Source organism: Allorhizobium undicola ORS 992 = ATCC 700741, assembly GCF_000621665.1.
Lineage (GTDB): Bacteria > Pseudomonadota > Alphaproteobacteria > Rhizobiales > Rhizobiaceae > Allorhizobium > Allorhizobium undicola.
Genome location: NZ_JHXQ01000019.1, coordinates 1 through 57,671 on the forward strand (window position 1 = coordinate 1; position 57,671 = coordinate 57,671).

52 protein-coding genes, 2 tRNA genes and 1 pseudogene (1 of these 55 running past the window's edge) are annotated in these 57,671 nt (G+C 59.4%); 21 read left to right on the forward strand and 34 right to left on the reverse strand.

Annotation, left to right across the window (positions count from 1 at the left end; all coding sequences use genetic code 11):
• Positions 1-261, forward strand: a 261-nt coding sequence (locus T424_RS22225; protein WP_154664953.1) for a transposase, incomplete at its 5' end; no start/stop codon positions are given.
• Here the strand turns inward: T424_RS22225 and T424_RS21265 are convergent.
• Positions 213-953 carry a DUF2157 domain-containing protein gene (locus T424_RS21265; RefSeq protein ID WP_161712598.1) on the reverse strand — a complete coding sequence of 247 codons (741 nt, stop codon included), beginning with the start codon at positions 951-953 and terminating at the stop codon, positions 213-215. The genes T424_RS22225 and T424_RS21265 overlap by 49 nt on opposite strands.
• 656 nt (positions 954-1,609) lie before the next feature.
• On the opposite strand from T424_RS21265, the gene T424_RS22230 reads away from it, so the two are divergent.
• From T424_RS22230 to trmFO, 3 genes are all read left to right on the forward strand, one after another.
• Positions 1,610-1,759, forward strand: a complete 150-nt coding sequence (locus T424_RS22230; protein WP_084268541.1) for a DUF1127 domain-containing protein — start codon at positions 1,610-1,612, stop codon at positions 1,757-1,759.
• A gap of 337 nt (positions 1,760-2,096) precedes the next feature.
• Positions 2,097-2,240 carry a DUF1127 domain-containing protein gene (locus tag T424_RS22235; protein ID WP_084268542.1) on the forward strand — a complete coding sequence of 48 codons (144 nt, stop codon included), beginning with the start codon at positions 2,097-2,099 and terminating at the stop codon, positions 2,238-2,240.
• Positions 2,241-2,493: 253 nt separating this feature from the next.
• Positions 2,494-3,918 carry a methylenetetrahydrofolate--tRNA-(uracil(54)-C(5))-methyltransferase (FADH(2)-oxidizing) TrmFO gene (gene trmFO / locus T424_RS0115425; protein ID WP_027488516.1) on the forward strand — a complete coding sequence of 475 codons (1,425 nt, stop codon included), beginning with the start codon at positions 2,494-2,496 and terminating at the stop codon, positions 3,916-3,918.
• Positions 3,919-3,979: 61 nt separating this feature from the next.
• Here trmFO and T424_RS0115430 read toward each other — a convergent pair whose 3' ends face one another.
• The 5 genes from T424_RS0115430 to yajC all read right to left on the reverse strand — a co-directional run bounded on the left by T424_RS0115430 (position 3,980) and on the right by yajC (position 8,809).
• A complete protein-coding gene (locus T424_RS0115430; RefSeq protein WP_027488517.1) occupies positions 3,980-4,438 on the reverse strand; it encodes a hypothetical protein in 459 nt (152 codons plus the stop codon).
• A gap of 147 nt (positions 4,439-4,585) precedes the next feature.
• The gene (locus tag T424_RS0115435) at positions 4,586-5,449 is read right to left on the reverse strand and encodes a phytoene/squalene synthase family protein (RefSeq protein ID WP_051559062.1); all 864 of its coding nucleotides are present in this window, start codon (positions 5,447-5,449) and stop codon (positions 4,586-4,588) included.
• Positions 5,450-5,451: 2 nt separating this feature from the next.
• A complete protein-coding gene (locus tag T424_RS0115440) occupies positions 5,452-5,838 on the reverse strand; it encodes an Mth938-like domain-containing protein (protein WP_027488519.1) in 387 nt (128 codons plus the stop codon).
• 1 nt (position 5,839) lies between these two features.
• Positions 5,840-8,398, reverse strand: a complete 2,559-nt coding sequence (gene secDF, locus T424_RS0115445) for a protein translocase subunit SecDF (protein ID WP_027488520.1) — start codon at positions 8,396-8,398, stop codon at positions 5,840-5,842.
• Between the two features lie 66 nt (positions 8,399-8,464).
• On the reverse strand, positions 8,465-8,809 hold the full coding sequence (gene yajC, locus T424_RS0115450) for a preprotein translocase subunit YajC (RefSeq protein ID WP_027488521.1): 345 nt from the start codon (positions 8,807-8,809) through the stop codon (positions 8,465-8,467).
• Between the two features lie 336 nt (positions 8,810-9,145).
• Between yajC and T424_RS0115455 the strand changes: the two genes are divergently transcribed.
• Positions 9,146-10,021, forward strand: a complete 876-nt coding sequence (locus tag T424_RS0115455) for an ATP-binding protein (RefSeq protein WP_037067991.1) — start codon at positions 9,146-9,148, stop codon at positions 10,019-10,021.
• Positions 10,022-10,125: 104 nt separating this feature from the next.
• Here T424_RS0115455 and T424_RS0115460 read toward each other — a convergent pair whose 3' ends face one another.
• The 13 genes and pseudogenes from T424_RS0115460 to T424_RS0115520 all read right to left on the reverse strand — a co-directional run bounded on the left by T424_RS0115460 (position 10,126) and on the right by T424_RS0115520 (position 25,395).
• The gene (locus tag T424_RS0115460; RefSeq protein WP_051559054.1) at positions 10,126-11,694 is read right to left on the reverse strand and encodes a peptidoglycan DD-metalloendopeptidase family protein; all 1,569 of its coding nucleotides are present in this window, start codon (positions 11,692-11,694) and stop codon (positions 10,126-10,128) included.
• Positions 11,695-11,882: 188 nt separating this feature from the next.
• Positions 11,883-12,536, reverse strand: a complete 654-nt coding sequence (locus T424_RS0115465) for a protein-L-isoaspartate(D-aspartate) O-methyltransferase (protein ID WP_154664954.1) — start codon at positions 12,534-12,536, stop codon at positions 11,883-11,885.
• A 3-nt stretch (positions 12,537-12,539) separates the two neighbouring features.
• A complete protein-coding gene (surE, locus tag T424_RS0115470) occupies positions 12,540-13,301 on the reverse strand; it encodes a 5'/3'-nucleotidase SurE (protein ID WP_027488525.1) in 762 nt (253 codons plus the stop codon).
• A 25-nt stretch (positions 13,302-13,326) separates the two neighbouring features.
• On the reverse strand, positions 13,327-14,610 hold the full coding sequence (gene serS, locus T424_RS0115475; protein ID WP_027488526.1) for a serine--tRNA ligase: 1,284 nt from the start codon (positions 14,608-14,610) through the stop codon (positions 13,327-13,329).
• Positions 14,611-14,698: 88 nt separating this feature from the next.
• Positions 14,699-15,511, reverse strand: a complete 813-nt coding sequence (tatC, locus tag T424_RS0115480; RefSeq protein WP_027488527.1) for a twin-arginine translocase subunit TatC — start codon at positions 15,509-15,511, stop codon at positions 14,699-14,701.
• A gap of 158 nt (positions 15,512-15,669) precedes the next feature.
• Positions 15,670-16,287 (reverse strand): annotated as a pseudogene (gene tatB, locus T424_RS21270) (Sec-independent protein translocase protein TatB); the annotation flags it as partial.
• A 139-nt stretch (positions 16,288-16,426) separates the two neighbouring features.
• Complete coding sequence (locus T424_RS0115490; protein WP_027488528.1) at positions 16,427-16,621, reverse strand: twin-arginine translocase TatA/TatE family subunit; 195 nt, start codon at positions 16,619-16,621, stop codon at positions 16,427-16,429.
• A gap of 156 nt (positions 16,622-16,777) precedes the next feature.
• A complete protein-coding gene (gene scpB / locus T424_RS0115495) occupies positions 16,778-17,485 on the reverse strand; it encodes an SMC-Scp complex subunit ScpB (protein ID WP_027488529.1) in 708 nt (235 codons plus the stop codon).
• A complete protein-coding gene (locus T424_RS21275; RefSeq protein WP_051559064.1) occupies positions 17,482-18,345 on the reverse strand; it encodes a segregation and condensation protein A in 864 nt (287 codons plus the stop codon). The genes scpB and T424_RS21275 overlap by 4 nt, the downstream gene beginning before the upstream one ends.
• Before the next feature lie 5 nt (positions 18,346-18,350).
• On the reverse strand, positions 18,351-19,367 hold the full coding sequence (gene nagZ, locus T424_RS0115505; RefSeq protein ID WP_027488530.1) for a beta-N-acetylhexosaminidase: 1,017 nt from the start codon (positions 19,365-19,367) through the stop codon (positions 18,351-18,353).
• 384 nt (positions 19,368-19,751) lie between these two features.
• A complete protein-coding gene (locus T424_RS0115510) occupies positions 19,752-22,295 on the reverse strand; it encodes an SPOR domain-containing protein (protein ID WP_027488531.1) in 2,544 nt (847 codons plus the stop codon).
• Between the two features lie 62 nt (positions 22,296-22,357).
• Positions 22,358-24,115, reverse strand: a complete 1,758-nt coding sequence (gene argS / locus T424_RS0115515; protein ID WP_027488532.1) for an arginine--tRNA ligase — start codon at positions 24,113-24,115, stop codon at positions 22,358-22,360.
• Positions 24,116-24,177: 62 nt separating this feature from the next.
• Positions 24,178-25,395 carry a deoxyguanosinetriphosphate triphosphohydrolase gene (locus tag T424_RS0115520; protein WP_027488533.1) on the reverse strand — a complete coding sequence of 406 codons (1,218 nt, stop codon included), beginning with the start codon at positions 25,393-25,395 and terminating at the stop codon, positions 24,178-24,180.
• Between the two features lie 186 nt (positions 25,396-25,581).
• On the opposite strand from T424_RS0115520, the gene erpA reads away from it, so the two are divergent.
• Together erpA and xth are read left to right on the forward strand one after the other, a co-directional pair.
• Positions 25,582-25,914, forward strand: coding sequence for an iron-sulfur cluster insertion protein ErpA (gene erpA, locus T424_RS0115525; RefSeq protein ID WP_027488534.1), 333 nt, complete (start codon positions 25,582-25,584; stop codon positions 25,912-25,914).
• A 93-nt stretch (positions 25,915-26,007) separates the two neighbouring features.
• Positions 26,008-26,793 (forward strand): exodeoxyribonuclease III, encoded by a 786-nt coding sequence (xth, locus tag T424_RS0115530; protein ID WP_027488535.1) that lies wholly within the window; start codon positions 26,008-26,010, stop codon positions 26,791-26,793.
• 108 nt (positions 26,794-26,901) lie between these two features.
• Here the strand turns inward: xth and exoR are convergent, their stop codons facing one another.
• The 6 genes from exoR to T424_RS0115570 form a co-directional block, all read right to left on the reverse strand.
• Positions 26,902-27,720 (reverse strand): exopolysaccharide production regulator ExoR, encoded by an 819-nt coding sequence (gene exoR, locus T424_RS0115535; RefSeq protein ID WP_037067997.1) that lies wholly within the window; start codon positions 27,718-27,720, stop codon positions 26,902-26,904.
• A 594-nt stretch (positions 27,721-28,314) separates the two neighbouring features.
• The gene (locus T424_RS0115540) at positions 28,315-29,469 is read right to left on the reverse strand and encodes an OmpP1/FadL family transporter (protein WP_027488537.1); all 1,155 of its coding nucleotides are present in this window, start codon (positions 29,467-29,469) and stop codon (positions 28,315-28,317) included.
• Positions 29,470-29,913: 444 nt separating this feature from the next.
• Positions 29,914-32,757 (reverse strand): valine--tRNA ligase, encoded by a 2,844-nt coding sequence (locus tag T424_RS0115550; RefSeq protein ID WP_027488539.1) that lies wholly within the window; start codon positions 32,755-32,757, stop codon positions 29,914-29,916.
• 309 nt (positions 32,758-33,066) lie between these two features.
• Positions 33,067-33,831: a PopZ family protein gene (locus T424_RS0115555; RefSeq protein ID WP_027488540.1), complete on the reverse strand. Its 765-nt coding sequence runs from the start codon at positions 33,829-33,831 to the stop codon at positions 33,067-33,069.
• 383 nt (positions 33,832-34,214) lie between these two features.
• Positions 34,215-35,576: a TolC family outer membrane protein gene (locus tag T424_RS0115565; protein WP_027488541.1), complete on the reverse strand. Its 1,362-nt coding sequence runs from the start codon at positions 35,574-35,576 to the stop codon at positions 34,215-34,217.
• Positions 35,577-35,954: 378 nt separating this feature from the next.
• Positions 35,955-36,608, reverse strand: a complete 654-nt coding sequence (locus T424_RS0115570) for a protein-L-isoaspartate O-methyltransferase family protein (RefSeq protein ID WP_027488542.1) — start codon at positions 36,606-36,608, stop codon at positions 35,955-35,957.
• A 369-nt stretch (positions 36,609-36,977) separates the two neighbouring features.
• Between T424_RS0115570 and T424_RS22915 the strand changes: the two genes are divergently transcribed.
• A complete protein-coding gene (locus tag T424_RS22915) occupies positions 36,978-37,148 on the forward strand; it encodes a hypothetical protein (protein ID WP_169737303.1) in 171 nt (56 codons plus the stop codon).
• Positions 37,149-37,277: 129 nt separating this feature from the next.
• A tRNA-Cys gene (locus T424_RS0115580) sits at positions 37,278-37,351 on the forward strand.
• A gap of 177 nt (positions 37,352-37,528) precedes the next feature.
• Here the strand turns inward: T424_RS0115580 and T424_RS0115590 are convergent.
• On the reverse strand, positions 37,529-39,274 hold the full coding sequence (locus T424_RS0115590) for a methyl-accepting chemotaxis protein (protein WP_027488543.1): 1,746 nt from the start codon (positions 39,272-39,274) through the stop codon (positions 37,529-37,531).
• A gap of 316 nt (positions 39,275-39,590) precedes the next feature.
• On the opposite strand from T424_RS0115590, the gene T424_RS0115595 reads away from it, so the two are divergent.
• Positions 39,591-40,118 carry a sigma-70 family RNA polymerase sigma factor gene (locus tag T424_RS0115595; RefSeq protein ID WP_027488544.1) on the forward strand — a complete coding sequence of 176 codons (528 nt, stop codon included), beginning with the start codon at positions 39,591-39,593 and terminating at the stop codon, positions 40,116-40,118.
• Between the two features lie 61 nt (positions 40,119-40,179).
• On the opposite strand, the gene cobT is transcribed toward T424_RS0115595, so the two are convergent.
• Entirely contained in the window at positions 40,180-41,202 is a 1,023-nt protein-coding gene (gene cobT, locus T424_RS0115600; RefSeq protein ID WP_027488545.1) for a nicotinate-nucleotide--dimethylbenzimidazole phosphoribosyltransferase, read from the reverse strand.
• Positions 41,203-41,424: 222 nt separating this feature from the next.
• On the opposite strand from cobT, the gene T424_RS0115605 reads away from it, so the two are divergent.
• Genes T424_RS0115605 through T424_RS0115615 form a run of 3 tightly spaced genes read left to right on the forward strand, consistent with a single transcriptional unit; the run spans position 41,425 to position 43,100 of the window.
• Positions 41,425-42,207 carry an adenosylcobinamide-GDP ribazoletransferase gene (locus T424_RS0115605; RefSeq protein WP_027488546.1) on the forward strand — a complete coding sequence of 261 codons (783 nt, stop codon included), beginning with the start codon at positions 41,425-41,427 and terminating at the stop codon, positions 42,205-42,207.
• 15 nt (positions 42,208-42,222) lie between these two features.
• Complete coding sequence (locus T424_RS0115610) at positions 42,223-42,405, forward strand: DUF1289 domain-containing protein (protein WP_027488547.1); 183 nt, start codon at positions 42,223-42,225, stop codon at positions 42,403-42,405.
• Positions 42,402-43,100, forward strand: a complete 699-nt coding sequence (locus tag T424_RS0115615) for a retropepsin-like aspartic protease family protein (RefSeq protein ID WP_027488548.1) — start codon at positions 42,402-42,404, stop codon at positions 43,098-43,100. Before T424_RS0115610 ends, T424_RS0115615 begins: the two co-directional genes overlap by 4 nt.
• Positions 43,101-43,252: 152 nt before the next feature.
• On the opposite strand, the gene hutX is transcribed toward T424_RS0115615, so the two are convergent.
• A complete protein-coding gene (gene hutX, locus T424_RS0115620; protein WP_027488549.1) occupies positions 43,253-43,771 on the reverse strand; it encodes a heme utilization cystosolic carrier protein HutX in 519 nt (172 codons plus the stop codon).
• A gap of 7 nt (positions 43,772-43,778) precedes the next feature.
• A complete protein-coding gene (locus tag T424_RS0115625; RefSeq protein WP_027488550.1) occupies positions 43,779-44,120 on the reverse strand; it encodes an antibiotic biosynthesis monooxygenase family protein in 342 nt (113 codons plus the stop codon).
• A 164-nt stretch (positions 44,121-44,284) separates the two neighbouring features.
• On the opposite strand from T424_RS0115625, the gene T424_RS0115630 reads away from it, so the two are divergent.
• The 4 genes from T424_RS0115630 (at position 44,285) to T424_RS21285 (ending at position 50,013) form a co-directional block, all read left to right on the forward strand.
• The gene (locus T424_RS0115630) at positions 44,285-45,169 is read left to right on the forward strand and encodes a heme/hemin ABC transporter substrate-binding protein (RefSeq protein WP_245269593.1); all 885 of its coding nucleotides are present in this window, start codon (positions 44,285-44,287) and stop codon (positions 45,167-45,169) included.
• The gene (locus tag T424_RS0115635; protein WP_051559055.1) at positions 45,169-46,251 is read left to right on the forward strand and encodes a FecCD family ABC transporter permease; all 1,083 of its coding nucleotides are present in this window, start codon (positions 45,169-45,171) and stop codon (positions 46,249-46,251) included. Before T424_RS0115630 ends, T424_RS0115635 begins: the two co-directional genes overlap by 1 nt.
• Positions 46,252-47,037, forward strand: coding sequence for a heme ABC transporter ATP-binding protein (locus T424_RS0115640; RefSeq protein WP_027488553.1), 786 nt, complete (start codon positions 46,252-46,254; stop codon positions 47,035-47,037).
• A 219-nt stretch (positions 47,038-47,256) separates the two neighbouring features.
• A complete protein-coding gene (locus tag T424_RS21285; RefSeq protein WP_245269596.1) occupies positions 47,257-50,013 on the forward strand; it encodes a mechanosensitive ion channel domain-containing protein in 2,757 nt (918 codons plus the stop codon).
• 71 nt (positions 50,014-50,084) lie between these two features.
• On the opposite strand, the gene T424_RS0115650 is transcribed toward T424_RS21285, so the two are convergent.
• A complete protein-coding gene (locus tag T424_RS0115650) occupies positions 50,085-50,873 on the reverse strand; it encodes a class I SAM-dependent methyltransferase (protein ID WP_037068006.1) in 789 nt (262 codons plus the stop codon).
• Between the two features lie 225 nt (positions 50,874-51,098).
• Between T424_RS0115650 and T424_RS0115655 the strand changes: the two genes are divergently transcribed.
• The 4 genes from T424_RS0115655 to T424_RS0115670 all read left to right on the forward strand — a co-directional run bounded on the left by T424_RS0115655 (position 51,099) and on the right by T424_RS0115670 (position 55,076).
• A complete protein-coding gene (locus T424_RS0115655) occupies positions 51,099-51,872 on the forward strand; it encodes a helix-turn-helix transcriptional regulator (protein WP_027488555.1) in 774 nt (257 codons plus the stop codon).
• A gap of 397 nt (positions 51,873-52,269) precedes the next feature.
• Positions 52,270-53,103 carry a response regulator gene (locus T424_RS0115660; RefSeq protein WP_027488556.1) on the forward strand — a complete coding sequence of 278 codons (834 nt, stop codon included), beginning with the start codon at positions 52,270-52,272 and terminating at the stop codon, positions 53,101-53,103.
• A gap of 285 nt (positions 53,104-53,388) precedes the next feature.
• A complete protein-coding gene (locus tag T424_RS0115665; protein ID WP_027488557.1) occupies positions 53,389-54,318 on the forward strand; it encodes an ABC transporter ATP-binding protein in 930 nt (309 codons plus the stop codon).
• Positions 54,315-55,076, forward strand: a complete 762-nt coding sequence (locus tag T424_RS0115670; protein ID WP_027488558.1) for an ABC transporter permease — start codon at positions 54,315-54,317, stop codon at positions 55,074-55,076. The genes T424_RS0115665 and T424_RS0115670 overlap by 4 nt, the downstream gene beginning before the upstream one ends.
• Positions 55,077-55,657: 581 nt before the next feature.
• Here the strand turns inward: T424_RS0115670 and T424_RS22665 are convergent.
• From T424_RS22665 to T424_RS0115685, 4 genes are all read right to left on the reverse strand, one after another.
• Complete coding sequence (locus T424_RS22665) at positions 55,658-56,011, reverse strand: hypothetical protein (protein WP_154664956.1); 354 nt, start codon at positions 56,009-56,011, stop codon at positions 55,658-55,660.
• 107 nt (positions 56,012-56,118) lie between these two features.
• Positions 56,119-56,194: transfer RNA gene (locus T424_RS0115675), tRNA-Lys, on the reverse strand.
• A 139-nt stretch (positions 56,195-56,333) separates the two neighbouring features.
• The gene (locus tag T424_RS0115680; protein WP_027488559.1) at positions 56,334-57,251 is read right to left on the reverse strand and encodes a PhzF family phenazine biosynthesis protein; all 918 of its coding nucleotides are present in this window, start codon (positions 57,249-57,251) and stop codon (positions 56,334-56,336) included.
• Between the two features lie 87 nt (positions 57,252-57,338).
• A protein-coding gene (locus tag T424_RS0115685) for an NUDIX hydrolase (RefSeq protein WP_027488560.1) crosses the window boundary here: on the reverse strand, positions 57,339-57,671 show its final stretch. 399 nt of this gene lie beyond the right edge of the window; only the last 333 of its 732 coding nucleotides appear in the window; the start codon falls outside the window, past its right edge; the stop codon is at positions 57,339-57,341.

Consider the following 57,671-nt stretch of genomic DNA (forward strand, 5'->3'; position numbering starts at 1 on the left):
GTGATGGCAGACACCGCATATGACAGTGATCGCCTACGTGCCGCCATCGCCGAGAAAGGCGCAGTGGCGGTGATCCCTAACAATCCTTCCCGCGCCAAGAAACACCCGCTGGACAAGGACCTCTATGCCCAACGCCATCTCATCGAATGCTGCTTCTCCAAGCTCAAGCACTTCCGCAGGGTCGCAACACGCTTCGAGAAAACAGCACGAAACTATCTCGCAGTCGTCACAATCGCAGCTATCGTCCTATGGATCAGGTAACTGTCCACACGACCTAGGCCGGTGAACCAGCCGGCAACGGCAATCTGTTCCGTCAGGCTATAAATCCACACCAGCCAGCAAAAGACGATGATGCAGGCTATGTGCAAGAGCGCGGGCCGCCGCACAAAACCGGCCAGACCAGTGACCAGCAGGGCCATGACGGGCGCAAGCCATCGCGCTTCGGCCACCCATTGCCACTGATTCTCATCGTAACCGGCAAAGACCAGCCATGCGCCAAGCAGGGCCGCCAAAACCGCCGCCGCAGCCGAGCGGAACAGCAGGCAGGCCGCGAAAGCCGCCGCCGTCCAGAGAGAAAGCAACTGCATCATGCTGCCGGACATGTGGTAAAGCTGACCAACCAGCGAAAGCCCAGCACCAAAACTGGCCACACCCAGAACGAGAGAGGCATCGCTCGCCGCCAGCCTTCCAGCGCTGCGCAGCCACGCGGCCAAAAGTGGAAAAATCCAGATCAGACCCAACACGCCCGCAATTTTCGCCAGCCTCGGGATGGCGTCCCAATTGGCCGCCACCAGCAACAAAAGGGCGGCAGACAATAAAACAGCCGCCAGCATCAGCAGAAGGGTCCCGGCGGTGACGAAGCGAGAGCGCCCATCATAATCCGCCATCATTGCTTCGGCCGCCTCCGGCGCCAGCAGCCCCAGCGACTGCCAGCGTTGCAGATCTTTTTTCAAGCGCGCTCTATACATGCCGGCCTGCTTTCCATTGCCACTCCGAAGACTGATGAACAACGCGCCACCGCACCATATGGCTTATGCCAAATGGCCGGAGCGGGCAAAGGAAAAGCAAGGCCGCCAGTGGAGCGCGCTACCCCTTGCTTCTCGTGCATAGCTTCCATGAGAATTTCGCACTGCACAAATCCCGTAAAATCGATTAGATATAGCTCAACGGCGAACGAGGATTTTACGAAATCCAAACGCCAGGGCGCGAATGCCTTTTAAAGCTTCAGTGTAGCCTTATCCTCCTCCCAAAGGCTGCATTGGACGGGCTGACAACCCTCCTCCTCCCAATTTGTCAGCCTTTTTCAGTAGACGCCCACCGGACCTCCTCCCCCGGTGGGCGTTTCTGCATTTGGACGACTGATTCCGAAATCGCCGTTTTCAGGGCCTGTTCGCAGCCGCAAAACAGCCACCTGCCACTTCCTCCACCAGCCTGCCTGTTTTTTGCCCAAAAACCGCCCAGGCAGTAAACAAATCCCTACAAGACATGCGCTGTATGCATGGGTGCCGCGCAGCATTGGCGCTTCTTTACGCCCATGGAAACACCTATATTCAACTCAACAGAACGAAGGGCTGGCTTGGTGGCCAGCATCACACGAGAGGCAAAGACCATGAACATCACCCGTAGCCTGAGCAACTGGCGCAAGTTTCGTCAGACCGTTACCGAGCTGGACCGCATGTCTGACCGCGAACTGAGCGATCTGGGCATCGGCCGCCAGGACATCCGCCGCGTTGCACGCCACGCTGTAAACGGCCGCTAATTTCCAAACCGACCTCCGGTTTTAAAATAGCCTCCCTCACGGGAGGCTTTTTTTATGCGTGCAATCCACCCCCATGGTTGCGGTGGTGTATGACGCCGTGCCTTTTGTCACACACACAAAGACCGCACAGCCCACCAAGTCTATCGCATGGAGATAGGCCTAGAAAACGGGCAACGCCGCCAGGATCCACGCACATGCATATTTTTGAAGCAAGAAGATGCACAAACGCATAGCAGCGGCTCAAAAATTGCACTGTTCTTCATTGCATTGCAGCAGTACAACCCTCTCAACGGCTGGGGCGGAAAAAGCCTGGACAAGCCGAACCGAGGAAAACACCATGAACCCGATCCGTATTGCCAAGAACTACATCAGCTATCGTCGTACGCTCGCCGAACTCGGCGGCCTTTCGAACCAGGCTCTGTCCGACATCGGCATCACCCGTTACGACATCCGTCACATCGCAGCCCGTTCTTTCCGTTGATTGTGTGAATGATACGGCTGTGGCGCCCTGAGTGGCAGACGCAGCATTGCAAGCAAGGCGCCCCATGTGGCGCCTTTTTGCTTTGCGGACTGAATCGCTCGGCACCTCTCAGCATCACAAAAACGGGTTTCGCCCGGCCAGCACACCCATCGACAGCATCAGGTGCAGCGGCAGGCGCCGGCACACAGATCGGTAGAGGAAACGCGGCAGCAAGCCATTGGAAGACTGCGGCGCCCGTGATATGGACGCCACCATGACACAAGCTTCATCTTCCCACTCTTCATCGCCCCTGCACGTCATTGGTGGGGGGCTGGCCGGTTCGGAAGCCGCATGGCAGGCGGCTGAAGCCGGAATTCCCGTAATCCTCCATGAAATGCGCGGCGTACGCGGCACGGATGCCCACAAGACAGACGGGCTGGCGGAACTTGTCTGCTCGAACTCCTTCCGTTCCGATGATGCCACCGCCAATGCGGTCGGCGTCATTCACGCGGAAATGCGGCTCGCAGGCTCGCTCATCATGGCCTGCGCCGACAAGCATCAGGTTCCGGCGGGCGGCGCACTGGCCGTCGATCGGGATGGCTTTTCCGAGGCCGTGACCGCAGCCCTCGACAATCACCCGTTGATTACCGTGGTGCGCGAGGAAATCCAGGGCCTGCCGCCAGCGGAATGGGGCAATACCATCATTGCCACCGGCCCCCTGACCTCGGCGGCACTTGCAGACGGCATTCGCGGCGAGACCGGCGAGGATGCCCTTGCCTTTTTTGATGCCATAGCCCCGATCGTGCATCGCGACAGCATCGACATGTCGGTTTGCTGGTATCAGTCGCGCTACGACAAGGTCGGCCCCGGCGGTACGGGCAAGGACTACATCAATTGCCCGCTGGATCAGCAGCAATATAATGCCTTCATCGATGCGCTGATCGCGGGTGATGCCGTTGGTTTCAAGGAATGGGAAGGTACCCCCTATTTCGACGGCTGCCTGCCCATTGAGGTCATGGCGGAACGCGGGCGCGAAACCTTGCGGCATGGCCCGATGAAGCCCATGGGCCTGACAAATGCGCATAATCCCACCGTAAAGCCCTATGCGATCGTTCAGTTGCGGCAGGATAATGCCCTCGGCACGCTCTATAATATGGTGGGCTTTCAGACGAAGCTGCGCTACGGCGCGCAGGCCGAGATCTTCCGCATGATTCCCGGCCTTGAAAACGCGGAATTTGCCCGTCTCGGCGGCCTGCACCGCAATACCTACATCAACTCTCCTATCCTGCTCGATCCATCCCTGCGGCTGAAATCGCGCCCTTCCCTGCGCTTTGCCGGGCAGATCACGGGCTGCGAGGGATATGTCGAGAGCGCATCGATCGGTCTTCTCGCGGGCCGCTTTGCCGCCCAGGAAATGCGCGGGCGCGAACCAACCCTGCCGCCAGCGACAACGGCGCTGGGCGCATTGCTCAACCACATTACCGGCGGCCACCTCGTCTCGGATGACGAGCCCGGCAAGCGGTCATTCCAGCCGATGAACATCAATTTCGGGCTGTTTCCCGAGCTGGAACCGGGTTCGATCGTCAAGCCTGAAGGCGTGAAGCGCTTCCGTGGCAAGGACAAGACGATCATGAAACGTCAATTGCTCGCAGCCCGCGCTCTGGCTGATTGCCGCAACTGGCTGGAAAATAGCAAATGACACGCCGCAACCTCTTGTTGCGGCGCTTTTCCGGGGAAAAACCGAGAAATCGCGACACGCTTTAACCCGCATCGGCAGCGCTGGCGGGCAGAGGAATATCCTTGGCGGCGACATAATTGCCCAGCAGCCAGAGAGAAACTTCAGCGGCATCCGCAGCAGTGGAAAAGATGTAATTGCCATTATGGGCCGGTGCATCGAGAAATTCGACATGAAAGCCCCTGCCGCTATCAAGGCTTCGCACCGTCACCCGTCCGGCCTCGATCACATGGCAAGCATAGTGATGGCGCATATTGCGCATGAAACCCGCCCGGTTATCGTGCAGCCGCACGAAAACAGCCTTGCCATCGGCAGTGGCGTGCAGGCTGCGAATGGCTTCCTGCGGATAGGCCCGACCAAATTCCATGATCGCCAGACCAACATCGCTTAGCGTTTCTTCGCCATTGCGTTCCGCCATGCGCGACGCATACCAGGAGAAGCCCATAATACCAACGAAAACAATGAGCCAGACTGCAAAGCCCACGTCAACTTCCTCCATTGTCCTTCACGGCGCATCAGCCTTTGGGCTGGGTGCGGCAAAACGCCATGGCATCTTCGCAACCAGACATATCACGCCAACCGGCTTAAAGGGTGAGGCTTGCGTGAGTTTGGACTCATGGAGAAAGATAACTCAAAATTGCCGGGTAACACTGGCCTTGAGAAGCAGGATCTGCCTTTTCCATTGGGCAGGACGCAGATTGGCGCTAAACACGCCCGCGCCGGAACGCCTTGCTGCCTTCAGCACCGGCCCCGCCAAGGCCACGGGAAGATAAGCGGGCATGAGGGACGCAGGAACCCTTCCAGCCTTGCGCGCCGATTGCAGATGATCGAGACCAAGTCCTGCGAAAGCCTCGATTGCCGCGGAGATGCGGGCGCGATCCTCTCCGGCAAGGAAGCCATCCCTATCGAGCCCCACGGCCGACAGGATCTCTTCCGGCACGTAAAGCTGGCCGCGGGCGCGGTGCTGCGGCATCAAGAGCAAGAGCCCGGCAATGGCCTGCGCCACTCCGGCATGGCCTGCCATTTCGGCATGGGCGCCAGCTCGCGATGCATCGAGTACCAGACTTGCAAGCTGGATCAATGCCGATGCCGTTTCGCCCGCATAGCCTTCCAATGCACTACGCGGGCCAATGGGGTCGTCGTAAAGATCGGTGACACGGGCATCGATCATGTTCTGAAAGGCTTCAACAGGCAAGGAATGGCGGGCAATCGTCGTCATCAGTGCCGCAGCCAGCGGGTTTGCCGCGGTATCGCCATGGCCTTGGCCTGCCAGCAGGTCTCGCCAGTATTGCAGACGGATTTCTCCAGGCAAGGCCTCCCGCACCACATCACGCACCCGCGCAAGCTCCGCATGGAAGCCATAAAGCGCGGCAAGCTCCACTTGCTTGTCCTGCGGCGACAACAGACAGGACAGATAACGATCCTTGTCAATATCACGAAGCAGCGGCAGAAGATGGCTCGCCGGGTTCAACGTTTCGGGAGAAGCATCCTGCATGATCAAACCGCGATCAGCGCTGCCGCAACGGCACGCTCTTCGGCAAGCATGACGTTATAAGTGCGCACCGCCGCACCCGTACTCATCGGATCGGAGCCTATTCCCGCCTCCTTGAGCGCAGCTTTCACATCTGCCGGGATCGGCATCAACCCATCGCCCATGCCGAACAGCAGAAACTCCACCTTTGCCGTCTCGTCCAGAACGCGCTGAATGGAATCAACGGTCAACTCCGCAAACGAGCTGACGCTCCACCCGTAAATGCCGGAGGGCAGCAGCAGCAAGGAGCCGCGATGCGACATATCCGCGAAGCGAAACCCGCCATTGCCATAGGCATCGATGGCGGCGCGACCGGGAAAATGCGCTTCGCGAATGACCAGCCCCTTCGACACGTTATGCTCCTGCCTTGCCCGTGGACGCATCCGGCCTGGCCTGCTTTTCATCCTCGTCCCGGCCACTGGAACGCAGCTTGAAGGCGATCAACACCGGCGCTGCAATGTAGATAGAGGAGAAAGTGCCCACGGCAACACCGAACAGCATGGCGAAGGTAAAGGAGCGAATAACCTCACCCCCGAACAGGAAGAGCGCCAACAGCGCCAGCAGCGTCGTCACGGAGGTCAGAATGGTGCGGGACAGCGTCTGGTTGATCGAGCTGTCGATCAATACATCCAGCGGCATCTTCTTGAAGCGGCGCAGGTTCTCGCGCATACGGTCATAGACCACCACCGTATCGTTGAGCGAATAGCCGACGATGGTGAGGATGGCGGCAATACTGCTGAGATCGAACTCCACGCCGGTAATGACATAAAGGCCGAGGGTGAGAATGACATCATGCAAGGTTGCGATAATAGCGCCAACGGCAAATTGCCACTCGAACCGCACCCAGATGTAAACGAGAATGGCCGCAAGCGAGATCATCACGCCAATCGTGGCGGACTTGGTCAACTCACCGGAAACCGAAGGCCCGACCACCTCTGTGCGGCGAAACTCATATTGGTCTTCCAGAACGCTGCGCACCTTGGCCACGGCCGATTGCTCGCCATTCTCACCTTCCTGCTGGGCCTGAAGGCGCACGAGAACGCTTTGCGGATCGCCAAAGCCCTGCACCTGCACATCGCCGACATTGAGATCGCTCAGCCGCTGGCGGATGTCGGCAATATCCGCATTGCCCTGGCGGGCCCGCAATTCCACGATCGAGCCGCCGGTAAAATCGATGCCCAGCTTCATGCCAACCGTGCCAAAGCCGGTCAGGGCGGCAAGCGACAGCGCAACCGATACGCCAAAGGTGTAGCGGCGCAATCCCATGAAGGGAATATTCGTGCCATCGAAAATTCCCGTGCGCACCCCCTTGGGCAGCAGCTTGGGGCGGCGACGGCGGACCCATTCGGCAAACAGCCAGCGCGTCAGCGTGAAGGCGGTGAAGACAGTGGTGATGATACCGATCGCCAGCGTCACGGAGAAACCGCGCACCGGACCGGAGCCGAGGAAGAACAGCACGAAGGCGGCAATCAGCGTGGTGACATTGGCATCCACGATGGTCGCCATGGCCTTGGCGAAGCCGGTCTCGATGGATTGCAGCAGTGTACGCCCGCTTTTGTATTCCTCGCGGATACGTTCATAGATCAGCACGTTGGAATCGACCGCCATGCCGATGGTCAGCACGATACCCGCAATGCCCGGAAGCGTCAGCGTCGAGCCGAGAACACTCAGCACCGCGATGATCATCACGATATTGGCAACCAGCGCCACCACGGCCAGCACGCCGAAGAAGCCGTAAAGCCCGACCATCAGCGCCACCACCAGCAGCGCCCCGATAAGGCCTGCCGAAACACCGGCGCGAATGGAATCGGCGCCAAGGCTTGGGCCGACAGTGCGCTCTTCAACCACCGTCAAGGTGGCGGGAAGCGCGCCCGCGCGCAGCAGCACGGCAAGGTCATTGGCGCCCTCGACGGAGAAGCTGCCGGAAATCTGGCCGGAACCACCAATGATCGGCTCACGGATGACGGGCGCCGAAATTACCTGATTATCGAGAATGATGGCGAAGGGCCGGCCGACATTCTGTTGCGTTGCCTGGGCAAAACGCTGCGCGCCACGGCTGTCGAAACGGAACGTCACCACGGGTTCGTTGGTCTGCTGGTTGAAGCTTGCCTGTGCATCCACAAGCTCCTCACCGGACACCAGAACGCGCTTTTCGACCAGATAGGGAACGGCCGGATCGTCCTGGCTGTAAAGAACCTCGGACGTGGCGGGCGGACGGCCATTGATGGCCTCCGTCACCGGCATGGAATTATCGACCAGCCGGAAGGTCAGCTTTGCGGTCTGGTTGAGCAGCGCCTTCAGACGCTGCGGATCGTTTAGCCCCGGCACCTGTACGATGATGCGGTCATTGCCCTGCCGCTGGATCAGCGGTTCGGTATTGCCAAGCTCGTCCACGCGGCGGCGCACCACCTCGATGGACTGCGTCAGTGCGGAAGAGACGCGGTAATCGATGCCGGAATCGGTAAGCTGGATCCTGATGAGGCCATTGCCCGCATCTTCGAAGGTCGCCTCCTGAATGGAACCGCTGGCGAAGGCACCGGTGCTGACCGGGTTGGTCAGCGTTTGCAGCGCGGTTTGCGTTGCGCCGACCTGCGTGGGATCGGTCAGGCGGAACTGCACCGACTGGCCCGTGCCGCCAAGGCCTGTGTAGCGGATATTCGCCGTGCGCAACGCATTGCGAATATCGCCGACGGTCGCCTCAAGGCGCTCCTTGACAATATCGCTGCGCTCGATCTTGAGCATGATATGCGAGCCGCCCTGAAGGTCGAGGCCAAGCGTCACGTGATAGGCCGGGAACCAGCGCGGCAGATGCTCAAGCTGCTCCTTGCTGAAAAGATTGGGCAGGGCAATGACCATGCTGGCAAGCACGGTGAGCCAGACGGCGAGGGTTTTCCAGCGAGAAAAGTGAAGCATCGGTATCACGACATCAGAAGGGAGTGAGAAAAAACCGCCCCGAAGGGCGGTTCATGATGTGAGGGATCAGTTTTCGGCCTTGACCGGTTCGCCCTTGACGCGCACCTCGGCCAGCAGGCTCTTCATGGCGCGGACCTTGACGCCTTCGGCGATTTCAACTTCGAGTTCCTTGTCGTCCACCACTTTCGTGACCTTGCCGATCAGGCCGCCGCCAAGCACCACCTGATCGCCACGACGCACGGCGTTCAGGGTTTCCTCGCGCTTTTTCATCTGTGCGCGCTGCGGACGGATCAGCAGGAAGTACCAGATGACCATCAGGGGCACGAAAAGAATGAGCATCTCGAAGCCGGAGCCCATGCCCGTTGCCGAGGCGGCTCCCGCGTCCTGAGCGAATGCCTGCGTGATAAACATCGAAAACTCCTATGAAAGAGGGGGCATCAGCAGCCCTGGAACCCCATGTTTTGGAGGCCGGAATATAGTAAGGGCCGGGGTGAATGCAACAGAAACAGCGCGCACCAGTACCAAATCCCCCGCATTTAACCTTTCGGCAAGCATTCAAGCCATGATACCGGCAAATATGCACGAACACCTTTCCCAAAACTGAGAGATAAAATGGCGGGCGAAGCCCCCAAAAACAGAGAAATAAAAAGGCGGGCGAAGCCCCCAAAAACAGAGAAATAAAAAGGCGGGCGAAGCCCCCAAAAACAGAGAAATAAAAAGGCGGGCGAAGCCCGCCGGGAGATGGCAATGACGGATCAATTGACAGAGCTTCTTTCCCAGGTCCGCAGACTGGCCGATGCCATGGAGCGGCTGGCAGGCCCGCCACCCGTTGCCAATGACCTCACCGCGGCGGATTGCTTCGTCTGGCACCCGGCAGGGCAGCGCCTGCAACCCGTCACTCAACCCAACCGGGTTGCTCTTTCGCTCATTCGCGGCGTGGACCATGTGCGTGATATTCTGCACGACAATACCGAGCGCTTCGCACGGGGATTTGCCGCCAACAATGTCTTGCTTTGGGGCGCGCGCGGCATGGGAAAATCATCGCTGGTCAAGGCCGTCCATGCCGATGTGCGCCGCACGAGCGGCACGCCGCTGAAACTCGTCGAAGTGCATCGGGAAGATGTCCACTCGCTTCCCGCCCTGCTGGAATTGCTGAAGGAGAGCGGCCTCAGGGCAATCGTCTTCTGCGACGACCTTTCCTTCGACCATGACGACACCGCCTATAAATCCCTCAAGGCCGCGCTGGATGGCGGGATAGAGGGCCGCCCGGAAAATGTGCTTTTCTACGCCACCTCCAACCGGCGCCACCTCCTGCCGCGCACCATGATTGAAAACGAGCAATCCACGGCAATCAACCCCTCAGAAGCGGTTGAGGAAAAGGTCTCCCTATCGGATCGTTTCGGCCTCTGGCTCGGCTTTCACAAATGCGGGCAGGAAGATTATCTGGCGATGATCGACGGCTATGCCGCGCATTTCAACCTGCCGATCGCGGCAGAGGAACTGCACCGGCAGGCGCTGGAATGGGCAACCACCCGTGGCGGACGCTCAGGCCGGGTCGCATGGCAATATATTCAGGATGCCGCAGGCCGCCTGAACATGACCATTGGCCGCGACAACGCCTGAAGCCAAAAAAGGCCCGGTTTCCCGAGCCTTTCTGGATCTTCCTTGAGACGCACTACCTTGATCAAGGAATGTCGAAGCCTTTGACGGATGGCAAAGCCCCCATCCTATTCCAGGAAGGTCATGGGGTTTACCGGGGTCGCATCCTTGCGCACCTCGAAGTGCAGTGTCGGCTGGGATGCGCTGCCGCTCATGCCGGAGGTGGCGATTTGCTGACCGCGCTGCACCTTCTGGCCACGCTGCACGGAAATGGCATCGGCATGACCATAGACCGTGACCGTTCCATCGTCGTGGCGCACCAGCACCGTATTGCCCAGTTCCTTCAGGCCGTTGCCTGCATAGATCACCACACCGTTCTCGGCAGCCTTGACGGGCGTGCCGCTCGGTACGGAAATATCGATCCCGTCATTGCGCTTTCCGGCAACGTTGGCGCCGAACGGCGCAACCACCGCGCCACGAACCGGCCAGCGATATTTGCCGATGCCGGTTGCCTCGGGCGCGGCAGCGCCCGGATCGGCGGAGGCAACCTCCGTGACGGATTTGGTCGGCTGCGCGACGGGTGCAGCCTGGCTGGTCATTTTCGCCGGTTCCGCCTTTGGCGCCACCGAAGCCGTGCTGACGGGCTCGGCAGCAGGGGCTGCCTGCCCGCCTGCCGGAATAACGAGCGTCTGGCCAACGCGAACCGACTGACCGTTGAGATTGTTGGCAGCCTTCAACTGATCGACGCTGACGCCATTGAGTTTGGCGATCTTGGCCAGCGAATCGCCCGGCTTGACGACATAACCGCCCGCCGGAGGCGGCGCCTTGCCATCGCCAGCGGCATTCTTGGCATTGGCGACAGCAAGATCGGCGGAGGCCTTGTCCCTGAGCTTGGGGTTATTGGGCAGAACGGCGAGCTTGTCCTCATGCTGGTCCGGCAGCGATGGCGCCTGACCGGGGGGCAGCAAGGCACCCTCCGCAGCGGCCGTGCGTGCGGGCGTGCTGCGAGCACCAAAAGTGGGGATGAGGATGGACTGGCCCGGACGCGCCGCACCGGCGGAAGAAAGGTTGTTGGCCTTGACGATTTCCTTTTCCGGCACGCCATAGCGCTGGGAAAGCGTGGCAATGCTTTCGCCCGGCTTCAAAACCACACGCGGGGCATTTGCCGTACTCCAACCATTGCCGGATTTTTGCGGCGCGGCGGGCGCAACGGATGCACTGCTCTCGGCAAGTGCCGGTTGTGCACCATTTGCGGCCGGGAAGGACTGGGCGCTCGGCGCAACCGAAGCCACCTCATGATGGGAGCCGCGAGATGAAATCGGGCCGGTGCTTGCCGTGGAACCAGAAGGCGGCGCAAGCTCCGATTTCTGCACCGAAGGCGCAAGCGAGGCCTGCCGTGCCGGCGAATAGGTCTGCTGTGCGGAAGGATAGGGCTGCGACATGGGCTGCTGGCGCGAGCCATAGCCACGGGAAGCCGGGGCAGAATTATATCCGCCACCATCAAGATCGGCCTCGGGAACCGGGGGCGGCACATTTGCGCTCCCGGTGGAGGCGGTGGTCATCGTATCCGTGCTGGAAAAGACGCCCGCAAAGCGGTTGGAATCCGAACTGCACCCGGTCGCGACGGTGGCCATGAGGCTGACCCAGAGCATGGGGGCAATCGGGATGCCTGATTTTTGAGACTGACGCTGACTCATGATACGATCCACTCACGACGCAACCATTTGTAAGATGATTAAAGCGCGTTAGTGTTACCGACCGGTTAACCCGATGTATTCAAGATGAATATTTTCAAGAAAACAGATGCTCAGACATGGCGTCTCGCAGCCGCGAAGGCCCATGGATGCGGGGTTTTCGGCGGTGCAAAAAAGTTAAAGCTTCACCATCACAGGAAGGCGGCAATCCGGGGAACGAGCGGCAGATAGGGAACTTCGAAAAGATCCTCACGGTCGAATCGGCTACCGGTGCGTGTCAGCCGCACCATCACGCAGCGCTCATCATCCAGCATGATGGGAGCCAGCAAAACGCCATTATGCACGAGCTGTTCGGTAAAGGCGCGCGGGATGGCAGGAAAGGCGCCGGTCACGATGATTCGGTCGAAGGTTCCCTCGCCCGGCAGCCCTCCGGAGCCGTCCCCATGCCGCAGAACGACGTTGCGAAGGCCGAAATTGTCAAGTCGCACCTGCGCTTCCGCCACCAGCGTGCGATACCGTTCGATGGAAACGACACGTTCGGCAAGCCGGCCCAGAACTGCCGTCATGAAGCCGCTGCCGGTCCCGACCTCCAGCACGCGGTGCGTAGGCTCCACCCGCAACCTCTCGATCAGCCGGACGGCAAGATCGGCGCCCTCCATATAGGCGCCGCAGTCTATAGGAATGCTGCGGCTGGAATAGGCATGTTCGGCCAGATGCGGCACCACGAAACGCGAACGCGGCGTCTGCTCCACCGCCGTCAGGATGTTGATATTGGAAATGCCCTCGGCCCGCAGCCGCAGCATAAGGGCAGCAAAGCCCTCTCTTTCAAGCATGGCTGTTTTCACGACTCACCCCGCAAACAAGGTGGATTTCAGCCTATCCTGAAGACTGTAGTCGGTCATATCAAGCTTGAGCGGCGTCACGGATATGCGCTTGTCGCGCAATGCGCGAATATCGGTGCCCGGATCAAACGCGCCCTTGCGGTCGCCAAAGCGAAGCCAGAAATAGGGAAGACCACGCGCATCCTGCCGCTCTTCGACGCTCAGGCCGAATTCCAGCTTGCCTTGCGCCGTCACATCAACGCCCGAAACGGCATCGGGCGCACAATCGGGAAAATTCAGATTGAGAAAACTTCCCGGCGGCATTTCCACCGCCATCAGCCTGGTGATGAGGCCGGGTGCGTGGGCTTCGGCCACCTCCCAGGGAATGATCCGCTCGCCGTCATAGTGATAGGCCTGGCTGAGAGCAAAGGAACGCACACCGTGAACCGTTCCTTCGATCGCCCCGGCCACCGTGCCGGAATAGGTGACGTCATCGGCGACATTGGCACCGGCATTGACGCCCGACAGAATGACATCCGGCATGGCTGGCAGGATGTTGCGGATGGCCATAATGACGCAATCGGTCGGCGTGCCGCGCAAGGCAAACCGCTTCTCGTCAATCTGGCGAAGCCGCAAGGGTTCCGAAAGCGTCAGAGAATGGGCAAGGCCACTCTGGTCACGCTCGGGCGCAACAATCCACACATCGTCCGAAAGGCTCCGCGCAATCCGCTCCAGAACGGCCAAGCCCTCCGCATGGATGCCGTCATCATTCGTCAGCAGAATACGCATACTCGCCCCTTGCCGCTTGGCCTTGTCAGGCCGCTTTCTCTATCCTCGTCAGCCCGCCCATATAGGGCAGGAGAACATCAGGAATAGTGACGGAGCCGTCTTCGTTCAGATAGTTTTCCAGAACGGCAATCAGGCAGCGGCCAACCGCCGTTCCGGAACCGTTCAGCGTATGAACAAAGGTGGTACCCTTGCCATCGCGATTGCGGTAGCGCGCATTCATGCGCCGCCCCTGGAAATCGCCACAGACCGAGCAGGAGGAAATTTCGCGATAGGTCTTCTGCCCCGGCAACCAGACTTCGAGATCATAGGTCTTGCGGGCTCCAAAGCCCATATCGCCGCTGCACAGCGTCATGGTGCGGAAATGCAGGCCGAGGCGCTTGAGAACCTCCTCGGCGCAGGCGGTCATGCGCTCATGCTCGGCCACCGCACTTTCCGCATCCGTGATCGACACCAGTTCGCATTTCCAGAACTGATGCTGGCGCAACATGCCCCGCGTGTCGCGCCCGGCAGAACCGGCTTCCGAGCGGAAGGATGGCGTCAGCGCGGTGAAGCGCAGCGGCAGCTTGTCCTGCTCCAGGATCTCCCCGGAAACGAGATTGGTCAGCGTGACTTCAGCCGTGGGAATGAGCCAGCGGCCATCCGTGGTCTTGAACAGGTCCTCGGAAAACTTCGGTAACTGTCCGGTGCCATACATGGCCTCATCACGCACCATCAGCGGCGAGGAAACCTCCGTATATCCGTGCTCGCCGGTATGCAGGTCGAGCATGAATTGTCCAAGCGCGCGTTCCAGCCGGGCGAGCGGGCCAGTCAGCACCGTGAAGCGTGCGCCGGAAAGCCGGGCCGCGCGCTCGAAATCCATATAGCCCAGCGCCTCGCCGATTTCGTAATGCTCTTTCGGCTCATGGGTCCAACCGGGCTTTTCGCCAACCACACGGGCAACCACATTATCATTTTCGTCGCGGCCGACCGGCACGTCATCGAACGGAATATTGGGAATGCGCGAGAGCGCATCGGCAAGCTCCGCCGTCAGGGCGCTTTCCTCAGCCTCGCGGGCTGGCAGGCTTTCCTTCAGCACAGCCATTTCGGCCTTCAGCCTGTCGGCAAGCTCACTGTTCTTCTGCGCCATCGCCGCACCGATTTCCTTCGATGCGGCATTGCGGCGCGATTGCATGTCCTGCATGGCCTGCACCACGGAACGGCGGCGCTCATCCAGTGCAATCAGGCTGGCGGAGAGCGGCTCGGCGCCACGCTTTGCCAGCGCCTGATCGAGAGCCTCGGGATTGTCGCGGATCCATTTGATGTCGAGCATGGTCGTTCCAGATCGGTTGTAAGCAAAAACGGCAGACCGCCCGGATTGGCCCGCCATCTCCGAAGACTGGCGGCCATCCGCTGCGCAATCAATCGCGCTCGGCAAGCTCCGTGGACGCAGCTTCCGCCGCCTTCGCACGATCGCGCTCCACGAGTCGCGCCGCGTAGATCGAAACCTCGTAGAGAATGATGGTAGGCAGCGCAAGACCGATCTGCGACATCGGATCGGGCGGCGTCAGCACCGCGGCAACGATAAAGGCAACGACAATGAAATATTTGCGCTTTTCCGCCAGCCACTTGCTGTCGATAATGCCGACGCGCGCCAGAAGCGTGGTGACGACGGGAAGCTGGAAAACCAGCCCGAAAGCAAAAACCAGCGACATGATGAGGCTGAGATATTCCGAAACCTTCGGCATCAGCGAGATTGCCACATCGCCCTCGCCCGGCGCCTGCTGCATGGCCAGAAAGAACCACATGACCATGGGCGTGAAGAAGAAATAGACAAGCGCCGCCCCCATCAGAAACAGAATGGGAGAAGCCACCAGAAAGGGCAGAAAGGCCTGCCGCTCGTTCTTGTAGAGACCGGGGGCCACGAATTTATAAATCTGTGCCGCAATCACCGGGAAGGCAATGACCATGGCGGAGAACATGGCAACCTTGACCTGGGTGAAGAAGAATTCCTGCGGCGCCGTGTAGATCAGCTCCGCCTTCGCCACGTCGAGATGGGCCCAGACCACCGCCCACTTGTAGGGAATGACCAGAAGGTTGAAGAGGTGCTTGGCAAAGAAGAAGCAGACTATGAAGGCGACGAAAAATGCAGCAAGCGACCAGATGAGCCGCGTGCGCAATTCCATCAGATGCTCGACCAGCGGCTGCGGCTTGTCTTCAATCTCGTCACTCATGCGTCATCCTTGTTGCCAGCCGGCTTCTTCCTGACGGATTTCTTTTTAGGGGTGATGACCTCGCCTTCGGACAGCACGGTTTTACCTGCCTCAAGACCCGCACGCGGCTTGCGTGGCTTGGCGGGTTTAAGCGCCACGTCACTGCCGCCAGTCGTCTTTTCGCCAGCCTTGCGGGGTTTGGCGGCCTTGGCCTTTACGGCCACGCCCCCCTCTTCGGCTGCCGCCTTCTTCCGGCGGGTGGCTTGCGGCTTTGCAACGGGGGCTGCGGCATCGATCGGCGCAGGCTGAGCGGCAACCGCGGTACTTTGAGAGGGCGCGCCTTGCAAAGGCACCGCTGCGGCGGGTTTTGCAGCGGAAAGCGGATCGGATGCAGCGACCGGCGCAAGCGGCGGCACATCATCGGCGGTCATCGGCAAAAGCCCGTCCAGCGGACTTTCCACCACCCTGCCCTCATCCACGGGAAAAGCTGGAGAGTGAGTCGATTTCTGCAAATCGGCCTTCAACTCTTCGCCAATCTCGCGCAGCGGGCTGATCGCTTCACGCAGAGCATTGGCCGGATGAAACCGCTGCACGTCGCCAATCGTGCGCCCGACATCTTCCAGTTCGCTCTCGCGCAAAGCTTCCTCGAACTGGGCGCGAAATTCGCCCGCGGTGCGGCGCAATCGCGACGTCATCTTGCCAAAGGCCCGCAACATGGGCGGCAAATCCTTGGGGCCGACAACCACGATCATCACGACCGCGATGACCAGCAGTTCGCTCCAGCCAATATCAAGCATCATCAGGCTCCCGGCACGGGCTCATTCTCACGGCCACAGATGGGCTCACGGCGTCGGATCGGGAAACGGCAGGCCATGACGGGCCGCGCCAGCACCCGGCGCACACAGCCTGCCTCGGCAAACTGTGGCCCGCTTCCGCTTACTTGTTGTCTTCAGCCTTGTGATCGACGGTCTTGGCGGACTGCTCGGTCTTGTCCTCATCCGCCATGCCCTGCTTGAAGCTTTTGATGCCCTTGGCAACATCGCCCATCAGTTCCGGAATCTTGCCGCGCCCGAACAACAACAGCACGATCACCAGAACGATCAGCCAATGCCACATACTGAAAGAACCCATGGGTCCAGCTCCTTATTTGTATCATTTCGATGTAAGACGTTTATGCGCCTTTTTCAAACTGCAAATTCCCTCTCAGGCCGGTCAGACCTACTGCCCACAGAAGTTTGACCGCAGAATATGCCGCCATGCCCGAATTGGCCGCTGCACACCTTGCCGCTATCCCTCATCGCGCGGAGCGAGAAGGCCGAGTTCCTCGAGATCCAGCTGGGTAATCGGATCCTCATCCGCAGAGAGTGCGTCGCCATCGCCGGGCATGGGAACATGAAAATTCGGCGGGATACGGCCCGAGAGCAGCCCCGCCCCTTTCAATTCCTCAAGGCCCGGCAAATCGCGCAGTTCCTCCAGCCCGAAATGATCGAGAAAATCGCGCGTCGTGCCGAAAGTAACAGGCCTTCCCGGCGTGCGGCGTCGCCCGCGAAACCGCACCCAGCCCGCCTCCAGCAACACATCGATCGAGCCCTTGGACGTTTGCACGCCGCGAATATCCTCGATCTCCGCCCGCGTCACCGGCTGATGATAGGCAATGATGGCCAAAACCTCCAGCGCCGCACGCGAAAGCTTCTTCACTTCCATGTCATCCTTGCGGATGGCAAAGGAAAGGTCAGCGGCCGTGCGGAAGGCCCAGTGGTCGTCCACCCGCACCAGATTGACGCCACGCGGCGCATAATGGCGCTGCAATTGCGAAAGAATCGGCCCCGGCTCCACCCCCTTGGGCAGGCGCTCCGCCAGAAAGGTTTCCGAGACGGGTGCGGCGGATGCAAAGATCAGCGCTTCCACGATACGCAGCGCCTCGCGCTGGCGTAAATCGTCAAGCGGCGCCTCTTCGGCGGTGAACAGTCCGGGATCGTCTTCCTGCCGTGTCATACATCACCTGCCAGAGGTTCTGCCGGTTTCCCGTCCATGCCGCCGCTGCGCATATAGATCGGCAGAAAGGCCCCCTCCTGCCGGATTTCCAGCTTGCCTTCCCGCACCAGTTCCAAAGAGGCGGCAAAGGCGCTGGCAATCGCCGTGACCCGCTCGGACGGATCGGTAAGATATTGCAGAAGATAGCTGTCGAGCGTCGTCCACTCACCCACCACGCCAATCATCCTGTTCAGTAGCGTTCGCGCATCCACCAGCGACCACACCCGGCGGCGCTCGATGGTTACATGCGTGAAGGCGGAGCGCTGGCGCAAATTGGCATAGGCAGCCAGAAGATCGTAAAGACTTGCCTGATAGGCGGATGTAACCCGATGTGGAACATGTTCAGGCATTCCACGCGGGAAAATATCCCGCCCCAGCCGATTGCGGTTGACCAGACGCCCTGCCGCATCGCGCATCGCCTCAAGCCGCTTCAACCGGAAGGCCAGCGCCGCCGCCATCTCCTCGCCGCTCGGTTCGTTATCCTTCGCGGGCTGAGGAATGAGCAAGCGGGATTTCAGATAGGCAAGCCAGGCCGCCATCACCAGATAATCGGCGGCAAGCTCGATACGGATGCGCCGCGCCTGTTCGATAAAGTTCAGATATTGCTCGGCAAGCGCCAGCACCGAAATCCGCGCCAGATCGACCTTCTGATTGCGTGCCAGAAACAGCAAAAGATCGAGCGGTCCTTCAAAGCCAGCGACATCGATCACCAGTGCCGGATCGGCGCTGCCGCGCTCCCCCCGTTCTTCCTGCCAAAGCTTTTCCAGCGGCGCCGCGCGGGCCGCATCATCCGGCGACGGGGTGGACGATCCGGCAGGCATCGCCATCAGACCGCCGCCATCAGCGCGGCGAATTCATCGCGCAAAGCTGCTTCATCCGCATCCTCGCCCCTGCCCAAAGCCGCCTCCACAGCCAGCGCCCGCGCAAGAGCGGCATTTTCAAGCTGAGGCGCCTCAGTAGCAACCTCAACCATTTCCTCCATGATGCCGTGGCAATGCAGCAGCATGTCATTGCCCGCCGCAACAACCGCCCGCGCCCTCTCACCAATCGTGCCACGCAAGGCATTCATCGAAAGGTCATCATTCATCAACAGGCCCTGAAAGCCGATTTCCCCGCGAATGACCTGATCGATTACGGTTTTCGACGTGGAGGCGGTAAAATCCGGATCATAGGCGGAATAGACGACATGCGCCGTCATGGCCATCAGCTCCCGGTTCAGCCGCTTGAAAGGCGGGAAATCATGCGCGCGCAAATCATCGCGCGACGTCTCCACCACCGGCAGTTCATGGTGCGAATCCGCCATGCCACGCCCGTGGCCGGGAATATGCTTCACCACCGGCAGAACACCGCCGGCCTTCAGCCCTTCGGCTGCCGCCTCGCCCAATTCACCGACAATGACGGAATCGAAACCATAGGCCCTGTCGCCAATAACGTTATTGGCGCCTTCGACCGGCACATCCAGCACAGGCAGACAATTGACATTGATGCCATAGCGGCCGAGATCGACGGCATGGAGCCGCGACATGATCCAGGCGGCACGCAGCCCCTTTTCCCGATCCTTGCGGTAGAGAGCGCCCAGGGCCGCGCCGGAGGGATAACGCGGCGCCATGGGCTCGCGGATACGCTGTACCCTGCCACCTTCCTGATCGATCAGGACAGGCGCCAGCCGCCCACCCACCGTGTCGCGAAGCGCTTCGACAAGATCGGCGATCTGCGCGCCTTCCACGCAATTGCGGCCAAACAGGATAAAGCCCCAAGGCTGATGTTCGCGAAAAAATGCGATTTCATCGGGAGTGAGAACCGGGCCTGAGCAGCCCAAAATCATGGCTTTTGCTTGAGTCATGCCATGACGATAGCGCATCGTGAACAGAAATGTAATCTGGACAACGAGACATGGCCTGTGGACGAAAAACAGACGCTCTGTCCCCTCGCCGCCCCTGGAGCGATTTTCGATCTGATTGAATCAGATCGGCGCTCCAAAATTTTCTTTTCGAAGCATAATCTCGTCGATCCTCGTTTCACGCCGGTCGGATTATGCTCTAGACGGTTCATTGTTTCACGGAAACATTGAACCGCTCTAACTATCTGTTTTTACGCATTTTCAGACGGAAAACCGGCTTCCACTTTTACTGAAAATGCTCAAATGCCCGGGCGCGTGAACGCCCCAGGCCGTAGCAGAACAACCTCCCGCCTGCCGGTGCAGGCGGGACGGTCTTGATTGCCAAATTTACCGTGGAACCGCCATGCAGGTGCCACCGGCGGCGCGATACTTCTCGCAAAGCGCCACCGCCCCCGCCTTATCGCCTGCGGGAATGCGAACACGGTAATAGGTGCCTTTGCCGGGAATATCCGCTGCCTTGATGTCCACGCCCTTGCCGCCAATCACCGATGCAAACTTGGTGGAGAGCGTCTGATAGCTCTTCTTGGCGTCAGCCTCGGTGGGAAGCGAGGAAATCTGCACGACATAACCACCTGCCGCAGAACTCGCCTGAGAAACAGGTGTCGCGGCTGGCATTGCTGCGGGCTGGGCCGTGGGTTTTACAGGCTGGGCGGCAGCCGTTTGCACCGCCGCAGGGCGCGGCGTGGGAACCGTCTGTACCGCACCGGCCTGCGAGGCTGGCGAAGGCGCTGGCGCCTGCGCCGACGGCGCTGCAAGTGCGGATTGCTGAGCAGTCGCCGGTTGCCCGGCATTTGCGGGCGCGGCAGTTTCCTGCGCCACCAGCGAGCCATCCGGACGCACGATCATGGTTTTGACCTTGCGCGGCTGGAGCGACGGATCGGCCTGCGTCTGACCTTGGGCCTGCCCCTGGGCCTGTCCTTGACCCTGGGTCTGGTTCTGTGCTGGCGCGGCGTTTGTCGCGGCGGTGCCGTTCTGGGCCTGCGCGGCGGCATCGGGATTGCCCGCGTCGTCCTCGGCCTCATTTTCCATGGGCAGATTATCCGGACCGAGCGTTCGTTGCGCCACGTCCATCGGCTCCTCGTCGGAGGAGATCAGGTTTTTCTGCGTGGGCTGATCGGTATTGGCACCGGCAACGCGATCATAGACGGCCTTATCCTGGTTTGGCACGGACTTGCCGCCGGGATCCACCGGCACGACCTTGACCGGATTTTTATCCGCCATGACGATCTTTGGCTCGTCGCTGCCAATGCCCTCGGCGCCGCCCACGAATTTCCAGGCGAGCGCCCCGCCACCGGCTACCAGCACGACGGCTGCGGCGGCAGCGACCATGACCCAGCGACGCGAAGGATTTTGCTCCTCGGGAAAATCGTCTTCATCGAACTCAACTTCCTCAAGGGGAGCGGCAGCTGCGTGCGGACGGGTGCCAAAGCTGTTGGGACCATCGAGACTGCGGCGGAAATCCTCTTCCAATGCCTTTTCGAAGACATCGAAATCCTCGCTTGGCATGGCGCGAACCTGCTGCACCATTGGCGGCACGGCAATGGCCGCAGCAGCGGCAACCGGCGCAGCCTGAGCGGCGGCAGACGCGCCAGCCTGAACGGGACGGGTGGCCTGATCGACCTTCTGTTCAAGCAAGGTCGCCAGTTCGGCATCGATGTCGAAATCGAATTCCTGACTGAGACCGGCAGGCGGCACCTCTTCCTCAACCTTGGGAAGTTCCGGGACTTCAAGATGCGCCAGATGTTCCAGCTGATCGTCCTGATCGGCAATCTCGGTAGCATCGAAGGGCAGATGATCTTCCGGGACCACCTGCTCGTCTGCGGGCGCGGCGGCAGCAGGGGCGACATCTGCCGGGACGGCGGCAAGCTCTGCCAGATCCAGCTCAATATCGTCCAGCTCAAGCTCGAAGCCTTCGCCGAAGAGATCGACATCGTCATCCGAAGCTGCAACGGGCGCAGCTGCAACCGGCGCAGTTGCAACCGGCGACGGCGCCGCGGCCATAACGGGCGCAGCCATTGCCGCGGCAGCGGCAACTGCGGCAGGCGGCGGCGGGGCATGAACGACCGGGCGCGGCGCTACCGGCTGGGTGTTGGCCTGCGCCAGTTCCTCGAAAAAGCTTGGCACTTCGCGGCGCACCGGCGCAATCGGGGCATCGGGATAGACCAACGACGCGGTTTCGACGATCGGACGGGCCGCAACCGGGCGCATGACAGGTTCAGCTTCGGCCTCAGGCGAAAAACCGAAGTCGAAATCAGCCTCACGTTCAGCAAAGGCCTCAGCGGGAATGGCCGTGACGGGTGCGGCTACGAATTCAGGTTCGCGGCGCAGCGCTGGCTCTGGCGGAACAGAGGGTTCCAGGCGCGGCTCCTGCCGCTGCGGCGTTGACTGACGGACAGGGTTGAAATTGGCAAGCGGCAGGCGGTGGCGTCCATAGCCATTCAGCGGATCGGCGCCACCACTGCGGGAGGCGGGCTCGACGACCGGTTCGGCATCGCCAACCGACCACTCCACCTCATTCGCCAGCAAGCCCTCATCGGCAGGCTCGGTTTCGCCAAATGACACAGGCTCGGCGATGGGAGCATAGACATGACCGGGAGCGCCACCAGGGTCAGACGGCAGCTGATGGCCATAAGGCTTGCCGGATTGCGACCGATCCCCCATGTCGGGAAGCTCGAACTCGTCCAGCTCTTGCAGGAGATCGTCCTGCAAATCCACCGTTTCCACGGAGGCAGGGCGCGCTTCCTTCAATTCGCCATGACGCACGGAAGGCGCCTCATAGCCTACGAGACGGGCAAGCTCCGCCAGCGGATCACCCTCCGCAAAGCCGTTGCCTGCCGACCCCCTACTATATGCCGCCTGTTTCTGCACCATACCTACATCCACTCGCTACGCGATCTTCGACATGCCAGCGCAATGTGGGTAAATGGTGATGCCTATCGCATTTCCTCCGGTGCGTCGGTGCCGGTAATGGCAAGACCCGACTTCAATACGGAAGCGACGGCATACACCAGCCCGAGTCTGGCAAGGGTTGATTGTCTGTTTTTATCGTTAACAAATCGTAATTCCGGCTGATCCTTACCCTTGTTCCAGTGCGCATGGAAGGAACTTGCCAGATCATAAAGATAAAAAGCAACGCGATGCGGCTCTAACGACTGTGCCGCAGCTTCTATGATTCGCGGATATTCGGCAAGTTTTGCAATCAATTGCACCTCGGCCGGATCGGTCACGCCATCGACGGCGGAAGCCAGCACTTCGCAAGACAGGTCGATGTCAGCAAAGGCTTCGCGCGCCTGCCGGAAGATAGACATGCAACGGGCATGGGCATATTGCACGTAAAACACCGGATTGTCTTTCGACTGTTCCGTAACCTTGGCGAAATCGAAGTCCAGCGGCTCGCTGTTCTTGCGGTAAAGCATCATGAAGCGCACGCTGTCGCGGCCCACTTCCTCCACGACATCGCGCAGGGTGACGAAATCGCCGGAGCGCTTCGACATCTTGACCGGCTCGCCATCGCGGTAAAGCTTGACGAGCTGGCAAAGAAGCACGGTAAGCCTGGACTTGCCTTCCGACACAGCCCGCGCCACCGCCTCCAGCCGCTTGACATAACCGCCATGATCGGCACCCAGCACATAGATCATCTGCTCGAAGCCGCGATCGAACTTGTCCTTGAAATAGGCCACGTCGGCGGCAAAATAGGTGTAGCTGCCATCCGACTTGATGAGCGGGCGGTCAATATCGTCACCCACTTCGGTCGAGCGGAACAGGGTCTGTTCGCGGTCTTCCCAATCCTCCGGCAATTGTCCCTTCGGCGGCGGCAACGTGCCACGATAGACATGGCCCTTGAAGGTCAGGTCGTTGATTGCGGTGCGGATCGGCGCGCCGCCATTGGCATGAAGCTGACGCTCGGAATAGAACAGGTCGTGATGCACGTTGAGTGCGGCAAGATCAGCTCTGATCATTTCCATCATCGCGGCGATGGCGCGATCCTTGACGATCGCCATCCACTCTTCTTCCGGCATGTTGTGCAGGCGCACGCCGAATTCCTGCGCCAGCGCCTCGCCCACCGGCTTCAGATAATCGCCCGGATAAAGGCCTGCGGGAATTTCGCCAACGCTTTCGCCCAGCGCTTCGCGGTAGCGGATGAACACCGAACGCGCCAGCACGTCGATCTGCGAGCCGGCATCGTTGATGTAATATTCCTTGGTGACGCCGAAGCCTGCAAAGCCCAGCAGATTGGCCAGCGCATCGCCAACCACCGCGCCACGGCAATGGCCCACATGCATGGGGCCGGTGGGATTGGCCGAAACATATTCCACATTGACCTTGCGACCCGCACCAAGCGGCGAGCGGCCGAAATCCGTGCCGTCAACGACCATGGAAGAGAGAAGGCGCTGCCAATAGGCCGTGGAAAGGCGGATGTTCAAAAAGCCCGGCCCGGCAACGGAAACCTCGGCAATATCGGCGTCCTGCTTCAGCGCCGCGCCCAGAAGCTCGGCCAGCGCACGCGGATTGGTGCCCAGCGGCTTGGCCAGCACCATGGCGGCATTGGTGGCTGCATCGCCGTGGCTGGCATCACGCGGGGGCTCGACGACAATCCTGTCAAACGTGATCTCGCTTCGCTTTTCCTTCACCAGGTCAAGGGTTTCGAGGGCGTTTTTGATTCGATTTTCGAAATCGGCAAACAGGTTCATCGGATCGATCCAGACATGTGAGACAGGCGCGGCACTAACAGGCCGCGCATTTGGCCCGCTGCCTAGCGCAAATCGGGAGTATGGTCAAACAGCTGGCGATGCACACGTTCGGCATAGGTATCCGTCATGCCGGCGAGATAATCGCCCACATGCCGCGCCTTGGCGGGCGTTTCCAGCCCTTCGATGTGCTCCACCCAATAGTGGCTCTTCATCAGCTTCGGCTCTTCCATATAGGCGTTGAACAGGTCGGTCACGATCTTGGCGGCAGCCGCCCGGATGCGCATGATCTCCGGATGCCGGTAGATTTTGGAAAACAGCAGCTTCTTGATCTGCCTGTCCGTCTCGGCCATGGCATTGGAGAAGGTAATGACGGTTTCGCCCGCCTGACGGATGTCATCGCAAGACATGGGCTTGATGCGCTGAAGCCGCTCCTGGGCCACGGCAATCACATCCTCGACCATACGGGTGATCTGGCGGCGCATGATTTCATGCGTGAACCGGTCGTCGTCAAGGCGCGGATATTTATCGCGCACTTCCTGCATCAACCCCGCCAGAAACGGCACCTCCTCCAGCATGTCGAAGCTGAGATAGCCGGAGCGGATACCGTCATCTATGTCATGGGTATTATAGGCAATGTCGTCGGCAACGGCGGCGGCCTGCGCCTCAAGGCTTGCATGGCTGGCCAGATCGAGATCCTGAAGGCCGCAATATTCAACGATGGGCAACGGCACGGGGCCGCGTGTGCCCTCGCCTGCCGCCGTCATCAGCGGGCCATTGTGTTTCACCAGACCTTCCAGTGTTTCCCAGCACAGGTTCAGCCCGTCGAACTCCGCATAGCGCCGCTCCAGCTTGGTGACGATGCGCAGCGACTGGGCATTGTGATCGAAGCCGCCATAGGGTTTCAACACTTCATCCAGCGCATCTTCGCCGGTATGGCCAAAGGGTGTGTGGCCAAAATCATGCACCAGTGCCACGCCTTCAGCCAGATCCTCGTCTATGCGAAAGGCGCGGGCGAGTGCGCGGGCAATCTGCGCCACCTCTATCGTATGCGTCAGCCGCGTCCGGTAATGATCGCCATCCGGCCCGATGAAGACCTGCGTCTTGTGCTTGAGCCGGCGAAAGGCAGTGGTATGGACGATGCGATCCCGGTCTCGCTGGAATTCCGAGCGTGTGAGGCTGGAGGTTTCCGGATAAAGCCGGCCCCGGCTGGTCCAGGGGTCCGCCGCAAAAACCGCTCTTTCACCAAAACCGAAGCCCAGTGCATTTCTATCAATCGTCATGCCGTTCCATTCCTGCCATTGACGCTTTCCAGCAGCGTTTATACCTATAGCACCGCCGGGGCCTATCGGGATTTATATCGGTGGAAGCACCGCTTTGGATGACATCCGTGTAAAAATGCATGATAATCCGGCTTATCTTTCGAGTTTTTCGGTTTCTGCGGGCCTTGAACCCGTATGGAGGCAAATATGACGAATCAGAGTGTAACGCTCTCCGCACAGGCTGCAAAACGCATCAACAAGATCGTTTCCACTGAGGCGGGAAAACAGGCGCTCAGAATTTCCGTGGAAGGCGGCGGCTGTTCCGGCTTTTCCTACAAGTTCGATCTCGACGGCGCACCGCAGGACGATGACATCGTGATCGAGCGGGATGGCGCAAGGCTGATCATCGACCCCGTATCGCTGGTTTACATGGAAGGCTCGGAAGTCGATTTCGTGGACAATCTTCTGGGTCAGTCCTTCCAGATCAAAAATCCCAACGCTGTCGCCAGTTGCGGCTGCGGCACCAGCTTCTCGGTGTGACCGGAAAACCGGGTACAAATCGGCTGGAACCCCTCTTCATTCCATGGCAGGCCATCCTGACGGCCAGATGCGCCATGACCTCCGGAGCAGAGCATGAAAATCGCCACCTGGAACATCAACGGCGTCAAGGCGCGCATCGCCAATCTCTGCCAATGGCTGGAAAGCTCCGCCCCGGATATAGCCTGCCTTCAGGAGATCAAATCCGTGGACGAGGGCTTCCCCCGCATGGAGATAGAGGCGCTTGGCTATCATGTTGAAACCCATGGACAAAAGGGGTTTAACGGCGTGGCGCTTCTGTCAAAAATGCGGCCCGATGAAGTGCATCGCGGGCTTCCTGGCGACGACGCGGATGAACAGGCCCGCTTCATCGAGGGTGTTTTTTCCGTCGAGGGCGGCGTCTTGCGCGTCTGCTCTCTTTACCTGCCGAACGGCAATCCGGCGGACGACCCGGTGAAATACCCCTACAAGCTGGCCTGGATGGAACGGCTGCGGCGCTATGCCGAACAGAGGCTCGCGCTTGAAGAGCCCTTGATTCTGGCGGGCGATTACAATGTCATTCCCGAGCCGCATGATTGCCACGACCCGAAAGTGTGGGAAGGCGATGCGCTTTTCCTGCCCACCACGCGCGCGGCCTTCCGCAGGCTTGAAAATCTGGGCTTCACCGATGCCGTCCGCGCCACGAGTGATGCGGTAAAACACTATTCCTTCTGGGATTATCAGGCAGGCGCCTTCCAGAAAAACAACGGCATCCGCATCGATCACCTCCTGCTTTCGCCGGAAGCCGCGGACCGCCTCGTCTCAACCGATATTGAAAAACATGTGCGGAGCTGGGAAAAGCCCTCGGACCACGTTCCGGTCATCGGACATTTCAATTTCTGACGGCTGGGCCTGAAACCCTTTTACGCCAATATTCGAAAAAGCGGTCGCATACTCACCGTCAGGAAATCGGCCACAAATACTGCGGCCCTTCCCAAGGGCTGCCGGGCGTTATTCCGGCTGCTGCTGTACTTGGGCCACGAGCGCCACGGCAGTCCTGCGCTCCTTTTCGTCGGAAAGCGAGAAGGCGCGCTCCTGAAGGTCCTGTATCCAGCCGCAATCCTTCGGCGGGCATTTGTCGATGGCCGCCGTCATGAAGGCCAGGCCACGCGCCGCCTGCCCTTCTTCGAAAATGACGTTTCCAAACAGCGCCATGGCGCCAGCATGGCCGTTCTTGCGCGCCAGATTCAGCCATTTCTTGGCCTGCTGCACGTTTTTCTTGCCGCCCTCACCCGTCAGCAGCATTTTCGCCAGCTCAAACTGGGCCTCGGCAAAACCAAAGGTGGAAGCCGCCTGGAAATAGAGCTGACGCGCCTGTGCAAGATCGACAGCCACCGGACTGCCGGGAATACCTTCGTGATAGTAATTGGCCAGAGAGGTCAGGGCGTTGACGAAATAGACCGTATCTTCCGAACCCGGTTCGACACCCTGATTGGCGATTTCCGAATAGATCTTGAAGGCCTCGTAATCGTTTTTCACCACGCCATCGCCATCGGCATACATATTGGCCAGCGCCCAGCGCGAGCCGGTATGACCTTTTTCTGCCGCATAGCGATAGGCTTCAACGGCATCCTCGGTCTTGCCGTTCTTCTGGGCGTTGAAGCCGAATTTGAAAAGATCGAAAGGACCGGATTCCTTGCTCAGCCCGGATTTCAGATCGAAAGCCCGTACCATGGACGGATAAGCCCCCATGCCCAGCAGCAGGGAGAAGAAGAGCGCTACCGAAATCCGCCAGTCAGGTCTCACAATGGCACCGTTATACTTGAACATACCCACAACCAGAGACCTTTCCACGCGAACGCGGAGCAAACTGTAAAAGCTCCAAAAGCATAGCATATGCTTTCGAAACCGGTTTCCCGCCTGAAGCCCCCGTCAGGCTGAAGTTCACCACCGCATTTGTCCATGACACATTTTGCATGATGAATGTACGCGGCCTTTCGGGCAATACTGGGACAGCGAGCACAACCGGCAGATCGGGAAAGAAACCCCTCGTCGCGTTTCGGAAAAACGCTGCAAAGGTCATTGAATATCTTCCCTTATTTCTCACCTGATCCCGCATCCGGCGCCCCATCTCCAGCGCCGGAAAACAAGAGGTCTCCCTGCGCGTAAAAAGAGTTGCTCCGCCTTTGTGGCGGGATTCGGACAAAATGGCCATTCCCAATGCGGCACATGAACTATGACTCTTCCGTTGCGAAAAAGACACAGGCTGATCAGTCACTTTCTGGCGGTTATTCTTGGGGTTTGGGTAAATCACAAGTAAAGAAGGGCGTTTTGACACCAGAAAGCCAGAGCCGTGCCTATGAACCTGCGTCCACCAGCACGGCCCCAACCGCTTGTTTCAAACTCTTTGCTGAGCCAGGGTCTTCAGAACTTGATCTGATAGGAACCCGCCACGGCATAGGCCCAATCGCCGCCAGCCGTCGCATCGAAAGAGGCACCCTTGGAATAGCTCTGGCTGCCCGAGGTCAGGTAGCTCACACCGGCGCCGATCCGAAGGTCGCCGGGTCCGAGCTTGATCTGGGCGCCAACCGCCAGCGTCCAGGTATCGGTCATGATGTCGGCGCCGTTGCCCACACCCTTGTCCCAGGTCACGTTGACGGTGCCGGCCACGCGGTCGTTGAACTTGTGCGCTACGCCCGCCTGAATGGTCCAGCCGTCCTTCCAGAAATAATCATCCTGCTGATCGCCAATACCGGTAATGTTGTAGTTCAGCGTCTGGAGAACGCTCCAGTCGGTCCACTTCACCGAACCATAAGCCAGCCAGCCCGGCGCAATACCGCTTTGCAGGCTGAGCTTCAAAGTCTGCGGAAGCGTTCCTGTTCCATAGGCCGAAACGGGCGAGCTTCCCAGAAGTGCCGCCAGAGCGCCCGGCGTGAAATCGCCATCGGCCTCCTGCTTGACTTGCGAACGATACATCAACTGCGCGCGCATCGCATATTCGGGAATGTCGTAGCCTACCCCCAAACGATAGCCTGCCGCAGCACTGTCTTCGAGATGCAGCGTGCCGTAATAGGATTCCGCCGTGTAGTCGAAGTCCTGAACGAAACCGCCACCGATGAGGTAAAGTTTACCGGGGCCAACCTGGAAATTCACGGCACAGGTGCCGCCATATTCGTTGGTGATGAAGTGCTTCTTGGTGTAATAGTTCACGCTGCCGTCCGCAGCGCCGGAAATCTGGTCAGCCAGCTGTGCGGCGGCACCGTAATCAGACGAGGCGCCGAAGGGCTGGGTATAAGTGAAGGCGCAACCCAGCGCGCTGGAAATCTGTACCTTCGCGGCAACGCTGGGGATCCAGTAGCTATCCGAAAACGTGCCATCGGTTGATTTCGCGCCACGAATTGTATCGAATTTCCGCTCCGGAGATACGAAAACCGCCCCCGCCCGGGCATTCACCGTACCATCTTCAAAAAGAATATCCGTATCGGCTTCGCCGCGCGAAAAACCGCCCGCCTGCGCCTGAACCGTGAAGGCTGCCACCCCCAGAAGCGCCGCGATGCCCATCTTGAACTCTGAACGCATGTTATTCCCCGCTCTCCAAATCACTCTGAGGTCAGTCTATAATCGAGTTTTGAAAAAACAAACTCTCGCCACAAAAGCGGCGCGAGTCGGCCTTCATTGCAAATTTACGTAGCGTTTTCGAACGACACCCCTGTGATGGCAAGGGAAAAATCGTTTGTTCCAAAACATAACGAAAACACATCGCTTTTTAGATTATTTTTTCACAGCAGCATAAGACCGTGGCACCCTTGCAACAGCGGAAATTTTACGCACAAGGAAGATAAAAGCTGTGAAAACAGGCAAATTCATTGAAAGAACGAGCCTTTCAGGCGGGTTTTTATCGCAGCGCAAAAAAGGCCCCGGCAATTTCCAAAAAAAACGCGCGGAGCAAGACCCCACGCGCCAGAAATAAATTTGCTCAATTTGTTGCAGCGCACACCGCAGGCGTGCGCCACCGGCAGAAGGTCAACCGGCTTCCGCCACGCGGCTGAGCGCGAGCTTGAGCGAGGCAAGCTGCACCTCCAGCTCGGCCTGCCGCTCGCGTTCGGCGGCCACGACCTCGGGATTGGCATTGGCCACGAATTTCTCGTTGCCAAGCTTGGCGGCGATACGGCCCATTTCCTGTTCGGCCTTCGACACGGCCTTTTCAAGCCGCGCCTTTTCCGCCGCCACATCGATAAGAGCGCCCAGCGGCAGGCAGGCCGTTGCCTCGCCCACCACGATTTGCGCCGCCCCCTTGGGCGCTTCCGCCGCAAGGCTGATGCTTTCGACACGGGCCAGCCGCTTGATGGCAGCCTCATGACGGCCCAGCCGATCCTCGGTGACGGCGTTTGCCGCCACCACGATCAGCGGCGCGACAGCGCCTGGCGGCACATTCATCTCCGCACGCGCCGAGCGGATGCCCGAAACGATGTCCACCAGCCAGTTGATGTCGGCGGCAGCCGTAGCATCGGCAAAATCTGGAGCCGGCCAATCGGCATGGCACAGCAGGGTATCGCGGCTTTTGCCCTCGCCCGCCGTATGTGCGTAAAGCTCCTCCGTCATATATGGCATGAAGGGGTGAAGGAGCTTGTAGGTTTCTTCCAGCACGTAAGCAGCACAAGCCTGCGCCTCTGCCTTGGCGGCTGCGTCTTCACCGGCAAAAACCGGCTTCAGCAGTTCGAGATACCAATCGCAGAACTGGTTCCAGACAAAACGATAGAGCGAGGCTGCCGCATCGTTGAAACGGAAATGCTCGACCGCTTCGGTCACTTCCCGTCCGGTGCGTGTCAATTCGGTCAGGATCCAGCGGTTAACCGCCAGCGTGCTTGCCTCCGGCCGGAAGGCGGGATCGAGCTTTGCGCCGTTCATTTCGGCAAAGCGCGTCGCATTCCACAACTTGGTGCCGAAATTGCGATAACCGGCAATGCGCGCTGGATCGAGCTTCACGTCACGCCCTTGCGCGGCCATGATTGCAAGCGTGAAGCGCAGTGCATCCGCGCCATATTCATCGATCAATTGCAGGGGATCGATGACATTGCCCTTGGACTTCGACATTTTCTGGCCGTTCTTGTCCCGCACCAGCGCGTGAACGTAGACGGTTTCAAAGGGCTCGACCGGGGTGCCGTTCTCATCCTTCATGAAATGCAGGCCCATCATCATCATCCGGGCAACCCAGAAGAAGATGATGTCGAAGCCCGTCACCAGAACATTGGTGGGGTAATAGCGGGCCAGTTCCGGCGCCTTGTCCGGCCAGCCCAAAGTGGAAAACGGCCAGAGCGCGGAAGAGAACCAGGTATCCAGCACATCTTCGTCGCGGGTGAGGATTTCACCGGGCGCAAAGTTTTCCAGCTTTTCCTGCACCCAGGCCTTCCAGGGGCCCTCATGGGCAAGATAATGCTGAACGGCGGCATCCAGCGCCTCTTCCTCGGTTTTCTCCACGAAAACCTGTCCGTCCGGGCCGTACCAGGCGGGAATCTGATGCCCCCACCAGAGCTGGCGGGAAACGCACCAGGGCTGAATGTTTTCCATCCAGTCGTAATAGGTCTTTTCCCAGTTCTTCGGCACGAATTTCGTGCGGCCTTCCCGCACGGATGCCAGCGCAGGTTCGGCCAGCGTCTTTGCATCCACATACCATTGTTCCGTCAGGCGCGGCTCGATCGGCACGCCGCCACGGTCGCCATGCGGCACCATGTGCTTGTGCGGCACGATCTTATCGACAAGCCCTTCGGCTTCGAGAATCTCGACAATCTTCTTGCGGGCCGCAAAACGTTCCAGCCCCTGCAATTGCGCCCAGACCATTTCCTGTTCGCGGCTGGGTGCCAGCCCTTCAAGAAACTCGTCATTATCGGTGATGGTAACAGTGCCGTCGATATTGAGGATATTGACCATGCGCAGGCCGGTGCGCTTGCCAACCTCGAAATCGTTGAAATCATGCGCGGGCGTCATTTTGACAGCGCCGGTCCCGGCCGTCGGATCGGCATAGTCATCTGCAACGATCGGAATACGGCGTCCGACCAGCGGCAGCACGACATGCTTGCCGATGATCGAGGCATAGCGCTCGTCCTGCGGGTTTACCGCCACGCCGGTATCGCCAAGCAGCGTTTCCGGCCGGGTGGTGGCAACCACGAGATAGTCGCGGCTTTCCCACTCCGTCGGTTTACCTTCCTCGTCAAAGGCCACCGGATGAGAATAGGTCACGCCCTCTTCCAGCGGATAGCGAAGATGCCAGAGATTGCCATTGATCTCGTGCTGCTCGACCTCCAGATCGGAAATGGCCGTCAGCAGCTTCGGATCCCAGTTGACGAGCCGCTTGTCCTTGTAGATCAGGCCCTGCTTGTAGAGCGTGACGAAAACTTCCAGAACGGCCTTGGAAAGCCCCTCATCCATGGTGAAGCGTTCGCGTGACCAGTCACAGGAGGCGCCGAGGCGCTTCAACTGGTTGAAAATCATGCCACCGGATTCGGCCTTCCACTCCCACACCTTTTCGACAAAGGCATCGCGGCCCATGTCGCGACGGCCGGGAAGCTTGCGCTCGGCCAATTGCCGTTCAACCACCATCTGCGTGGCAATACCCGCATGGTCCATGCCCGGCTGCCACAACACATCCTTGCCGCGCATCCGCTCGAAACGCACCATGATGTCCTGAAGCGTATTGTTGAGCGCGTGCCCCATATGCAGCGAGCCGGTTACATTCGGCGGCGGGATCACGATGGTGAACGTCTCCGCACCCGGCTTGGCATTGGCACCGGCACGGAAGGCATTCGCCTCATCCCAGGCCTTGGCGATCTTTGGTTCGACGGAAGCGGAATCGTAGGTCTTCTCGAGCATTTTCTTGCCAGACATTTGTGGAAATCAGCGTTGTGTAAAGCGGACCCGTCCGGCAGAGTCAAGGATAATACCGAGGCGCGATGAAGCCGATACCGCCCCGCCCTGAAGGGAATTCGATTCTCTCAATCAGCTCAGGGAGTTGAGGCCGCAGAGCTGATCCCTTCAGATGGCTAATTGTGAGCTTTCAGGAGGTTGTCCATTCGGAGCAGATTTAGGAGACCGGAGTGAAACGACGATCGGCAAGATTATGCTTCAAAAAGAAAAGGTTAAAGCGCTGATCTCATTCAATCAGATCGGCGCTTTAATACTCTAACGTCGCGGCCCGCGGGCAATGCGCTCTATCTCCTCGCGCACCAGACGCTCCACCATGGTTGGCAGGTTATCGTCCAGCCATTCCTGCAACATTGGCCGCAGCATGGATTCGGCAATTTCATCAAGCGACCGGCGCTGCTGGCCATCGACAGCAGCGGCAAGCTCTTCAAACGAACGGGCAACCTGCGCGCCCGCCTGGAAGGATAAAAGATTGCGGGCTTCCGGCTGGGCTTCGGCTACGGGGGCCGCTACCGCCATCACGGGTGCCTGCGGCTGCTCACGAACAGGCGGCGCTTCATAACGTTCCGCGGCAAAGGCCGGTACGCCGACCGGGCCGGCATCGAGAGCGCCGCGCAATTCCGGCATCAGCGGGGCTGACGTCGAGGGAGAGTGGGCACGCGGCGCATTCAGCAGATGCTCCGAAGCCGCCGCCATCGGGCTGTGATGAGGCTCGTCAGCGACATTTTCGCCGCGCTCGGATGCCGCCCGCACGCGCGCTGCAAGATCGGCCAGCGAGACGTTTTTCTGCGGCGCACGTCCCGCGTCACTTTCAACGAAAGGCGTACCCGGCTGGTTGGCGGGCACCGGAAGGTCAAGTGGAGAGCCAAAGCCTTCGGCGTCTGTTTCCGGCAAGTCGGCATCGAAGGATGCCATGGGTTCGAAGCCGCGCGCGGCGGGCGCTTCATTGCTTTCGATGATTCGGCGAATGGAGGCCAGAATCTCCTCCATGGACGGTTCACGCGATACATTCGGCTGTGCCATGACTATCCCCGTTATCCTATGCAGCCGGTCCAGGAATTGTTCACGTCCGAGCCGCGAGGGCAAAACGGAGACTTTCAACCCGCTTGCCCTGCATCAAAGGCAAATCATGGGGTTTGAAAATCACCAACCGGACGATGCCGGAACGGACGCGGCCAAAGCGCATGTGACCAATTGATTCGGTTTCACTTTAGGATACGCCTTTTCGCAAGAAAATCTCTCCTGGCTCCGCGAAAGGCACAATGCACAGTTTTATCAGCCCACGGCGCCCTGCGTTTGACGAAACGCGGAAAGGACGAGCTAGTACTTTAAATCACCTGCATAATCCGTATCTTAAATCGAGTCCGATTTAAGGAATGATGCAGCAAGCCCGACCGCTCGATGCATCACTTCTTGTCCGTGGTGGCCCGCATACCGAACCACTTGTCCTTTACTTCTTCATAATGCACTTCCGGATGATACTCGGCCACCTGGAGGCCCTGGCTCTTCACTGTCAAGGCGCCGGTCGCCGCCAGAACGGCATAGCTGGCAACAACCTGATTGCTCTGATAGGTCACAAGGCTTTCCTGCGCCTCCAGCACCACCTGCTGGGCGTTAAGAACGTCCAGCGTGGTTTTCTGGCCAACATTGCGTTCCTCGATCACGCCTTGAAGAGCAAGCTTTGCCGCTTCAACCTGCTTGCGGCCGGAGGAAATGGCAGCCGTTGCAGCCTCCATCTGCGCATAGGCGGACGTAACCTGCTTCTGCACGCTAAGGCGGGCCACATCCACCTGCAATTCCTGCGCGCCGACATTTTCCTTGGCCTTGCGGATCTGGCCATATTCCGAACCGCCCTGATAGATCGGCACCTGCACGCGCGCGGTAATGGTGGCGGCGGAATAGTCACGGTCACTGGAAGGGCGGTCATCGGTGACGTGGCGGCCCACTGTTCCCTGAAGCGAAACACCCGGCAGCATGGAGCCTTCGGCCGATTTCACCTGATACTGCGCCGAGGAAACGGCATGTTGGGCGGCAAGCACGCTGGGATGCTGCATCATGCCAAGCTTGACGGCGCTATCGAGGTTGGCGGGCAAGGCCTTGGTGGCTCTTGCGGGCTGTTTGACTCCCTTGGGCGCCTCGCCCACGATCTGCACATAGGTTGCCTGGCTCTGCTTGAGCTGCGCAATGGCGGCGGCAAGCTGGGCCTGTGCGCCTGCCAGCTGCGCTTCGGCCTGCGCCACGTCGGTGCGGGTGCCCTCGCCGACCTGCAAGCGGGCCTGCGCGGCGCGAAGCTGTTCCTGAAGGAATTTCAGGTTCTGGCGACGAATATCCTCGATCTGCTGGTCGCGGGCGACATCGCTATAGGCTTCGGCGGCGGAATAGAGAATCTGGATTTCATTGGCGCGCAGGCTCTCACGGCTGGAAAGCACGTTCGATTCGGCGGAGCGCACATTGTTGAGGGTCTGGAACCCGTCGAAAATCATCTGGGTCAGGACCAGCTGGTTATCGACCGTATAGAAACTGTTCGAAAGCCCTTCGGCATAGGGCTTGAAGTGCCCCGTCGAGCTTTGCACGGCCGTACTCTGGAAGCCCAGCGTTGGCCGGAAACCTGCCTTGGCGATCGTCACATTCTCATCCGTGGCGCGCAAAGCCGCGCGAACGGAATTCAAATCGGGATTGTTGGCGTAAGCCTTTTCCATCGCCCCGAAAATGGTATCGGCGCTTGCGCTCAGCGGCTGGCCGAAAAATACCGGCAAAACGGAAAGAATGCAGGCGCAACGCCGAAACCGCGCAGCAAAATGGACACGTAAAACCAAGCCAGCCACAGAATTCTCCAACCTATCATGGCAGAACAGACGGATCGCTTCACCCTGCATGGCTCCGAAACCGAGATTCGCCGATCCGGATAGAACCCAGCGCGCCCAAGACTGTCAACGGAAGACATGCAGTCAATACCGACTAATTCTAGTGGAATCACCCTATCCTTGCGGGAGGGACATAAAACCAATGCCGTAAGGTTGGCGGTGCGGCATTGCGCGAAGCTTGCCGCAACTCACCCTTTTGCCGCGAGGTCACAAAAAAGGCCGGGAAATCCCGGCCCTGTTTTAAGGGTTCCCAATCCGGCTGCTGCCTTGCGGCAGGACTGTTCAGAACACGAATTCCGCCGCCTTGCGGAAGCCCGGAAGCGGGCGCACCGAGGCATTGAAGGAGGGCGTTCCGGCAACGGCGCCCGCAGCCTTGACGAACAGCGTGGCGCGGGCCGCATGACCGTAGCCGACAACGGCAAGGAGACGGCCGCCTTCCGGCAATTGGGCAAACAATGCTTCCGGCAGCTCTTCCACGGCGCCATTCACGAAAATGAGGTCGTAGGGACCTTCCTTCGCATAGCCGGCCTCAAGCGCGCCGCTGACGACCGACACGTTGGAACAGTCGTGGGCGGCAAGGTTGTCCTTCGCCTTTTCGGCAAGGGCGGCATCGCTTTCCAGCGCCACCACCTTGCCGGCGAGGCGCGACAGAAGCGCGGCGACATAGCCCGTTCCGGTGCCGATTTCCAGCACGCGATCCTGCCGGGTGATTTCAGCAAGCTGCAACAGCTTTGCCAGCGGCGACGGCTCCATGATGTAGCGGTCGGGGGCGATCTGCAAATCCTCGTCCACATAGGCCACGGGCTTCAGCGCTTCGTCCACGAAGTCCTGACGCGGCACGGAAAGGAAGGCCGAAAGCACGGAATGAGAGGTTACGTCCGTCGTGCGCAGCTGGCTCTCCACCATCTTCACGCGGGCTGCTTCGAAGTCGATCATTACGGTACCCGATCTTAAGCATGGGTTGCGTTCGAACATCGTGTTTAATCGGCGAAGGTCCGGCTTTCAAGACATGACTTCTCATCTCCCTTGGGCAAATGTGACATGGAAGGGAACAGAGCGGCAAAAAAGCAGTTCCGGTTCGGCCACGCCATGCTTCAGGAGACATGTCATGACCGATTTTCACAGATACCAGCCGGGCACCCATCCCGCCAACGCCCTGATCGTCAAGCTCTACCGCTCCGGCAACGAAATCCGGAGCCACTGCATAATTCCTTAAATCGGAATCGATTTAAGGTGAAAATTATGCAGCAGCTTTAAAGTGTTACAGCGTCCTTTGTGCGTTTGATAAAACGCACGGCGCTGTATGTGCGCAAGACAGCCGACAGGAGCGAGGACGACACGATCTTCCCCGGCGAGGAAATGGAGCCCGAAAAGGCCTTTCGTCTGGCCCGCGACCATGCCCGCGATGGAGCGCTCATCTATGTTGAACTGACGGAGGGCGTGGCATGGCGCAGCGAATGGGGGAAGCTGACCTGAACCTTCACCCGGCTTTTCCCCATTGCCAGCGCCCTTTAGCGGAAAAATGCACACGAGCTGCAATAGGGACTTGCGCTGGGTTCAGATCCGTTCTAAACGCCCTGCACCACACGCAGAAACTACCGGAACGGCCTCGTGGCGGAGTGGTTACGCAGAGGACTGCAAATCCTTGCATCCCGGTTCGATTCCGGGCGAGGCCTCCACTCTCTACCCCTCCCAGGTTCCTTCTATAGGCAAATACCGCTCCATGCCCGGAACCATTCGATTTCCGGCATAAGCGGCGTGATGACAGGCGAAGGCGTGGAAGCACTCTTTCCATTCAAGGCTGCCACGGCCTGCCGGTCCACGGCAGGCCGCGCTCAGATGCAATAAGGCAAGCTTCAGGCAGCGCCGCGATAGCTTCCCGAAGCATCGGCAGAACCATGGTTGCGCTGGTGCGGGCCACCATTGGCGGCGGCGGAACCGGGTTTGCGGATGGCCTTGCGACGGTTCAGCTTGAAGCGCGAGACGAGATTCTCAAGCTCCGCCGCGCCGCTGGCCAGAGCCGATGCGATGCTGGACATGGTTGCCACCATTCCGGTGTTCTGCTGGGTCATCTGGTCCAGCGCATTGACGGCGGTGTTGATTTCATTGAGGCTTGTGGATTGCTCGGCCGCCGCGCCAGCAATGGCATCGATATTGCCATCTATGGAGCGAACGAAGGTTTCAATATGCTTCAGCGCGCTGCCGGTTTCGCCGACAAGGCGCACGCCTTCCTTCACTTCCGCAGAGGATTTGGAAATAAGGCTGGAAATTTCCTTGGCGGCCTTGGCCGAACGCTGCGCCAGTTCCCGCACTTCCTGCGCGACAACGGCAAAGCCCTTACCCGCTTCACCCGCACGCGCTGCTTCTACGCCCGCATTCAGGGCAAGAAGATTGGTCTGGAAGGCAATTTCATCGATCACGCCGATAATGCTGGAAATTTCGCGGGACGCGCCGTCGATGCGGTCCATGGCGGCCACCGTGGCGTTCACGACATCGACGGATTTTGCCGCAGCCGTGCGCGCCTCGCCCACCATCTTGCGGGCATCGGCGGTGCGCACGGTGGATTCGCGCACCGTCACGGTAATTTCTTCCAGCGCTGCCGAAGCTTCCTCAAGCGCGGCGGCCTGCTGTTCGGAACGATGGGCAATGTCAGCCGAACTTGCGCTCATCTCGCCACTGCGGGCAGAGACCATGCCGGTCTGTTGCATGACCTGTTCCAGCGTTTCCTGGAACCTGGCAAGCGACTCGTTGAAGTCATCGCGCAAATGCTCGAATTCGGGAATGAAGGGCTCGTCGATCGTCATGCGAATATTGCAATCCGCCAGACGGCCAAGCCCGGCGCCAATCGCATTGATCGCCCTGACACGGCCCGAAACATCGGTGGCGAATTTCACCACCTTCACCACCCGGCCCTCTTCATCGAGAATGGGGTTATAGGTTGCCTGGATGTAAATCGGCGATCCATCCTTTGCCAGCCGCGTGAATTCGTTACTGAAAAATTCGCCGGCCCGCAGCCGGTTCCAGAAATCGGCATAATCGGGAGAGGCCACGTAATCCCTGTCGCAGAAGATGCGATGGTGCTTGCCGGTGATTTCGGCAAGCGAATAGCCAAGGGCCTTCAAGAAGTTTTCGTTGGCCGTCAGGATTTCGCCCTGCGGCGAGAATTCGATGATGGCCTGCGCCCGCGACAGGGCCGCAAGCTTGCCATTGCTATCCAGCGCCGCCCGCTTGGCGGCGGTAATATCGGTGGCGATCTTGACGATCTTGACCACCTTGCCGCCGCGAAACACCGGATTATAAGAGGCCTCGATCCAGATGTCGGCGCCGGATTTCGAAATGCGCTTATATTGGCGCTGATCGAAATTTCCCTGCCTCAAATTGTTCCAGAAGGCCTCATAGTCAGCCGATTGCACCTCTCTCGGATCGACGAATATCCGGTGATGCTTGCCGACAATCTCTTCCAGCCGGTATCCCAGCGCCTTGCAGAAATTTTCATTGGCATCAACGATCGTCCCATCGGGCTTGAAGGTAATCATCGCCTGCGAACGGCTCAGCGCCTTCAGGATGGCGGCGTCATTTCCCCAAAGAGTGTCGAGCGACATAATAGGTTTCTCCCAATCACATGGATCACATGCTACAGGATCATTCTTTAAGTGATAATTAATTTAGTATACGCAACTCAAGACGTGTCTGTTTCATTCAGGTTTTCCCTCGCTTGACGAAAGCACGGACTATTTCTGAAACACTCGTGTTTTCAATCTGATGCCAAGCTTTTCGCAACCTTCCATCTTCCCGCCTGGCCCGCGTTTCCGGATTTCTGCGTGCAGGCACATTCGAAACACAAGCAATCGAAGGGAACCGAAGCGCTTCCCGTTCATTCACCTTTGAACTCCATCATGTTCGGAAGGACGATGTTCCATGGCCCAACAACGGCCCTCGACGAACGGCCGCGACGATGTCGTTGAATATATCCCCGCACTGAGAGCCTTTGCCCGCACCTTTTGCCGCCAGCCGGAAGAAGCAGATGACCTTGTGCAGGAAACCCTCATGAAAGCCCTGGCCAATCTGGATAAATATGAGCCAGGAACAAAAATGAAGTCCTGGCTTTTTACCATTATGCGCAACACCTATTGCACTCGCGCCAAGAAGAACAAACGCGAAAGCGTGGGCGTGGACGAAAGCATGGTGGAAAAGCTCGTGACGCAGCCATCGCAGGAATGGTCCGTTCATGCGCGCGAGGTGCAATCCGCACTGGAAAGCCTGCCGGTGCATCATCGTGAAATTCTGGTTCTGGTGCTGATGCTGGGCGAGACCTACGAGGACGCCGCCGAGATCTGCGGCTGCCCTGTCGGCACGGTCAAAAGCAGGTTGAACCGCGCCAGACGGCAGTTGCTTCTGGCCCTGAACGAGCCGGAAGCACAACCGCTGGACAGCGTGGATGCATGATGACGATCACGTCACAACCGGCTCGCCCAAAATCCGGCTGTCTTCCCAAAATCCGGCCACCTCAATGGGTTGACGCGGTACTGACGCCAGCCTGATCGAAGGTGGCCATGCCGGCATGGCAAGCCGCCGCCGATTTGACGATACCGGCTGCAAGTGCGGCCCCGGTCCCCTCGCCCAGCCGCATACCCAGCGCCAGCAGCGGCGTCTTGCCCAGCTTGTCGATGGCCCGCAAATGCCCCGGCTCTCCCGAAACATGGCCGATAAGGCAATGGTCCAGCGCGGAAGGATTGGCGGCCTTGAGAATGGCCGCCGCAGCCGTGGCCACATATCCATCGATCAGCACGGGAATACGCTCGACCCGCGCCGCCAGAATAGCGCCTGCCATGGCGGCGATTTCGCGCCCGCCCAAACGCCGCATCACTTCCAACGGGTCGGAAAGATGATCGCGATGGAAATGCACCGCCGTCTTCACTGCCTCGATCTTGCGCTTCAGCATATCGCCATCCGAGCCGGTGCCGGGGCCGACCCAATCCTCCGCCGCACCGCCATAAAGAGCAAGATTGATGGCGGCGGCAATGGTGGTGTTGCCAATGCCCATTTCGCCAATGCACAGAAGGTCGGTGCCACCCGCAATGGCCTCCATGCCGAAGGCCATGGTTGCGGCGCAATCGCGCTCGGAAAGAGCTGCCTCGCAGGTAATGTCGCCGGTGGGGTAATCCAGCGCCAGATCGAAAATCTTCAGGCCGAGATCGTGCGTCACGCAGATCTGGTTGATGGCGGCACCGCCTGCGGCGAAGTTTTCCACCATCTGCTGCGTGACGGAAGGCGGATAAGGCGTGATGTTATGGCGCGCTACGCCGTGATTTCCGGCAAAGATCGCCACCAGAGGCCGCGTGACCTGCGGCGCGCGTCCGCTCCATGCGGCAAGCCACATGGCGATTTCCTCCAGACGGCCAAGCGCCCCAGCCGGTTTGGTCAACTGCCGGTCACGGGCGCGCGCTGCCGCCAGCGCATGGGTATCCGGGCCGGGCAGATCCCTGATCAACGTGCGGAAATCATCAAAAGGCAGGCCGGTAACGCTCATTGCTGTGGCTTTCTCGTCTTCTTGCAAATCGGGCTGGGATATGTGGAATTGAGTTTTGGGATGTGTCCTCGCCCACCCGAAGCTGAATATGCACATATCCTCGAACGGTGCCCTTCTTAACGGCAGGCATTGACGGCAACAACCGAAAAAGCATGGAAGCCTGCCGCTCGCAAATTTCCCTCACCTGTCCTACATGAAAGAAAACGGCTGCCGGGAGGTCGCATGAAAAGCAAGGACATGATCGACGATCTCGCCCGTTCGCTGGCATTTCTGAGCCGTTTGCCCGTATCCCCGCGTTTCTTCGAGGGGCATGACGGGCGCATGGACCGCAGCGCGCGGGCCTTTGCGCTGGCGGGCGCGGTGATCGTGGCCCCCGTTGCCCTGTTTATGGCGCTGATGGCGGGTACATCGGCAGGCGCCCTGCTTTCGGCGCTTTCAGCCCTTGCCCTGCAAGCGGCACTGACGGGTGCCCTGCATGAAGACGGGCTTGCCGATACGGCCGACGGGCTGGGCGGCAACCTGCCACGCGAGCGGGCGCTGGAGATCATGAAAGACAGCCGCAACGGCACCTTCGGGGTTCTGGCTCTGGTGTTTTCGGTTGGCTTGCGCGCCGCCGCCCTCGTTGCGCTCCTCAATACTCTTTCTCCGATGAATGCAGCGCTTTGCCTGATCGGCGTGGGGGCGGCCAGCCGTGCGGTGATGGTGTGGCATTGGCGGGCCTTGCCTGCGGCGCGGCCGGGCGGACTGGCGGACAAAATGGGCAGGCCAAGCGAAACATCATTGCACACGGCGCTGCTTTCCGGCCTCACCATTGCAATCGTCACCGTCGGACCGGCAACCTCGGCGCACGCATTGGCCAGCGCCCTTGTGGCAACGGCCTTTGCCGCCTATGGCTTCAATCAGTTCGTGCGGCACAGGCTTGGTGGCCACACGGGCGATACGATCGGCGCCATGCAGCAGATCAGCGAAATCGTCGCGCTTGGCGCCCTTGCCGCAACGCTTTGAACAGGACGCCAGGCCATGCCCGTATCCTCGCCCTGCATCGGCATCTGCCGTATCGATCCAAAAGCGGGACTCTGCGAAGGCTGCGCCCGCAGCCTGGCGGAAATTGCCGCCTGGTCCAGCCTTTCCGAAAGCGAAAGACGCCAGATCATGGCCCTGCTTGCAGGCCGCAGCGCCAGCACGCGAGAGGCAGGCCGATGAGCTTTTTCGTGCTTCTGCTTGTCTTGCTGCTGACGGCTGGCCTTTTGCTGGCGAACCGCGACAGCGGCTTTCTCCAGAACCTCAGCGATGACCAGCTTGGCGGCCTGCTGACGCTTTTGCCCTTTGCGCTGATGTTGATGGCGGCACTCTTCGCCAGCCGCAAATCCCTTGCGCGCAATCTCGGCTTCCTGTCCATGTGGGCGCTGATCGCCCTTGGTCTTCTGGCGGGCTATCAATACCGGCAGGAACTTGCACTGATAAAGGATCGCCTCGTCAGCGGCCTTCTGCCGGGCCATACGGTGGTAACGAATGCCAGCGATGGAACTACGGAAGTCCTGCTGCATCGCGGGCTCGACAACCATTTTTCCGCAAAGGTGGAAACGAACGGCGCAAGCCTCAGCATGATGGTGGATACGGGCGCAAGCTCCGTGGTGCTGACGCCGGAAGACGCCGCCCGAGCCGGGATCGATCCGCAAAGCCTGCGCTACATCACCCCGGTCATGACGGCCAATGGCTCGGCGATGGCCGCTCAGGTCCGTCTCAAGCGAGTAGCCATCGGGCCGATCGTGCGCGAAAACATCACGGCCCTCGTAACGGAACGCGGCAGGCTGGAGCAAAGCCTGCTGGGCATGAGCTTTCTTTCCACCCTCGACACCATCCAGATCCGTGCCGACGAATTGCGGCTGCGGGATTAAAAATTGGTGAAAGAGAAAACGGGGCGATTGCGTGAATGCCTGAAACACGCAAACGCCCCGAAGTTTCGCTGCTTGAAAAACGGCAGCCAGGCTTGAAAATTGATTCGTAAAGCAATTGAGCATTCTCAGGAGAATGGCCGGTATAGGCCAGCCTACGCGGTCTGATAATGAGCGCGGAGAGCCTCGAACAGCGTGACCTGTTCGCCGATCAGCGCCTTTTCGGCATCGCGGCGAACAAAGACCTTGAACATGGCGTGGCCCTCACCATTCATGAACCACACCGAAAGTGAACGGCGTCCGTGAAACATCCGGTCCACGAAGGTAATGGAGCCGCAGCGTTCCAGCCGGATGTGACCGCCAATGGGGCTGTCGCCATGGACATTGAACCAACCATGACCTTCCGAACCGGGCGGCAGGCGGCCAACCACCTCCAGCACGATGTCGGCGGTATGCACGATCATCAAAACCTCGCCGAAGCCGCCCAGCCGCTCCCAGATGGGCTGGAAGTGTTCGGCGGGCAGCGTCACGGCGCTGCCTGCGGGCAGAAGCGAGAGAATCTGCGCGGGCGTTACACCTGCCTCGCCGGCAATGGTTTCCACCACGCCATCGGGCTTCTCGGCCAACAGCGCGCGCGCCCGTTCAAGGGCATCAGGTTGAGATGTTGTCTGCATGGCCACCTCAGGCCGCAACCGGCAGCCGGTTGCCGTTGGCATCTTCGTGCTGAATCACCTGAAAACCTTCGAAATGCGGCCCGCTCAGATATTTCACCGGCGTTTCGCCCGCCCGCGCATGGGCCGCACGGAACTGCTCCGAATGCGTCCAGGCCTTGAAGCTTTCCTGCGTGGCCCAAACGGTGTGTGTCGCATAAAGCGTGTGGTCGTCGGCCTTGGGGCCTTTCAGCAGGTGAAATTCCAGATAGCCGGGAACTTCCTTCAGGCGGCCTTCACGCTCGCGCCAGACAGCTTCGAAAGCCTCTTCGTAACCCGGCACAACACGAAAACGGTTCATCGCAATATACATCTTCCCATCCTTTCCGGAAAATGGCGCGCCGCCATCGGCGGCAATCCTGCCTGTGTTGCCTTCCTATTAAAACTTGTGCATAATAGTCAAGTTAAATGTCCGGCTTCGGATGCCGCCTCCTCCCGCATCCCCGGCCTGCATCGGCATGTTTCAGGAATCCATCGATGACAAAGAAGATTATCGCCTCCAGGCTGGCTTTTGCCCTGTTCGCCTCCCTGCCCCTCCTTGCCCCATTTTCAGCTTATGGCGAAAACTACCCGCAGGCGCGCCGCATTGTTTCCGTTGGCGGCACCGTTACCGAAATCCTTTATGATCTGGGCGCGGGCGACCGTGTGATCGCGGTGGATACGACAAGCCTCTACCCGCCAGAGGCAAAGAGCAAGCCGAATGTGGGCTATATGCGCCAGCTTTCGGCCGAAGGCATCCTGGCCCAGAAGCCGGACCTCATCATGACCGAGGCGGGATCAGGCCCGCCGGATGCGCTCGCCCTTCTGAAAAGCAGTGGCATTCCGCTTGTGTCCATCGATGCACCGCCCGGCGCGCAAACCGTCGCAGAGCGTATTCGCGCCGTGGGTGAGGCCGTCGGCAAGTCCGCCGAGGCCGATAAGCTCGCCCGCGACGTGGATGCCAGATTGCAGGCACTGCAAGCCACGCTTGCCAAATCCACGGCAGAGAAAAAGAAGGTCCTCTTCGTTCTTTCCATGGCCAATGGCCGGGTGATGGCGGCGGGACGCAACACGGCTGCCGATGCGATGATCCGCCTTTCCGGCGGCGTGAATGCCGCAGGCGCCAGCGAAGGTTACAAGCCCATGAGCGACGAAGCGCTGATTGCCGCCGCCCCGGACGTGGTGTTGACCATGCAGCATGGCGCCCAGCCGATTTCGGCAGCGGACGCCTTTGCCCTGCCAGCCCTTGCGGCAAGTCCTGCCGCCAAAAACAATGCCTTCATTTCCATGGACGGGCTTTTCCTGCTTGGTTTCGGACCACGCACGCCGGAAGCCGCGCGTGAACTGGCCGAAAAGCTTTACCCGCAAGCGGCAATCCGCTGATGGCGGCGTTCGCCTCTCCCTTTCCGGGCCTGACCGGCAATGGCGACCGCTCGCGGCTTGGCGCACTCATGCTCGTGGCGCTGGCACTGCTGCTGGCAGGCGCCTGCCTGGGTTCGGTCGTCACCGGCCCGGCAAGTGTCGGCATGGGATCGCTGATTGCCTATCTTTCCGGCAGCGGGGCGCTGCCGGAACAGGACAGGATCATTCTGGAGGCCGTGCGCCTGCCGCGCACGGCGCTTGGCGCACTCATCGGGGCGGGCCTTGGCCTTTCCGGCGCCATCATGCAGGGGCTTTTCCGCAATCCGCTGGCCGATCCCGGCATTGTCGGCGTCACCTCTGGCGCAAGCCTGTTCGCGGTCGCGGCCATCGTTCTGGGCGCAGGTCAGCTTGCCCCGCTTCAGACCTTGCTGGGCGGGGAATTTCTGCCCGTCATGGCCTTTTGCGGCGCGCTGCTGACAACCGGCCTGCTCTATCTCATCGCCAGCCGCCACGGGCACACCTCCGCCACATCGCTTATCCTTTCCGGCATCGCCATTGGCGCCATGAGCATTGCCGCGACGGGTTTTCTCATTTTTCTGGCCGATGACCGGGCGCTGCGCGACATCACCTTCTGGAGCATGGGGTCTCTTGGCGGCGCAAATCTTGCCAAATGCCTCTCCGTCCTGCCGTTTCTCGCCGCGGCGCTGGCCTGCCTGCCGTTTTTGTCACGCGGGCTCGATGCGCTGGTGCTGGGGCCTGCCGCCGCTTTCCACATGGGTGTCCCGGTGCAACGGCTGAACAGGCTCTGCATTCTCTCGGTTGCCGCCGCCTGCGGCGCCTGCGTGGCCGTGGCGGGCTCCATCGGCTTTGTCGGCATCATCGTGCCGCATCTTTTGCGGCTGGTGATCGGGCCGGTTCACCGTTACCTCCTGCCGGCCTCCGCCCTTGGCGGGGCAAGCCTGCTGCTTGCGGCAGACAGCATCGCGCGCACCGTGGCCGCCCCGGCAGAACTGCCCATCGGCATCGTCACCGCGCTTATCGGCGCGCCCGTTTTCCTCGCCCTGCTGCTGACCGGCAAGGGCCGTGATCTTATGGAGGGCTGAATGATCGAGGCACGCAACCTCATGCTCCGGCGCGGCGGCAGGCAGCTCGTCAACACTATCGACCTTGTGCTGACACCAGCCAGCTTCACCATCGTCATCGGGCCGAACGGAGCTGGAAAATCCACCCTGCTCAAGCTTCTCTGTGGCGATCTCAAGCCCGATCAAGGCAGCGTGCTTTACGATGAGTGCGAAATTTCGCGCCTGAGCCCGCAAGTGCTTGCCCGCAAGCGGGCCGTCCTGCCGCAACAGTCCAGCCTCGCCTTTCCCTTCACGGCGCTGGAAGTGGTGCGCATGGGGGCCGCCGCCCATGGCGCGATAAATCAGGAAGAAGCAGCCCATGCAGCGCTGCGCCGCGTGGGCCTTGAAGGCAAGGCAGGCCAACAATACCGGCTGCTTTCCGGAGGCGAGCAGCAGCGCGTGCAGTTTGCCCGCGCTTTGGCGCAAATTCCGGCCCCACGCATCGATGGCCGCGCCACCGCGCTGTTTCTCGACGAGCCCACCGCCAGCCTCGACCTTGGGCAGCAGATCGCCCTATTGGACACCGCCAGACAGTTCGCCCGCGAAGGCGGCATCGTGTTTGCCGTACTGCACGACCTCAATCTGGCGGCGGAATTTGCCGATCACCTCGTGCTGCTGCAACAGGGCCGCATCATCGGCCAGGGCAGGCCGGAGGCCGTGGTGCGGGAAGACGTCATTCACGCCGTCTACGGACTTTCCGGCGCGGTTGGCCGGGTGCCGAGCACCATTCCCTTCGTGCTGCCACAGGCACGCCACGCCGCCGCCTGAAACAGCAATCGCTTTCCGGCCGGAACTTCATCCCACGCCAGCGCTTTTCCACGCGGCGGGGCTTTCCGTCATGGAATTGCCCCGGCCCATGTTTTACAGAAAATGCGGGCGCGGCATCGATTCGCCGTCATCAGGCCTTCAGCGTCTTTGCGTCGGCAGCGAATTTACAGGTCAGGGCACCCCGTTTGCGGGCCTTGCCATGAAAGGGTAGTGGGAAACGTGACGAACAGGTTCTTCATTCGTATTGTCCTTGTCTGTCTCATTGCCTTTTCAGCAACAGCCATCCATGCCCCGCTGCTGACACCGGCTTTCGCGCAAGACAGCCTGTTTGCCCCCGATGACCCTGTGAGCCAGGCGCCCCAGACGCTGGCCAAGGCCCAAAAGCAGATCGATGCCACCAATGCCGCCCTTTCCAAACCCACGGAAGACGACCGGCAGCTTACCACGCTGAAATCCCAGCTCGACGATCTCCAGGCGCAACTCACGGCACTGCGTGGCGACGTGCAACCGCGCGCAGACGACATTGCCAACCGCCAGAAGGAAATGGGCGACCCGCCAAAGGACGGCCAGCAGGAAGCCAGCGACGTCACCCAGCAACGCAACAAGCTGGCGGCCCAGAAAACCCAGATCGCCACGGTTATCAGCCAGCTCGACGATGCGTCGAACGCCATCAACGCGACCTCCGCCAAGATCACCGCCATCCGGCGCGATCTCTTCACCCGCGAACTGATGACGCGCACGGATGTGCCCTTCGACCGGCTGGCCGCTGCCGTGCAATCCATCGTGCCGGAAATGAAACGCTTCGCCGAGTTGATCGGCGGCTGGGCGGGGTTTGCCTGGCGTTTCAAGAAGGTTCAGCTTGCTTCTGCCCTGCTGCTGTCGCTGGTGCTGGCCGTAGGGATGCGCCTCACGCTCAATCGGATTTTCGGACCCGTCATCCAGCGCGCAAGCGTCGAGAACGACCCATCCTATATGAGCCGCTTTTCGCTGGCCTTCTGGGTCACGACCATTCCCACGCTCGCGGTCAGCTTCTTTCTCACCAGCAGCTATTTCTTCCTGGAAGCCTTCAACGTGCTGCGGCCGGATATTTCGCCCATTGCCGGCAGCGTTATGGCCTTTGCGGGTCTCGTCTACTTTGTCTTCCGGCTGGGGGACGCCCTTTTCCAGCCCTCCAAGCCAAAATGGCGGCTGGTCCGGGTGACAGACCGCGGCGCAAAGCTGTTGCTGGCCGCCCTTGTCGGCATGTCGGTCATCAACGGGCTGGATTATGTCTTTGGCTCGATTACCGAGACCCTGGGCTCGCCGGTCGATCTCACTGTTTTCAAGGGCTTCGTCTCCTCCTCGCTCATCGGCTGCATTCTCTTGGCCATGTCCTTTGCCCGGCCTCTCGTGCCGAAGGGCAAGGAAGCGCAGGCAGCGGGCCGTGGGCGGCCATGGCACCGCTCCACCGCCCTTGCCATGCGTCTTTGCGGCATCGGCATCATTCTGGCCAGCGTCAGCGGCTTTATCGGGCTTGCCCGCTTCATTTCCACCCAGCTCATCCTGACCGGCGGGGTGATTGCCACCATGTATATCGGCATCCGCTCCGGCCGGGCCGTCTCGGAGCGTGACCGTTTCGCCGATACGATCATTGGCCGCTACCTTCAAAGACGCTTCAACATGGGGCCGGTGGCACTGGATCAGGTGGGTATTGTCGCAGGCCTGCTCATATACATGTCGGCGCTGGCTTTCGGCATTCCGCTCATCATGATGTCCTGGGGCTTCCAGCCACCGGATATACAGACATGGTTCTACAACCTCTTTGTCCAGATCAATATCGGCGGCATGAGCATCTCCATCGTCGGGATCTTCAGCGGCGTGGCGATCTTCTTCGTCGGTCTGGTGCTGACGCGATGGTTCGAAAAATGGCTGGACGGCAACGTCATGGCCCGCTCGCAGGTGGATGCGGGCGTTCGAAACTCCGTCAAGACATCGGTAGGCTATTTCGGCGCCATCATCGCGGCGCTGATGGCGCTTTCCGTGGCCGGTATCAATCTTTCCAGCCTTGCGCTGGTGGCTGGCGCGCTCTCGGTCGGTATCGGTTTCGGCCTTCAGAACATCATTTCCAACTTCGTCTCCGGCCTTATCCTGCTGATGGAACGCCCCTTCAAGGTGGGCGACTGGGTGGCCACCGGCACCAGCGAAGGTTTCGTGCGCCGCATTTCCGTGCGCGCCACGGAAATCGAAACCTTTCAGCGCCAATCGATCATCGTGCCCAATTCGCAGCTCATCAACGCATCGGTGGGCAACTGGACGCACCGCAACAAGCTGGGCCGGGTGGACGTGCCGGTGACGGTAAAGGCTGGCAACGATCCGCGCCGCATGGTCAACCTGCTGAAGGACATTGCCACCAATGTTCCCGGCGTACTGCGCAATCCCGAACCCGTGGTGGTGTTCAAGGACTTCAACGAGGCCGATCTGAACTTCGAGGTCCGCGTTTATGTTGCCGATATTCTCAGCGGCCTTTCCGTGCGCACGGAATTGCGGCTGGGCGTGTTCGAGCGCTTCAAGCTGGAAGGCATTTTGCAGGAAGACCCGCCAGCCGAAGAAGACGCCGAACTGGTGGATGGCATACTGCCGCAGACCCTGCCGCCTGAGGGCGATGACAAGACACCCCGCAGCGTCAAGCTCGGCCGCCTTGTCCTTGGCGTTGCCGCCCCCAGCCATTTCGATCCGCGCCATATCATGCATCTGCTGAAGGACATTGCCGCTTCCACACCCGGCATTGCCGAAAGGCCGGAGCCGCGCGTGATCTTCAAGGATTTCACCGAAGCCGAATTGCAGTTCGAAATCCGTGCCTATGTCGAGGATCTGCGCGACGGGCTTTCAGCCCGCAACGACCTGCGGCTGGCGATTTTCCAGCGCTTCAAACAGGAAGGCATTCTGCATGAAGCCGCTCCCGCCATTGGCCACGAACTGGTGAACGAGCAGGAATAGGCGTTGCCTTCAAACACGGCCTGGATTTTTTGATGCTCCAGGCTTTTTTACGCATTTCCCGGTGAAATGATTTAACACCGCCGCACCGCGAAAACGGCCATGTCCAGCATGAACGAACCATCCGGTTCAATTGCGAAGACCTGCTGAACCTCCGGCGCCGCCGCCTTTTGCAGCAGCCGGATGGCATCCACGAGGGGCTTTGGCGTGGCCATGCGGGCAATCCAGCTTGCAAATTCCATGCGCGTGCGAAACATGTGGCACCGCTCTACGCCGAACCCTGCCCGCGCCAGCTTCTCATGCCATTCCGCCGCGCTGTAATTGCGCACATGCGAGGTATCGCGCAAAAGTTCAATCGTCTGCAAATGGGTATCGAGCAGCGGTCTTCCCGCCGCGATCACATCCACGAACACCGCGGGACTTGCCCGTTTCAGCACCCGCGCCGCCTCCCGCAACCCGGCATCCACATCCTGCCAGTGATGGGCACTGAAGCGGCTGGCGACGAAATCAAAGGAGGCGTCCTCGAAGGGCAAAGCCTGCACGGAAGCCTGCTGCACATGCAGATTGGCAAGGCCCCTCTGGCGCGCCACCCCGGCAACAGCCGCCAGCATGTCACTGGACAGATCCACCGCCACCACTTCATGGGCATGGGCGGCCAGCGCGTAAGCCACATGACCACCACCGCAACCCAGGTCCAGAGCCTTTGCAGGCCTGATGTCACCCGCCAATTGCGCGATATGGCGCAGGTCTTCGCCAGCGGCATGAACGGCACTTTCGACATAGGCCGCCGCTCGTGGGCCGAATTGTGATTGCACGTGATGGTCGTGAGAGGTTGAACTTTCAGTTCCGGTTGGTGTCGCCATGAATCCATTCCTGCTAATAAATTGCGAGGGTTACTGCATAATTCCTTAAATCGGAATCGATTTAAGGTGAAAATTATGCAGCAGATTTAATGCGTTACAGCGTCCTTTGTGCGTTTGATAAAACGCACGGCGCTGTAATGTGCGCCGTTTTCAGCGCTGCGAGCCCATGATGACTGAAATTTATACTGGTACAATATAACACTTTATCCTATCATAAGAACTGACATGCTTGAGCTGGAACAGCGTAGACTGCTTGGAGAATTTGTCCGGTCCCATCGGGAAAGACTGGTGCCTGACGGGCTTGCCGGGCGCAGACGGACACCGGGACTTCGCCGCGAGGAACTGGCGGAACGCGCCGGGATAAGTCCCACATGGTGCGCCTGGATTGAACAGGGCCGCCAGGTGCAGGCCTCACCACAGGCGCTTGCGCGGCTTGCCGTGGCACTTGAACTGACACAGGCAGAGCGCGCCTATCTTTTCGAAATGGCCGACCGGCGCGACCCCGACAGCCAGCAAAACGAATATGGACAGGAGGCGCCTGCCTCCGTGATTGCCGCCGTTTCAGCCGTTCCTCATCCGGCCTATGCGCTGGACAGATACTGGAACGCCTGCTCGTGGAATTCCGCAGCCGCCGCGCTTTTTCCCGAATGGCTTGCACAGGAGGCCAGCGAGCGCAATGCCATGCGCTTCGTGTTTTCCCACCCCGCTGCCCGGCAGATCATTATGGATTGGGAAGGCCGCACCGCCAGCATGATGGCAGAGTTTCGCGCCGATTACAGCCATGCCCAGCGCGACCCTCTCTTCAGGGATCTGGTAGAGGCCATGCGCGCCGAAATCCCTCTGTTCGAAACCGTCTGGCAGCAGCAGAATGTCATGGAGCGCGAGGGCGGTGAACGGGCATTTCGCCATCCCGAACGCGGCATCCTGCATTTCCGGCAATTCAACTATCGCCCCGCCGACCGTCCGGATTGCAGGCTGGTATTGCTCTTCCCGGTCTGACGATGCTTTGCCTCGCCTCTTTTGTTGTTTGTTTTTCAGTTAGCCACAAGGTCTACTGCATAATTCCTTAAATCGGAATCGATTTAAGGTGAAAATCATGCAGCAGATTTAAAGTGTTACAGCGTACTTCGTGCGTTTGATAAAACGCACGGCGCTGTAAAGCCTGTCGCGATATTTCAGATTCGCTCCTGACGCTTTACGTCATTGTTTTGTCGCATGTCGTTATCGCAAAACCGCTGCACACTTTTGCGCGACATGCTTCAGCGATTGCACCGCACCAACTTTACCGTTTTCTTGTTTCATTAAGCATCGATCCCGAATCCGTTTTTCAGATTAATATTTCAGCAATTGATGATTTTTATATTGCCCTCAGATCACTAATTTTTGAAGGCAAGCCATGACCTATCTCGGCGTTTCCGGAATGCAATACTCCGGCGAAAAGTTTCCGGATGCCCGTATTATCGTTGCAGAAGACTCCAATGTCTTCACTTCGATGATCCGCCAGAGATTGAAAGAGATCTTCAATATGGATGTGGAAATCTGCCGCACCTATGAAGATCTGATGATGGCCAACGAGCTGAACGACACGCCCGTGACGCTTGCCATTTCCAATATCAACCTTCCGGGCGCCGAAAACGGCGAAGCGCTGGAATATCTGGTGGATTGCAATATTCCCACCATCGTCTTTACCGGCACCTTCCACGAGCAGACCCGCGAGAAGCTGCTCTCGAAGGATATTGTCGATTATATTCTGAAGGACAATGTCTTTGCCGTCGAGATGCTGGCCGAATCGGTTTGCCGCTTCCTGACCAATCACCGCCATCACGTGCTCATCGTCGATGACAGCCCCACCGCCCGCGCACTGCTTTCCAGCCGCCTCAAGCGCTATAACTTCCGCGTCAGCACGGCCGACAACGGTGCAAAGGCTCTGGAAACCCTGAAGGCCAACCCGGATGTCGGCCTTGTGGTGACGGACTACAACATGCCCGACATCGACGGTTTCGAACTGACACGCCGCATCCGCGCGGTGCGCGGCTCGCACGAGTTGCGCATCATCGGCGTATCTTCCTCCACCGATCGCCTGCTTTCCGCACGCTTTCTGAAAGTTGGCGGCAATGACTTCATGCTGCGGCCCTTTATCGATGAAGAGTTCTATTGCCGCGTCAACCAGAACCTCGACACGCTGGTCCAGATCCGCGCCGGACGCCAGAAAAGCTCGGCAGCAGCCTGAGAAGAACCCGGTATAAGTTTCGGACATATTTCACGTTTTAAAACCGTCTGCCGACCGGCAGGCGGTTTTTGTGTTTGTATAAAAACAAATGATAAATTCCGCGGGCACCGTTGTGCCAGCGCGGCAGCACCTGCTTCTGGGCGAAAGCGGCGCGCTACACATTTTCGGCAAATGCTCTATATTGCAACCTGCTCCAGCGTTTGCTTCTCCGGCAGGGTCGGCGCTCGTCCTGTGGTCATGCACGGGGGGCCAATCCTTGTCATCCCTCCAGCCCATGCGGATCGAATGTCAGCCATTATTTCCATTGAAAACCTGCAAAAGACATATGCATCCGGTTTCACGGCCCTGAAAGGCATCAGCCTCGACATTGCGGAAGGTGAAATTCTCGCGCTGCTCGGCCCCAACGGCGCGGGCAAGACCACGCTGATTTCGATTATTTGCGGCATCGTTCAGCCTTCTTCCGGCAAGGTGCTGGTTTCGGGCCATGACGTGGTGCGGGATTTTCGGCAAACACGTGCGCTGATCGGGCTTGTCCCGCAGGAATTGACCACAGACCAGTTCGAAACCGTGTGGAACACGGTCAGCTATTCACGCGGTCTTTACGGCAAGGGCAAGAACCCCGCCCACATCGAGAAGGTGCTGCGCTCTCTCAGCCTCTGGGAAAAGCGCGACTCCACCCTGCGCCAGCTTTCCGGCGGCATGAAGCGCCGCGTGCTGATTGCCAAGGCGCTGTCGCACGAGCCGAAAATACTGTTTCTCGATGAACCCACCGCAGGCGTGGACGTGGCGCTGCGGCGCGAGATGTGGAGCCTTGTGCGGGATTTGCGCGACAGCGGCGTCACCATCATTCTCACGACCCATTACATTGAAGAAGCAGAGGAAATTGCCGACAGGGTGGGCATCGTCAATGGCGGTGAACTGGTGCTGGTGGAGGAAAAAACGGCTTTGATGCGCAAGCTGGGCGCCAAACAGATGCTGCTGGAGCTGGCCGAACCGATGAAAAGCCTGCCCGGCAGGCTGGATGACTGGAAGCTCAGCCTTGCCCAGGAGGGCCGCCGGATCGTCTACGATTATCAGCCCCAGGCCGATCCCGACGCCCTCACCCGGCTTCTGGCCGCGCTGGAAGCCTCCGGCGTTCAGGTCACGGATATTTCCACCCGCCAGACCTCGCTCGAGGATATTTTCGTTTCGCTGATTGGGGATGCCAAGCCATGAACTTCCACGCCATTTCAGCCATTTACCGCTTCGAGATGCACAGAATGGTGCGCACGCTGCTGCAAAGCATCGTTTCGCCGGTGGTATCCACCTCGCTCTATTTCATCGTCTTCGGAGCGGCGGTCGGCTCAAAAATGCCGGTCAATATGGAGGGCGGCTATGGCAGCTTCATCACGCCCGGCCTCATCATGCTGGCCCTGGTCACGCAATGCATCAGCAATGGCGCAAACGGCATCTATTTCCAGAAATTCACTGGCACGATTTATGAAGTCCTGTCAGCACCCGTTGCCATGAGCGAAATTCTGATTGGCTATGTCGGCGCCGCCGCCACGAAGGGCGTCATTCTCGCGCTCATCATCCTTGCCACGGCCACGCTGTTTGTTGACCTGCGGATCGATCACCCGCTGCTGATGCTCGGCTTCATGGTGCTGACGGCGCTGTGTTTCAGCCTCGCCGGCTTCATCATCGGCATCTGGGCACAGAATTTCGAACAGCTCAGCCTTGTGCCCATGCTGGTCATCCCGCCCCTCACCTTCCTGGGCGGCACATTCTACTCGATCGGCGATCTACCGCCCTTCTGGCAAACTGTCAGCCATTTCAACCCGGTCTTCTACCTCGTCAGCGGCTTCCGCTGGAGCTTTTTCAGCAAGGCCGACCTAAACCCGCTTATCAGCATAGGCATGGTGCTGATCTTCATGACGCTTTGCCTCGCCATTGTCACCTGGATATTTCGCAGCGGCTACCGCCTGAAAAACTAGGGTATGTGGGTATTCAACGTTGGGCGGACTGCAAACGGTAATTTGCTGCGCTCCCGGTGCTCATGTACATTAAGTACACTCCGCTCCGGTTCTCGCAAATCACCGTTTTCGCCTCGCCCAACGTCGAATCCCCACATACCCTAGAGAATACGGCTCTTGGAACAGGACATAACTCTTGTCCGTAGCGCCTTGGATAGAGCCGCCCAAGGGATGCCGAAACTTGAGTCGCAATCGCCCAAACCGCAGTTATCCACAGTAATCCACAGCTATTTTTGCAAGATTATGCGAACAAACAGAGAATATTGCACTCGAAGCGATGGAACAAAATGAGATCGGCAATTCAAGCGTGAAATGGTTGAATCACAGCTATGCAAATCTTCAACCGGCTCAGAACCACTAACAAAGCGAACGGGGTGTTGTGATGGCTGCGCACCTGCAAAATTTGCAGCATCATCGACCACGGCTTCCAGACTGCAAACGCAGTCATGAAACACTACCACGCCCTGCATAAAGCACTGACTGATAGCGCCGGGGCGGAGATGGACAATTGATCTGAGGAAGTTACGTGGCGACTCTCAGACTTACTGACGACGGAGAACACACCTTCCCAATACGCGCATAGCAATCGCGCAAGAGCCGAAAATTAAGATTTGAGCAAAAAAGCGGAGAGGCAAGGAGCCCCAAAAATCAAGCCCTGCTTTCACATAATTAAAATACGGGGCGACCACCCTAAACGACGCAGCCATTGCCACACAAGCTAAAACTGGCCACAGTTTTGAAGCGCAAAATGCAATCACGATTACTGCAATGATGAAAGCAACCCAAACTGGGTCGTGCGTAGAACCAATGAATGTACCGAGTACAACAGCAAAAAATGCCATTGCGCTCCACGAAGCCTCACCCAACAGTGCTCCTAAAAAATCCATTCTTGCCACTCGACATATCCATCAAACAAAGCAGCTCCATATCCATAAAATCAGATACAGGATGGTCGGAAACATGTCGGAAATTGGTCGGAAACACCAGCTAAGTCATTGAAAAATGGTGGGTGATGTAGGGCTCGAACCTACGACCCGCTGATTAAGAGTCAGCTGCTCTACCAACTGAGCTAATCACCCGCCTTTTTGTGCGCCGCCGTGTGTTCCGGTGGCGTGAGAGGGCATATAAAGGGGTTATCCCGCCTTGTCCAGCCGGGTTGGCGAAAAAAACACGTCAACTGCGGGAGAAAATTGCATTTATCCATCAAGCCTTTGAATATTATACAAAAAGACGTCCTGAAGCAATCATCGTCGCCTGACCGCCGATCCGGGCGCGAAACAGCTTTCCTTCCTTGGTGTCGATATGAAGATGGATGAAGGAGGGGCGGCCCATTTCCACGCCCTGCTCCACCAGCAGCGGGTGGTGGCCATCCGGCAAGGCATCGAAATGCTGGATAGCGCCGGAAAGGGCCGCGACGGCACCGCCCGTCGCGGGATCTTCCGCGATGCCCATATCGGGTGAAAACATGCGCGCGTGGAAATTCGCGGCGTGGTGAACCCCGCCCCGGCAATAGACGAAGGCAGATGTCAGCGCACCCTCACAGAAGGGGGCAACCCGCTCCCACAGATGCGGATCGAACTCCACACTTTCCACGCAGCCAAGATTATGCACGGGTATCAGCAGAAATGGCACACCTGCTGTCCAGATGGAGGGAATGTGGTTCTCGAAGCCAAGATCGCTGACTTTCAGACCAAGCGCATCCGCAAGCCCCTGCCGGTCCAGCGGTAGATGGATGCTGGAGGGCACGAGGGGCAGGTCGAATTCGGCAAAGCTTGGCTCGTTTTCCCGAAGGCTCACGGCGCAGCGCACCGGGCCAACCGTTTCCTCCAGCACGGAAACGAGATCGAGCGGTGCGCTGTGTTCGTTTCGCGCCCGCTCGGCAAGCGCAATTGCCGTGCCGACCGTGGGATGGCCGGCAAAGGGCAATTCCCGGCCGGGCGTGAAAATTCTGACGCGGGCTGCGTGAGCCGGATTTTGCGGCCTTAAAACGAAGACCGTTTCGGAGAGGTTGAACTCCCGCGCAATCGACTGCATGGCCTCATCGGTCAGGCCCTGCGCGTCGAACACCACCGCCAGCGGATTTCCACAAAGCTTCTCGGCTGTGAAAACATCGTAAACGCAGTAATCCCTGGCCAATCACGCCTCCATGCAACGCCACAATCCGGCATGACACCGTATATCAGCGAGACTGCACGACTGCGCAAAAACGCGCAAGCTGCATCGTCAATCTGCAAACAACCAATGCAGCAGCGGCTTCATGGCCGGATTGAAGGGATAGCGCCCTTCATCGCCCCGGCGCAGCAGCACGGGACGGGCAATTTCCTGCTCATGATCGGTTTCCATATGGCGGTAAATCGCCTTTTCCACCTGATCCGCCGTCAACGGCATCCGGAAGATCCTGAAAAGCGTTACCCGCCGCCCCAGACGCAAGCCGCGAAGCGCGCCATCCGCCTCGGCCATCCCAAGGTCCAGGCCGGTTTCTTCCCGCACCTCGCGGCGCATATTGGCCTCTATATCCACCCTGCCGTCCACCACGTCTTCCAGCTCCAGAGAACC

Excerpts from the sequence above, each read along its gene's own strand:
- T424_RS22230 (WP_084268541.1), top strand. The coding sequence starts at position 1,610 with ATGAACATCACCCGTAGCCTGAGCAACTGGCGCAAGTTTCGTCAGACC.
- T424_RS22235 (WP_084268542.1), top strand. The coding sequence starts at position 2,097 with ATGAACCCGATCCGTATTGCCAAGAACTACATCAGCTATCGTCGTACG.
- trmFO (WP_027488516.1), top strand. The coding sequence starts at position 2,494 with ATGACACAAGCTTCATCTTCCCACTCTTCATCGCCCCTGCACGTCATT.
- T424_RS0115435 (WP_051559062.1), bottom strand. The coding sequence starts at position 5,449 with ATGCAGGATGCTTCTCCCGAAACGTTGAACCCGGCGAGCCATCTTCTG.
- secDF (WP_027488520.1), bottom strand. The coding sequence starts at position 8,398 with ATGCTTCACTTTTCTCGCTGGAAAACCCTCGCCGTCTGGCTCACCGTG.
- yajC (WP_027488521.1), bottom strand. The coding sequence starts at position 8,809 with ATGTTTATCACGCAGGCATTCGCTCAGGACGCGGGAGCCGCCTCGGCA.
- T424_RS0115455 (WP_037067991.1), top strand. The coding sequence starts at position 9,146 with ATGACGGATCAATTGACAGAGCTTCTTTCCCAGGTCCGCAGACTGGCC.
- T424_RS0115460 (WP_051559054.1), bottom strand. The coding sequence starts at position 11,694 with ATGAGTCAGCGTCAGTCTCAAAAATCAGGCATCCCGATTGCCCCCATG.
- surE (WP_027488525.1), bottom strand. The coding sequence starts at position 13,301 with ATGCGTATTCTGCTGACGAATGATGACGGCATCCATGCGGAGGGCTTG.
- serS (WP_027488526.1), bottom strand. The coding sequence starts at position 14,610 with ATGCTCGACATCAAATGGATCCGCGACAATCCCGAGGCTCTCGATCAG.
- tatC (WP_027488527.1), bottom strand. The coding sequence starts at position 15,511 with ATGAGTGACGAGATTGAAGACAAGCCGCAGCCGCTGGTCGAGCATCTG.
- T424_RS0115490 (WP_027488528.1), bottom strand. The coding sequence starts at position 16,621 with ATGGGTTCTTTCAGTATGTGGCATTGGCTGATCGTTCTGGTGATCGTG.
- scpB (WP_027488529.1), bottom strand. The coding sequence starts at position 17,485 with ATGACACGGCAGGAAGACGATCCCGGACTGTTCACCGCCGAAGAGGCG.
- T424_RS21275 (WP_051559064.1), bottom strand. The coding sequence starts at position 18,345 with ATGCCTGCCGGATCGTCCACCCCGTCGCCGGATGATGCGGCCCGCGCG.
- nagZ (WP_027488530.1), bottom strand. The coding sequence starts at position 19,367 with ATGACTCAAGCAAAAGCCATGATTTTGGGCTGCTCAGGCCCGGTTCTC.
- T424_RS0115510 (WP_027488531.1), bottom strand. The coding sequence starts at position 22,295 with ATGGTGCAGAAACAGGCGGCATATAGTAGGGGGTCGGCAGGCAACGGC.
- argS (WP_027488532.1), bottom strand. The coding sequence starts at position 24,115 with ATGAACCTGTTTGCCGATTTCGAAAATCGAATCAAAAACGCCCTCGAA.
- T424_RS0115520 (WP_027488533.1), bottom strand. The coding sequence starts at position 25,395 with ATGACGATTGATAGAAATGCACTGGGCTTCGGTTTTGGTGAAAGAGCG.
- erpA (WP_027488534.1), top strand. The coding sequence starts at position 25,582 with ATGACGAATCAGAGTGTAACGCTCTCCGCACAGGCTGCAAAACGCATC.
- xth (WP_027488535.1), top strand. The coding sequence starts at position 26,008 with ATGAAAATCGCCACCTGGAACATCAACGGCGTCAAGGCGCGCATCGCC.
- exoR (WP_037067997.1), bottom strand. The coding sequence starts at position 27,720 with ATGTTCAAGTATAACGGTGCCATTGTGAGACCTGACTGGCGGATTTCG.
- T424_RS0115540 (WP_027488537.1), bottom strand. The coding sequence starts at position 29,469 with ATGCGTTCAGAGTTCAAGATGGGCATCGCGGCGCTTCTGGGGGTGGCA.
- T424_RS0115550 (WP_027488539.1), bottom strand. The coding sequence starts at position 32,757 with ATGCTCGAGAAGACCTACGATTCCGCTTCCGTCGAACCAAAGATCGCC.
- T424_RS0115555 (WP_027488540.1), bottom strand. The coding sequence starts at position 33,831 with ATGGCACAGCCGAATGTATCGCGTGAACCGTCCATGGAGGAGATTCTG.
- T424_RS0115570 (WP_027488542.1), bottom strand. The coding sequence starts at position 36,608 with ATGATCGACTTCGAAGCAGCCCGCGTGAAGATGGTGGAGAGCCAGCTG.
- T424_RS0115590 (WP_027488543.1), bottom strand. The coding sequence starts at position 39,274 with ATGTCGCTCGACACTCTTTGGGGAAATGACGCCGCCATCCTGAAGGCG.
- T424_RS0115595 (WP_027488544.1), top strand. The coding sequence starts at position 39,591 with ATGGCCCAACAACGGCCCTCGACGAACGGCCGCGACGATGTCGTTGAA.
- cobT (WP_027488545.1), bottom strand. The coding sequence starts at position 41,202 with ATGAGCGTTACCGGCCTGCCTTTTGATGATTTCCGCACGTTGATCAGG.
- T424_RS0115605 (WP_027488546.1), top strand. The coding sequence starts at position 41,425 with ATGAAAAGCAAGGACATGATCGACGATCTCGCCCGTTCGCTGGCATTT.
- T424_RS0115610 (WP_027488547.1), top strand. The coding sequence starts at position 42,223 with ATGCCCGTATCCTCGCCCTGCATCGGCATCTGCCGTATCGATCCAAAA.
- T424_RS0115615 (WP_027488548.1), top strand. The coding sequence starts at position 42,402 with ATGAGCTTTTTCGTGCTTCTGCTTGTCTTGCTGCTGACGGCTGGCCTT.
- hutX (WP_027488549.1), bottom strand. The coding sequence starts at position 43,771 with ATGCAGACAACATCTCAACCTGATGCCCTTGAACGGGCGCGCGCGCTG.
- T424_RS0115625 (WP_027488550.1), bottom strand. The coding sequence starts at position 44,120 with ATGTATATTGCGATGAACCGTTTTCGTGTTGTGCCGGGTTACGAAGAG.
- T424_RS0115630 (WP_245269593.1), top strand. The coding sequence starts at position 44,285 with ATGACAAAGAAGATTATCGCCTCCAGGCTGGCTTTTGCCCTGTTCGCC.
- T424_RS0115635 (WP_051559055.1), top strand. The coding sequence starts at position 45,169 with ATGGCGGCGTTCGCCTCTCCCTTTCCGGGCCTGACCGGCAATGGCGAC.
- T424_RS0115640 (WP_027488553.1), top strand. The coding sequence starts at position 46,252 with ATGATCGAGGCACGCAACCTCATGCTCCGGCGCGGCGGCAGGCAGCTC.
- T424_RS0115650 (WP_037068006.1), bottom strand. The coding sequence starts at position 50,873 with ATGGCGACACCAACCGGAACTGAAAGTTCAACCTCTCACGACCATCAC.
- T424_RS0115655 (WP_027488555.1), top strand. The coding sequence starts at position 51,099 with ATGCTTGAGCTGGAACAGCGTAGACTGCTTGGAGAATTTGTCCGGTCC.
- T424_RS0115660 (WP_027488556.1), top strand. The coding sequence starts at position 52,270 with ATGACCTATCTCGGCGTTTCCGGAATGCAATACTCCGGCGAAAAGTTT.
- T424_RS0115665 (WP_027488557.1), top strand. The coding sequence starts at position 53,389 with ATGTCAGCCATTATTTCCATTGAAAACCTGCAAAAGACATATGCATCC.
- T424_RS0115670 (WP_027488558.1), top strand. The coding sequence starts at position 54,315 with ATGAACTTCCACGCCATTTCAGCCATTTACCGCTTCGAGATGCACAGA.